Here is a 56,330-nt window from a genome sequence, read left to right as displayed (position 1 = left end):
AACTCGCCCGCCACGACGCCCTACGCGCGTTCCTCGCACCGTTCGCGCAGCAGGCTGCCGACGAGTTCCCGGCAGCCCTGGCGGCACTCCGCGATCAGCTTCCGGTCGGCGATGGGCCGGTCGGCATTCTCGGCGCCTCACTCGGCGGCACCGTCGCGCTCGAAGTGCCGTGCGCAGAGTCGATCCCGATCCGGCACGTTGCGCTCGTGAACCCGGCCCTCCGTATCCGCTCGGTGGTGCCCATCACCGAGGGCATCGCCGGTTATCCGTACGAATGGACGGCCGAAGCCGAGCGTGCCGCAGACAGACCGAACTTCGTGGCCCGGGCCGCCGAACTCACCGTCGCCCCGGCACTTCTGGTCGTGAGCGGAGAGGAAGACCACCCCGACCTTCGCGCCGACGCGGCTGCGCTGGTCGACACCCTCCAGCACCGCTATGCCCAGCGGGACAATGCCGAACTGGTCTCCGTGCCGAATCTCGCACACCCGCTGGCCGACGAACCGGGAATCGAACCGGCGCCACAACGCCCTGAAGCGAAGGTCGTCGACGACATCCTGACGCGGTGGTTCCGCCGGCAGCTCCTCTTCTAGACATCGGCCGTTGCCGATGCGCACTCGTGCCCGGAGCACCGTTCGAGTCGGGCTCGACGCGGTAATGGACACCGTCGACATCGACGAGTTGCTACCGCGCCTCGACTTCGCGTCCTGGGCATCCCCCACAGGTGCCACGATGAGCGCCCGGCGACGGCTGGTTTCGCGATCGCGCGTCCGGTGATCTCGGCGGCGACCAGGTGAGCCCTGACGATCGAGAGCGTCCCTGCAGCGGCGGACTCAGCGCAGGATGTCGGCGATATCTGCGGCCGCGGTCATGATGATCAGGGTCGGGACGAGTTTCGGGGCCGGGATACGGTAGGAGCCGCGGCCGTGTTGTTCGATCACTTTCGCCGATATCAGCGTGCGGACATGGTGATACAACTGTCCTTGCGAGGTGAGGCCCGCCGCCTCCGCGAGTTCCGAACCGGAACGTGGCCCGTCCAGCAGAGCCTCGACCAATGCCTGCCGGACCGGATGGCCCAGGGCAGCCAGGACCTCGACACGGTCGTGCGCGGGCAACGTGCGTATCGCGGTGGCGCTGTAGCGGATCGTCCAGTCCACCGGGCCACCGAAATCGACGCTGCCGCCGTATTCCACGAAGCCCCGCTCGCCGCGGTCGGCGGGTGCCGGCCCTTCGAGGGCCGCGATCCGCGCCTCCAGCTCGGCGAGTTTGGCCGCGACATCCGTCACGGCGCCGTCCTGGGGCATGCCGCGGATCCGGCCGGGCCGGCGAGGGTATCGGTCATACCGCGCATGCTAACCGGCGCGCCATCTGCGGGGCCGTCATGGCGCCGACCAGCACTTGCTGCTGGCTCAGTGTTGATATCGCTTCCGCCCATACGTCGATGGACATGCGATGGTCGAGCAATACGGCGGTGGCCACCGTCCCGTCGGCGGCACGTAAGTAGAACGCGTCGGCCAGTACACCTGGGTAGGTGCCGCCCTTGAAACCGATCGCCTCGTACCCGGGTGGCGGTTGCTGCCATTCCAGATGCGCCCGGGCGACGTCGGCGCCGGTGCCGAAGCTGCCGTCGGCAATGGCTCGGTGAATGGCCGCGAGTTGGCGGGCGGAGGCGGTGGCCGTGGTTTCGGCCCATCGGGTTTGCGTTTCCGGTTCAGGAAGCGGCCGTGATCGAATATCGGCGCGGTATGCCGAGTCGCCGGCGTAGCGGCGGGCGGTCTGCCACTCGTCGCCGCCGGGCCCGAGCAGCCGGATGATCTCGCCGAGCTTGCTGGAGGGTCGGTACCCCTCCCATCCGCCCGCGGCCGCTGCATCGATCAATGCCTGGTCGCCGAGACGTTCGCGCAGGTAGTCGGGTACGGCGTTGTCACTTTCCCGGATCATCGCACTGACGAGCTGGTCCAGTGTCACGGTTTCCCCGCCGAGCCGGGCGCGTGCCCGCTCGTGGGCTCCTCCATCTGTTCCGGGGAGATACCACCGTTCCCATTCGGCGACCGGCACCTGCTCTTGCGGGTCGAGTTCACCGTCCGCGACCGCGCGCGCATAAGCCGCCAGCGGCACCACTTTGTTCGCCGACGCCGTCGGTTGCGGCTCACCGGCGCGCCGCTGCACGACCTGCCCCCGCCCGTCGTCCATGTACACGGAGATGGTTTCCGGTTCTGCGCCGATACGCCCCAACCAGCCGGCGGCCGAGGTGACGCCCGGTTCCGGCGGCGGCCCGCAGGCCTGCGCTGCCGGCTCTGTTCCTGAACATCCCGTGGCCAGTGGAACCAACATCGTGGCCAGCACCATCCGAATTCGCATAGGCATACTTTCTTATTCCGGAATTACGAACTAACGGACAGGGTAACTGTACCTCGGATCGGCGTCGCGACATCGACTCGGTGACCGGTACGTATATCCGATGGTTTCGTGGTCGGTCATGCCAGCACAATGGACCGATGACGCGAATGGAGGCAGTGCGCGGGGACATCACCGAACAGCAGGTCGACGCGGTGGTCAACGCCGCGAATTCCTCGTTGCTCGGTGGGGGTGGCGTCGATGGCGCCATTCACCGCAAGGGCGGGCCGGAAATCCTGTCGGCGTGCCGGGACCTGCGCGCCGCACACCTGGGCAAGGGGTTGCCGACCGGGCAGGCTGTGGCGACAACCGGAGGGCGACTGCCCGCGCACTGGGTGATCCACACCGTGGACCCGGTATGGTCGGCCACCGAGGACCGCTCGGCGTTGCTGGCCTCCTGCTACCGCGAATCCCTGCGCGTGGCAGCCGAACTGGGCGCCGAAAGGGTGGCCTTCCCCGCGATCTCCACCGGCATCTTCGGCTGGCCGATGGACGACGGTGCCCGAATCGCCGTCGAGACGGTGCGTGCCGCGGAAACGACCGTCGACTACGTGCGGTTCGTGCTGTTCGACGAGCGAGCACTCGCAACCTTTGCCGCAGCACTGGAATAGCGCGGCTGTGAAACCGGGCGTCCACGAACTGGGCTGCGCCGATGAGTTTCGGCCGGCTCCGTCGTCTGTTCCTCTGGACGGACCGGAAGCAAGGAGTCCGAACATGACGAAACCGTTCCGATTCGGGGTCGTTGCTCCGCTCACCACTGAGGTGCCGGCGTGGCGTGATCGTGTGCGCCGCATCGCCGACAGCGGTTACTCGACGCTGCTCGTGCCGGACTTCCCACAGACGCAACCGGCGCCCGGTCCCATGCTGGCCACCGCCGCAGCCCTGACCGACCTGCGCGTCGGCACCTGGGTATATGCCTCTCCGTTCCGCCCGGCGTGGTTGACGGCGTGGGAAGCGCATTCGCTGTCGCTGCTGACCGAGGGCCGTTTCGAGATGGGCATCGGTACCGGCAGACCCGGGATCGAGGACGAGCTGCGCGCCAAGGGAATGCCTGCGGTACCGCCGCCGCACCAACGGCTGGCACGGGTGCGGGAGACGGTCGAAACGTTGCGAGACCTCGACGGCCCGGATCGCCATACGCCCGTGGCAATGGCGGTACTCGGCCCGAAGGCCCAGGCGCTGGCGGCCGAGATTGCGGATACGGTCACCTTCGTGCTGGGGGCTCAGTCTCGGCGCGAAGTCACGCATATGGCGCGCGAATTCCGCGCTGATGTCGAACTCGCGCTCGCCGTGCCGGTGATCGGTGACTCCGTCGCCCCGTACATGACAGGCCCCGATACCGACCCCGCTGCACTACGCGCGGCGGACGCGATGACCGTCCTCTCGGACGATCCGGCAGCCGCCGCCGAGGAAATCGAGCGACGCCGGGACGAGAACGGCTTCTCTTACTTCGTTTTCGGTGCCGACTCCGCCGACGGTCTTGCTCCGGTCGTCGCCGAGCTCGCCGGTCGGTAGTCACGAGGTGAGGGACGTTACGGGGCTGCACCGGCGTCGACGCCGGGTAACCGGATACCGGAAACCCACCGCAACATCAGCGGATACGAATCCGGGCACTCGCATGCAGTGGCGAAAAGCCGACCGCCGGGGACCTGTCAGTAGCTGATGCCGTGTTCACCGGCCGTGAAAACCTATGGAGCACAACCTTGCATGGTGGTCGAGCCGGATTCCGTGGCGGACAGGTAGCAGGCCAGTATTTCGCGATTTTCGCGCAAGCAGGTGATGCGGGAATCGAGGGACGCCAGCTCGGCGCGGAGCAGGACGAGCATGTCTGGGTGGGGTTCGAGAGTGGGGGCCGGGCCGTGCGCGCAGGGCAGGATATCGCGAATGGCCCGGGTGGGTAGGCCGGCGGCCAGGAGAGCACGGATCTGGTGGACGGTATCGGGGGCGGTCGGAGCGTACTCGCGGAAGCCGCCACCGGTGCGTTGCGCAGTGAGCAGGCCCTGCTCCTCGTAGTAACGGAGTAGTCGATGGCTCACACCAGTGCGCTGCGCCAGTTCACCGATTCGCATCCCGACTCCGCCCGCTCCGAGTTGACTCTCACATCCATGTGAGATTCTAGCGTGGGTCCATGACACAGCAGAACACGAGTGAATTCCTGGGGTCCGTCAGCGGAAGCGGCCCGGGCGTCCTGCTCGCCCATGGGGCGAGCAGCGATATCGAGGACAGTTTCGGCCCGATCGTGCCGCGATTGGCCGAGGCGAATACGGTCGTGGCGGTCGACTACCCGGGGTCGGGGCGCACGCCGCGGGCGACAGCGCGGCTCACTCTCGACGGCCTGGCCGACGGCCTGGTGGACGCAGCGCGACGGGCCGGGCAGGAACAGTTCGCCGTGGCCGGATTCTCCACCGGGGCCGCGGTGGCAGTGCGGATCGCGACTCGACACCGCCCGCGGGTGACCGGGCTGGCACTGTCGGCGGGATTCGCTCATCCCAATGCGCGCCTGCGGTTGGTCGTCGCCACGTGGCGGCAACTGGCCGCTTCCGGAGATACCCGATCGCTGGCGGCATATCTGACCTTGCTGGGCTGGAGTCCCGGATGGCTCGATGGCCGATCGGGCGGTGAGATCGGTGCCCTGGTCGACGCGATCGGGCCGGCGCTACCGGCCGGAGCCGATGATCAACTCGACCTGCTGACCCGAGTCGACGTCCGGCCGGAGTTGGCGGGGATCAGGGTCCCCACCGTAGTGATTGCCGGCGCACACGATCTGGTCGTATCGGCTTCGCACCCTGCCGAACTAGCGACCGGAATCCCGAATGCCCGGCTCGTCGAACTCGATTCCGGACACGCACTCGCCAGCGAGCGCCCGGCCGAATGGGCAGAAGTCATCAACGACTTCCTGGCAGCTCAGGTCCCACGGCGTCGGTGATGCCGCTATCCCGACAACAACCACGCACGCTTCAGTGACGGAGCCGCTGCCTACCTGAGAAAACCGACGCCGACGGTCTCCGATCTGCCCACAGGACATACACACCGACCCGACAAGGCACTACTGGTCGTCAGGAAAGGCCCGGCGGTTTCGTTTGGTGATGCCGCGCCGCTTCTTCGCGGCGATACGACGTTCCTTCGCGCCGCGCGAAGGCTTGGTGGCACGGCGAACGGGCGGTGGGGCGGCAGCGGCGTCACGCAGTAACGAGGCCAGACGTTCGCGGGCGGCCGCGCGGTTCTGCAGCTGTGCGCGGTGCTCCGAAGCGGCGATCGTGAGCACCCCGCCGACCAGGCGGGTGGCCAGGCGATCGAGCATCCGGATGCGCAGCCTTTCCGGCACGGAGGGCGAGTTGACGAGGTCGAACGACAGCTCGACCCGGCTGTCGGAGGTGTTGACGTGCTGCCCGCCCGGGCCTGACGAGCGTGAGAACCGCTCGCGTAACTCGGACGCCGGTATAACCAGCGTTCGAGTCACGATCAGGTCTTCTGCCATGATCCGATGCCGTTTGTGCGGTTCACGCGTCCACTATCCCAGGTGGCCGAATGGTGACCGGTCACCTCCGGCCCTCCCGGATTCTGCCGCCGTGGCAGATCGAGTGCGTAGAGCATGCGTTCGATGACCGCCGCCGGCCCCGGAACTGCTCCCTCCCGTCGAAGAACATCGCGGTTGCGGTCGGGCCGGGAGCCACGGTGTTGACGGTGATGTCGCGGCCACGCAGTTCCCTGGCCAGGATCAGTGTGACCGCATACGCGGACTCCGTCGCGACGAGGTGGCCCAACTCGCCGGAGCTTCGGTGGACTACTACAACGCCGCCACGAATTCGCCGATACGAGTTGTACCGCAGCCTCGACCAGGACGTCCGCACCACCGTCGCGGCGGCACCTGTCCGGGTCCCGACTCTGCTGCTGACCACCCAAGGACAGCTCGATCCGGTCCGCGCCACCGTGGCCCCCCGGATCACCGATATCGTCAGGGCAATGGACGTACCGAACGCCGGGCACTGGCTCATCGAGGAGAACCCCCGATTCGTCACGGCGGAACTACTGCGTTTCCTCGACGGCTGAACTCCCCGCGGTACGATCCGGGGTCGCACCGGGAGCGCCCCGGTAGTCGCCGGTGTCGTGATCGCGGTGGCGGCCCGGCGGCCGACCTCTCACGTACGCCGGACTGCGGTCCGGACCGGTAGATGCCGCGACGTCACGCAGGGGCGCCGAGCGGCGGGCGCTCGAGCACACGGGGCTTGTACTCGACCAATTGGATGCTGCCGTCGAAGGTGCGATGCTCGATCATTTCGAGGGCGACGTCGGGGTAGCCGTCGTAGATGCGTTCTGCGCCCGTGACCCCGGTGATCACCGGAAACATCACGACCCGGAAGCGGTCGACGAGTCCGGCTCGTAGCAGGGACCGGGACAGGCTGAGGCTGCCGATCGTGCTGAGGAGCCCGGAGCCGTTCGCCTTCATGGCGCGCACCGACTCGACGGCGTCGTCGCGGACCAGCGTGGAGTTGGCCCACGTCAGTGGCTCCGCGAGAGAGGAGGAGAACACCACCTTGGACGCTCGGGTGAGCTCATCGACGGACTCCTCTTCTTCGGGCCTGAACTCGTCTAGACCACTCGGGACCTTGCCCGCGGCGAAGCCCGACATCAAGCGGTAGGTGTTCGCTCCCATGAGGTAGGTGACCTTGGGCTGCTCGCCGAGCCACGCGAGATATTCCGGGCCCTCCAGGCCCCAGAAGCCGGGCCATCCCTCTCCCGATGCGTAGCCGTCGAGGGACGTGATGAAGTCGACGAGAAGCTCCGACATGGCGGTGTCCTTTCTACGGTGCCATGAGCTTCGACCGACCGGGAGCGGCAAACTCATCGGCCGTGATCGCGGGGAATGGCGCGGCGTCGGCGCGGGCGCCGGCCGACGAAGAAGCCGACGTCGCGATCGGCTACTCGCCCTCGAGGGCTACAGCCGCGGCGCCGCCCGCGACCTGGCCCACCGGGGCATCACGGTCGACATCATCCGGCCCGGGTTCATCGATACCGAGAGGAACCCCGCCGACGGCCCGGCCGCATCCATATTCCTTCCGACGACCGCGATGGGACGCTACGGCACGCCGGAGGAGATCGCCGCATGCGTCGTCTTCCTCGCCGGCCCGCAGTCCTCCTGCGTCACCAATGCAGCGCTGAGGATCGACGGTGGATACGGCGCATAGCGCGTTCCGGCCGTGTCAGTCGTGTTTCGCCGCGTAGCGCAGCAGGACCGTGCCGCACGGGAAGGTGCGGTTCTCCAGCAGTCGCAGCGATATCCACGACGGTAGCGCCGGGAAGAACGGGGTACCGCCGCCCACGGCGGTGGGCGCGATCACGAGTCGGTATTCATCCACCAGTCCGGCCTGCACGATCGGCGCGGCCAGCGTCGCGCCGGCCACCTCCAGTCTGCCGTCGGTTTCGGCTTTCAGCTTCCGCACCACCTCCACCGGGTCGCCGCGTTCCAGGCGGGAGTTCCATTCGACCGACTCCAAGGTGCGTGAGAACACGACCTTGGGCATATCGCGCCAGACGCGGGCGAAGTCGACAATCATGGGGGTGGCGTCCGGGGCCTCGTCGGCGGTCGGCCAGTACGCGGACATCAGTTCGTAGAGCCGCCGCCCGTAGAACGACAGGGCGGTCTCCCGCTCGAAGTCGTTCCAATACTGGTGCAGTTCTTCGCTCGGATCGGACCAGTCGATGCTCCCCTGTGCGTCGGCGATATATCCGTCCACCGACACATTGAAGCCGTAAATGAGTGTGCCCATAAGGATCAGACTGCCCTGGAGGCCGAAAATCATCGCGACACGACACGAGATATCGTCAGCGGACGAACCCGCCGGTGATCAGCAGGCCGCCATGCTGCGCACCGCAGGCGCCGAGGCCCGCACCGCTACGGCTCTTCACGTCCACGACACGCGGCAATCGATCAACGAGGACCCGGTCGTCGTGCTGACAGTCGAGCTGGACGGACACCGATCAGAGTTGGTCACGCTCGTACCTCGCATAGCAGTGCCCCGGCCTGGAGAACACGTGGCGGTCATCGACAGCCCGGATCGCTCCACACTCCTGTATGCGGGGCTGAGGCTGCAGTAGGCCCTGCCAGCGGAAGCTCGATTTCGCTCCGGCGTGCCGAATCGGTGTGCCGGTCCCTGCGCTGACCGATGAGTTTCCGGCAAGCTCCCGTCGTCCATGGGCACCCGGGCAACCGGCTGAATGGGCGTGCAGGTCGGCCGCCGACCGGTCGAACCAGTGGCGATCGGCGGGACGAGCCCGTTGAACCGAGGAGACGCCGTTGCCGGTCGCGTGATCGGCGCGGCTACCACGACCGAGTACGGAGCGCCGCGCGCAATCTGCAGAAATAGCGTTGCCGGGGTTGCGGGACGGTCGATAGGGTGTCGCGGTTTGCCCATCCGACCAGAAGGAGTCCGACAGCCGATGGAACCTGTCACCGAACGAGAGATCAGAGCGTCGTTCGTCAACTGTTCGAAAGGAGATGCCAAACGCCTGACGGTACCGGCCGATCTGGCGGCCCGCCCCTGGGACGATCTCGACTTCCTGGGCTGGACCGATCCGGGCCTACCGGGTCGCGCGTATCTGGTGCTGCCCGAAGCGGGCGGTCTCGCCGGTATCGCGCTGCGCTATGAGACCGGCGGGCCGCGCCGGACCCAGATGTGCACCGTCTGTTCGACCACCCACACCAACGGTGGCGTTGTATTGATGACCGCGCGCAAGGCCGGTGAGGCGGGCCGGCGCGGTAATTCCACCGGCACCTACATGTGCGGCGACCTCTGCTGTTCGCTGTACGCCCGGCGTGTGATGACGCCGACGCTGGGTCGCGCCTACCGCGACGACTACGACCCCGCCGACCGAATCGAGCAGATCCGGCAGAACGTGACCGCGTTCCTCGGCCGGGTCCGCGCCTGATCGCCGCCTGACCATGCGTTACGAAAGAAAGAGGTTGTGGCCCATGTGCCGACACTCGAGACCGAGCTCACGGATGGCTCCGGATCGGTTTGCCACGGCAGAATCCGGAGCTGCCCATCTCCTCCCCGACCGGGACGGACCGGATCGGGTCCGGTCCGTGCCGGCCGGGGAGGAGGGCCGGGGGGACACCGCTCGAGACGCGGGAGGTACTCGTTCGGAGAGATCCGGTACTCGTGACTGCCAGGGGCGCTGCTCAGCCCGCGAGGAATTCGGCGATATCGGCGGATATCCGTTGCGGGTGTTCACCGTTGATCGCGTGGGATGCGCCGGGATAGACGTGCACCGTGCCGTAGCGCAGATTCTCCCGGGCGGTCCGGGCGGTGGCAGCGCTGTCGTGCATCGGTGAGTTGCCGGCGATGATCACCAGAACCGGTACCGCCAACGCCCGGAGCTGTTGCGGATCGATCAGGCTCGGTTGTGGCTGTTTCATCGTGTAAGCGGACATTCCGGCCTCGATCATCCGGGCGACCGCAATGTCCTCGACCGGCGCGCCACCCGCGGTCCAGCTGCTGAAACTGTCCCGCCACGACTTCGGGAACCAGCTCACGCTCGCCGGCAGCGACCGAACCACCAGCTCCGCGGAGAGACCCGCGAAGGTCTGCACCGGCTCCACCAGGATCAGGCTCGCAACCTTCTCCGGGTGATGGATGGCGAGGTTGGCCGCGGTCCAGCCACCGATCGAGAGCCCGAGCAGGTGGAACCCTGGCTCGGGCAGTGCGCGCAGGACTTCGTGGAGCCAGCGGGCCTGGTCGGCATGGTTTTCGATCGGGCGGTCCTGCACGCTCATTCCGGGTTCCCCCAGCAGATCCAGCGCATACACCGGACGCTGAGCGAGCAAACCCGGCATATTGCCGGCGAATACGGGTGCGCCCGAGCGTGTTCCGGGAAGTAGCAGAAACGGTTCGAGGTCACCGGTTCCCGGCGGTCCGGCATACCGGTACACCCGGACGATTCCGTAATCCGTCCGTACGTCCAGAACCCGGTCCGGTCCGGGCATTTCCCGCATGGCCTCGTCGTACGCCGCCAGGTAGCGGTCCTTGTCGGCAGCCGAGTCGAAATGGCCCACGGGCGAGGTGTCCCGCAGGACGAGCCAGGCCAGAACCGCCACGGCCACGATGAGGGCGGCGACCATGAGCACTCGGCGGAACCGGGATCGTGGCTTGCCGGCCCGCCGGGGGCCGTTCCCCCGAGCGGTACCGGCGGAGACTTCGGCACCTCGACCGGGTTCACCTTCGGTAGGCCCATCGGACGCACCGATGGTCACCCCTGCCGTGCGACGAATAGACATTGCTCCAGGAAATCCTTCGTTCGCCGATGCAGGACACGATCTTCGGGTGGCCAGGTGTGCTCCGACTGTTCGGTCGCGCGGTACAGGTCACCGGTTCCGGCGGGCTGGTCGCGCAGGGCATACTCCGTGGTCGCCCGCCATTCCCGGCCGAGACGACGACCCGACCGCGAATCGGCCGGCACATCGTTGTCCACCAGCAGCAGCGCTTGGACCGCACACGCCTTCCATTCGAAGTACGTGGTGATCACCCGGTCCACATCGATATCGAGGCCGGCAGGTGCACGCGCTCCCGGATTCTCCACACCGGGGTGGCGCAGCAATGTGCGGTCGAGGCTCATGGTGGCGACGACGACGTTCTCCGGTACACGGGCCTGCGGGTGTTCCCGCAACACCTGGGTCACGGCGGCCAGCACGATCCGCTGACACCGCAACCGCAGCTCCGCGATCTCGAGCAGCCGAACCTGTTCGCTGTAGGTCTCGACCAGCGGACGGCCATCCTGCCGGTCGAGCGCCGCGCCGACCTCGTCGAGCCGCAGCCCCGCACTTGTCAGCAACTGGATCCGGCGGAGACGATCCAACTGCTCCGGGTGGTAGCGGCGGCGCCCGCTGTCGTCCCGTTCCGCGACCAGCAGACCGATCCGGTCGTAATACTGGAGAGTTCGCACCGTGGTCTCGCATCGCCGCGCGGCGTCACCCACGGAGGTCCATCCCACTGTGTTCCGACCAGGCATAACAGCGAGCCTGGCATATGACGTCACGTAACGTGCAAGGCTCGGCCCGACCAGTACTCCCTGGCCTGCTCGGCCGCCGGCACGTCGCCGAACCGCGGAGAGCAGTACGGCACCGACGTCGTCCTCGACGTGGCCCGCGCATGGTGGTCGTTACGAAACCTGCGGGCGTCCGCCGGCCGGCCGAGCACGGCTTCGAACCGGATTCCCCGGGCTGCGAGGTCGACATGCCGCGCGCCCGGGCACTGCGAGTCCGAGGTCAGGGCACGAATACTTCGGCCGTCGCCGGAACGCTCGGACGGTCGGTGCGCAGAGTGAGCGCCACACGCCCCGGCCCCGAATCGACGTGCAGGTGGAACGGGCGGTAGCTCGTGTAGCCCGCGGGGATGAAATGACTCACCGAACCGCTGCGGCCGGTATCGAGGTTGTGCCAGTCGACGATCGCCGTGACATCGCAAGCGAGGAGGGTCGGCGCGAAATTGCCCAGCGGGGAGAAGCCTTGCGTGATCCGCAGTTCTATGGAATGCGCAGTCCCCGGGAAGGCGTGGTAGTGAGCGAGCGGGCCGTCGTAGGCGACTCCGGCGGCGCTGAGCATGCCGACGCAGACACCGTTGCCCAGGGTCCAGGCCGGAGCCGTCCGGATTTCGTTCATGGCGCAGGACCGGGGTCCCACGTTGGACCACCCGAGCTGACAAGAGTCGGTGGCACCGGCGACGCCCGGCGCTACCGCCGCCATCGCTGCACCGACAAGTCCCGCAACTGCTGCCGTAGCCATCTTCCGTGTGATCGTCATGCCCGGATGATCGTGCACCGCCGCGTTTTCATTACCGATTCGTTTCCGGTCGCCAGGCGCCGATATACCGCCGCGACGGTGATGTCGTAATCCCGCCAGCTCCGCGACCTGTGGCTTCATACCGTCGGTCGAGGTGAGAACCGAACCCACCACACCCCCGCGCGCCGGCGATCGACTGCCGGGCGCCGTCGTACTCTTCCTTTCCCTCGCCGCCGCGCTCGGCACCTCCACGATCTACCCACTGCAGCCGGCGATAGCAGAGGTGGCGCACTCGCTGGGCGCGCAGATCGCTGCCGTCGGACTCGCGCTCGCGTGCGGGCCCGCCGGATACATGGCGGGCCTCGGGCTGCTCGTGCCGTTGGTGGACCGCTTCCCGCCCGGGCGGGTGCTCGCGATCCAGTTCGCGGTCATGTCGGGCGCGCTGGCGGCGTGTGCCGCGGTGGGTGATGTGTGGTCGCTGGGATTACTGACGGGGGTGGTCGGAGCATGCTCGGCGGTGGGTGCGGGCCTCAGCTCCGTGGCGGGCCGGTTCGCACCGCCGCGGCGGCGGGCGACGATTCTGGGCATCGTGACCGCTGGAATTTCGGTGGGAATACTGGCCGGCCGGATCGCCGGTGGCCGGCTCGCCGAAGAGATCGGCTGGCGCGGAGTGCTTCTCGTATTCGCCGTGTGTTGTGCCGTACTCGCTGCGGCCTGCGTATCGGTGCTGCCGTCCGCGCGGGGCGCGGGCGGATACGGCTATTTCGAAACCCTGCGATCGCTACCCGGGTTGTTCGTGCAGTACACCCAGCTCAGGGTTGCTGCGATTTGCGGCGCGATATGGTTTTTCGCGTTCTGCGCGGTGTGGGCGGGGCTCGCGGTCGCGTTGTCGAAGCCGCCGTTCTCATACTCCGCCGAACAGATCGGCCTGTACGCGGTGGCCGGGCTCTCGGGGGTTCTGGCGACCCGGGTCGCCGGAGCCTGGACCGACCGAGTGGGCTCCGGCCGGGTGATTCCGGCGGGCCTGGCGCTGGCCGGAGTCGCCGCAACCCTAATGGCATTCACGCTTACCGACACTGTCGTAACGCTGGTCTGCCTGGCTCTTTTCGACGCGGGGCTCTTCGCTGCTCAGGTGGCGAATCAGAGCACGGTGCTCTCGATCGACCCCGCCGCGCCGGCGCGGTTCAACAGTGCCTACATGCTGGTGTATTTCGCCGGCGGAAGTCTCGGTTCGGCCGCCGGGGCAGCGGCTGTCGACTGGTTCGGCTGGACCGCAACGGCTTTGCTCGCCGCGGCAGCCGTCGGGCTCGCCGGCGTGATCGTAGTGTTCACGTCCTCGGGCGCAGGTACGCGGCGCCGGCAGACGGCCGGCACCGCGGCAACTCCCCTGCCCTGAGCGTCGAGATCATCTCGATGCTTCGGCGACCAGCAGGGCCCGCACCCTACGGTGCGGGCCCTGCTGTTTCACGGAGATCACGCTTCGAGCAGCTTGCGGCGCAACCCCTCGGTGGCGACGACCAAGGCGGGCACCAGTGTCAGGTGCGCGACCGACAGCGCGACCGTAGACGCGGTATCGAAACCGGCGGTGACGGTCATGGCGATGGTGGCCACGGCGATCACCGAGCCGATCACCGCGGCGAGGCGCAGCACACCGATCCATTTGTAGGACAGCAGTACTGCCGCGCCGAGACCGATCAGCATCGGGATCACGGTCAGCATGATGATGCCGCCGGGGGCCACACTCTGCACCTGGCCTGCGTTGGTCGTTTCGAAGGTGCCACCGGCGGCCGCGCCGATCAGCCAGACGACGACGTTGGCCATCAGGGCGGCCCCGATCGCGCCGAAGAGCGCGACGGGACGGTTCAATGCGGGGATACGGAGGGCGGGGCGGGCGGTAGTGGTCGTGGTGCTCATGATGACCTCCTGGAGCTGTGAAGTTCGAGTGAGATCAGCCTGAAACCTCAACAATTATTCAGGTCAACCCTTTCGGGTCACACAGTGACGCGGATCACTCTCGCCGGTCTCGGTTCCCCGAGCCCCGCAGGCGCCGGCATTGTGCCACGCGCGCCACCCGCAGCCCCTCCCCCGAGCCGGTAGCCAGTCCCGAGCCACGGACACGCCGGGCGGCCGAGCCGGGCCGCCCGGCGACTCCCCATGGGAGCCACTCATACGCCCTGTCCGGCGATTCTGGTCGACTCGAGGAAGGTCCGGATCGCGGTATCCGCCGCCGCGCGACCCTCTTCACCGATGATCGCGAGCTCGAACAGCAGCCCGCGCGCCATTGCCAGCGCCATCTGCGCCTGGAGCGCCGCCGCGCGCGGTTCGTGCCCGGCTCGAATGAACAGCGTGGTCAGCACTTCCCGCCATTGCGCGACCCACTGCCGCAGCGGCACCGCCCACGGTTTGCCCTGCATTGCGGCCGCTGCCACCTCGAAGAACAGCGGAGCCACCAATGCCGCCTCGCCGGCGATCCGGTCCCAGAACGCGTACGCGGCCGTGTAGGGGTCGGGGCTGGAGTCGAGCAGTTCTGCCAGCACCAGATTCTGCCGGCCCCAGGTAGCCGCGACGACGGCCTCGAGGAGGCCGTCGCGAGACCCGAAGTGGTAGTTCAACATTCGGTGACTGGTGCCGACACCCTCCGCGACCGTGCGCATACTCGTATCTCCGACACCGTTGACCGCGAACCAGGCGATCACCCGTTCCAGCAAGGCTTCGCGCGCAGTGCTCATACGGTCTGCCCGGCCTCGGCGCAGGTGGCCAGGCGACGCGCCGCGGCACCGTCCCTGCCCCGGTACGCCACATATCCGTCCGGCCGGATCAGCACATATCCCCCGCGCCGCAGACCGTACGCGTCGCGTACCGCGCCGGTCGGGTCCGTCTCGTCGTCGATCCGCACCTCCACCGGCCCGGCCACCGAATGCCGTGCCCCGGGCCGTTTTCCGGCCGACGATGCCGGTGCGAAAACGAGCAGGGTGAAATGGTCGACACCGAGCCGGTCGTGCACCGTCCCTTCCGCCAACGCAGCATCCGGCGCCCGATCCCCGCTCTGTGGGCCGCGCGTGAGCAGCCGTCGCCGACCGCGGCGATAGCCGACGTCCAACTGCGAATTCTGCAGGCTCGCCTGCCGCGCGGCACCCGGAACGCGAGACCCGTAACGGAGCAGCGCGTCACGAAGTGTCCGGGCAACCGGGTTGCGCAGTGCATACAACCGCCGCCGGCTCTCGACATCGCGGATGGTTGCCGCGGCAACCGGCCGCCGTTCGGTTTCGTACGCGGCCAGCAGATCCACCGGCGCACCGTGTTCGACACCCGCCAGCCGCCACGCCAGACCGACGGCGTCCTGGATTCCGAGATTCATCCCCTGACCTCCGAAAGGCGGGAATACGTGGGCAGCATCACCTGCCAGAAAGGCCCGGTCCCGGCGGTATCCGGTAGCGAGACCCACCCGCGTGCGATAGATCGACGTCCACTGCACTTCGGTGATCCGCAGCCGGCCCGGACCACGTTCGCCGAGAAGTGCCTGCAGCTCGGCGACGCCCGGCCCGGGCCGTTCGGCCAGGGACTCCATATCGGTCATATCGGCAAATATTCGCCACAGCTCGTCCGCGCCCGGAAGGCGCATGAGCATGAAGGGGCCGGCCGGTCCCAGCCACATGGCACTGTCCTGGAACGGTGGCCGCTCGTCGAGAACGATATCGGCCAGATAGTACGTTTCACCGGTTTCCCGGCCGGCGAGTTCGATGCCGAGTTCCTCGCGTACCCGGCTGCGCGACCCGTCCGCGCCGATCAGCCACTCGGCCGTCATTTCACGACCGTCGGCGAGCGCGACCTCCACAGCGGTTTCACCCTGCGTCACCGTCTGCACCTGGGCGCCGGCCTCGATCTCGACACCCGCCGCACGCAATCGGTCACGCAGGACAGCCTCCAGTCCCGACTGCGGAAGCACGTAGGTGTAGGGGTACGGGCTCTGCGGTGGAACCCAGGTGAACCGCGACAGTTCGGTGTCGCCGCGCATCATCGAGGCGCCCGGGAGACGGTAGGCGATGCGTTCGATCTCGCCGGTAAGCCCGAGGCCCGCCAGCAACTCCATCGAACGCGCCTGTAGCCCGAGGGCCCGGGAGCTGGTGCCGGGCTGCGCGCGCCGCTCCAGTACACGGCATGCCACGCCGTTCGCGGCGAGCACCAGCCCGGCGACCATCCCTGTCGGGCCGGCTCCGACGATGAGAACACCCATAACCGACACTTCCTGTCTCGTCGCGTGTGCAGGGTCCGCCAACGGCACGGGCGGGCGGCGACGCCACTCGCTCTCGCGCACCGCGTCCGCCCGGGCCGTCCGAGCCGCCCCGGGCGGGTGCTCGGTGGTCGCCGACGCGTGTCGCTGCCTGCCCGGCAGCGAAGTGTCGATCACCACCCCGAACGCCTATGTACCAAATGGTACATAGCGCACGACCGGAAGGATAGTGGCCCCCTCAGGGCGTGCCCGTCCGTTCGAAGACGCCGGGACGGCCCCGACGAGTACGGCCGCTCGCCTGCCGCCGAGGAGAATGCGTCACACCGCGGAATAGCCTCCCGATCGGCCGGCGTTGGACCCGCTCGTGACCGCTACATCGCTGCCCGTGGATGCCCTGTTCGACCCCTTCGAGGTGAAATCGCTGCACCTGCGCAATCGCTTCGCGATGGCGCCGATGACTCGAATGTTCTCGCCGGACGGAATCCCCACCGCGGACGTCGCCGAGTACTACCGTCGCCGCGCAGCGGGCGGTGTGGGCCTGATCATCACCGAGGGCACCTACATCCCCGACCCCGCTGCCGGACCCGATACCGCGGTACCGCGCCACTACGGCGAGCAGAGCCTCGCCGGGTGGAAAGCGGTGGTCGACGCGGTACACGGCGAGGGCGGGCAGATCATCCCGCAGCTGTGGCATCTCGGTATCGGACGCGGTGACAAGCCGGAGCTCAACCCCGAGGTCGAATCCGTCAGTCCGTCCGGGCTCGGACTCGACGGCACCCCGGCCGGGCGCGCATTGACCGCGGCCGACCTCGAGACGCTGCGCGACGCCTGGGTCACCGCCGCTGTCAACGCGAAGGCCACCGGATTCGACGGTATCGAACTACACGGGGCACACGGCTACCTGCTCGATCAATTCCTCTGGGAACAAACGAATCTCCGCCCGGATCAGTACGGCGGCTCGCTCGCGGCCCGGGTTCGTTTTCCCGCCGAGGTCGTCGCGGCGATCCGCGACGCCGTCGGGCCCGACCTGGCGATCGTGTATCGGTACTCGCAGTGGAAATCCAACGACTACCACGCACGTATCGCGGCCACACCCGACGAACTCGCCCGTGTGCTCACTCCTCTCGTCGATGCAGGTGTCGACGTTCTGCACCCGTCCACACGCAGGCACTGGGAACCGGCTTTCCCCGAGTTGACCGGCGCCGACGGCGAGCTGGGACTGGCGGGCTGGACCAAGAAGATCACCGGATTGCCGACGATCACCGTCGGTTCCGTCGGCCTCGACAAGGTGTTCACCACAACATTCAGCGGTAAAGGCGATTCGAACGTCACAGGTATCGATCGACTGCTGGAACAACATGCCAACGGGGAATTCGATCTGGTCGCCGTCGGCCGCGCGCTGCTCGCCGACCCCGAATGGGTCCGGAAGTTGCACGAAGGACGAGGCGACGAGCACATCCCCTACCGGCAGGAACACCAGACCACGCTGGCCTAGCACGCCCTATCCGATCGGCACACCGCACGCCATAACGGCAGATCGAAAAAGGTTTGTGGAGTACACACCGGGTTGCTATCGTTCCGGAGCCGCCGACAGACGGCCGTGGCAGAGATTTCAGGAGGTGAGTCCCGTGTTCGCTGTAACCCCATGGGTGCTCCCTGATCAGTCACGGCCGGGCGTATGACATAGATGTCGCCGGGAGCGCCTCGATTCAGGCAATCCCGAAAGGCATCGTTATGCAATTCATCTCCGAAACCCGCTCCGGCAACGTCGTCGAACGCGATCTCGTCCTGGACGACATCACCGGTGTGCTCTGGACACCGGAGTCCGGGGCGCCCGGCCCGCTGATCCTGCTCGGTCACGGCGGCGGTATGCACACACGGGCACCCGGGCTCCTCGCCAATGCACGTCATCTGCTCGCCGGCGGGTGCACCGTCGCGGCGATCAACGCACCCGGCCACGGTGGCCGGCCACGCGACGAGCAGGACCGGCAACTGGTGGAGGCCTTGCAGCAGGCTCGAGTCATGGGCCGACCGCTGACCCCGATCGTCGAAGAACTCAACCTTTCGCTGGCCGAACGCGCGATACCGGAGTGGCAGGCAACCCTGGACGCGCTGCAGGCAATGCCCGAGATCGGCAACGAGGCGCCCGTCGGCTACGGCGGCGCCACATTGGGAGCCGCGATCGGGCTGCGGCTGCTCACCGTCGAACCGCGGATCACTGCGGCGGCGTTCGGGCCGATACTCGTATTCGACGCCCTGATCGAGGCGGCGAAGCAGGTCACCGTTCCGGTCGAGTTCACGGTCTCGTGGGACGACCCGGAAATCGATCCCCGCCCCAGCCTCACCTTGTTCGAAGCGTTCGCCTCGACAGAGAAAGCGCTGCACGTCTACCCGGGCCGGCACAACCGGCTGCCCGACTATGCGCACCACGCCATGGCGCAGTTCTACACCCGGCATCTCGGCCGAACGGTCTGACGGTTCGCGGTATCGGGCAGCCGGTGACGACGACCGGGCGCCGCTGATCGGTCAGCCCCAGTAGGCGAAGCGGCACGTCGGATCGGCTTCGCTCCGGAAAGCCACCAACTCGGTGCCGTCGAGGATGATCGTGCACATCGATGCGCCCTCGGCGCTGACGTAGGACGAGACCCTGTCGTAGACCGGGTAGTCCTTCGTCCACGGCAACGTCACATCGGTTTCGACCTGCTCGGCCGCGCCGTCGATCGAGTAGCGGACCGTCGCCGGACCGGTGCCACCTGTCACTTCCATTGTCGCCGTACCGACAGGTGCACCGGACGGTTTCGGAAGCTCGGTGAATACCGTGGGTTCGGCCGACGCGGTAGTGGTTGCCGGAACAGTCGTTTCGATATCCTCTTCCGGGGGACCGGGGGCGAGGCATCCGGTCACCAGTGCCGCGATGACGGCCGGACTCGCCACAAGCGCAAGACGTTCGAGAGCTGAAGAACTGAACATATCCCTACGCTCGCGCAGCACACCGCTGGACCGCATGCGTAGCAATACCCGATTCCATGAGTAATGTTCGCGTATCCCACCGCGTCACGGCTGGTGTGAGTCCGGTCGGCGGTGTGCCGGCCCGTCGCCCACCGCCGGGCGCGACCTGCGCCCGGCGAACCGGCAATTTTCGTTATCGGACACGGCGACGGTCGTGCTCGTCGGATCACTGAACCAGGTGCCGGGTCCGGCGTCGCGGGTTTTCCACTGCGGGAACAGTACTCACCCAGCCGAGTATTGCCACGCATGTGATGCCGCCACCCGCGCGCCATTCTCGATCCATGCGGTGTTCGGTGTGGTCACAGACCACACCGAACACCTACTCGATCAGTCGGCCGCGGTCAGCATCCGCGCGACCTCGGCGCTGTGGTGGATGAACCCGGCGTGGCTGGTGTCCAGCGTATGCACCGAGAACTTGTTGTCCGGGGTCAGGGCGTCCGCGTCGGCGATGATACGGTCCTGCATTGCGATGGGCAGGGATCGATCGGCGGTGAGCCGCACGAATTTCCGCGGAACCCGGCCCCAGGTGGCGGGGTTCGCGGTGGCGTGCGCGACCATCACCTCGATCGACTCGTCGGGTTGCAGGATGTTCAGGAAGGCCATGAATTCCACGTCCGATCGGTCGGCCATCGTGGCTTCCTTCAACGCCCGCAGCATTTCCGGGTCGGCTGTCCGGTAGTTCGCGCGGCCGGCGCCGAGAACTGCGGGGTCGCCGACGTTCAACGGGGCCAGACCGGGTAGCAGACTGTCCGCGAACTCGGGTTCGGACATGTAGGCCACCGGGCTGGGCCGGGTCGTGCACGCCCACGCCGAGATGTACACCAGCCCGTCGACGAGTTCCGGGAGGCGGTCGGCCGTGGCGGTGATGGTGACCCCGCCCAGGCTGGCGCCCACCAGGATCACCGGCCCGTGCTCGTGCAACCGGGTCACCACCTCGGCGACGCGGTCCACGTTGTCGTCGAGGGTCACGCCGGCCAGCATCGACGCCGTATCGGCGAGCGCGGCCAAGTCCTGCGGTGCTTGATACGCCACCGGGTACTGGGCTTCGAGACCGTGACCGGGGAGGTCCACGGCGTAGGAGCGGTACCCGAGCAACGCCAGTTCACGTTGCAGGGGAGCCCACATGAACGAACTGGTGCCCGATCCGTGCACTAGAACGAAAGTCGGGCTCGTGGACGCAGTGACAGAGGGATACGCAGACATGGTGAAAATCCTTCGTGGAGAAGTGCACTACCCGTCGGCGACACGTCTACCCGCAACTCTCGGCGGTTCGGAATAGAGTCCGGCCCCGGAGGGCCGCAGGAGTGCGCCGACTATTCGGGGCGCAGGCGCACGAAGAACAAAAGCATGACCGGAAATCTACCGTCCCTCTGTCCGCCGATCAACGGCGGCCATGGTTTCCCTCGTCCGCCCGCGCCGTCGCCCGTCGGTCCATCACGGCGGTCCCGGACCCCCTGTCACCGCCGTCGATACGGGTGCACCGGACGTTTCCGGTCCGGTACCAATCGACAACCGACCGTGCGGCCGCACCGGCCTCGACATCGGCGACCAGAATGAGGTACGAGGTGCCGAGGTCGAGCAGGCCGTTGATCGAACATTCGTAGCCGATGCGGTGCGCCACTTCGCGAACCCAGCGGATCGCGCGTGTCCGCTCGATCCTGGAGGCCTGCTCGGCGTCGCACAGGATGAGCAGGCGGCGGGCGTCGACCGTGGTCGCGGTCGCGATCACCTGCTCACACAGCAGGTTTTCATACGATCGCGGCGGCGCCGGCCGAAGAGGTGACCACCTGTTCGGCCGGCCATCCCCGGACCTGCCGAACAGGTGGTCGACCAGCGACCGATCGATCACGACAACGATCGCTTCCGCGCCGGACCGCCTTCCGACGGTGATGGGCTGTGCAACCGCGGGCGGCCCGAGCATCGACCGCGGAATATTCGGTGCCGCTGCGTAACTCGCCGGAACACCACAGCGGTTGATTTCGGTGAGGATCGCGTCGGCGAAGGCCGCCGGACGTTCGGTGACCAGGGACCGCCCGGGGGCCGGTACCGCCGGAATGTCGGAGGTGCGGCGCCACGGCCGGAATGCGGTTCGTGCCTCAGGGTTCGGTTTCGTCGCGATCACGACTGCCGGGCCTGTCTGCGGGTATGGGGTAGGTGTGGTCATCGAACATCGCCTCGATTCGAGACTTGATCTCGGCCGTGCTGAATCCGGATTCCCGGTCGGTTCTTCGGTTCACAATTCCTGAGGCATTCATGTATTACTCCCGAAATAAAAATTGCACGGCCGATCGCCGTGAACTGTGCCGCGTCGTGCAATATCAGGCACGACCCGAAAAATAAATACGGTCAGCCGGTAAAGGCCGTGAAATGTGCCGCGCTTTGCCGCCTCCACAGGAGGGGCTCATCCGTCGTTCCGTCCCGTAACCGGTCGGTATCGACGCCGAACGCGGGCCCGGCGATTCCCCGAGACACCCGTCAACGCTTCCTCTTTCGCACGACAACCGTCGAGTTCTCCTGCCGCTCGCGCTTCTCGGCCCGCCGTTCCTTCATGGTCGACGAAGGTTTCTTCAGCGATTTTCCGCGCGATTTGTCAGCCACTGTCGCTCCTGTTTTCCGAAGTTCCATCCGACTGACTTCGACCATACGTCAGAAAAAATAAAAAGCCAGTCCGGCGGTAAACGCCCCGGACCGATGGGCGGGTCACGATGTCGAGCGCGGGGGCGCGGCTTCAGCCGTACGCCTGTACTCCGATCACGGACAGCATCCGCAGTTTCTCGTGGCTTTCGCTGCCGGGGACGGCAGTGTAGACGAGTAGTGCGTGCGCCCGGCCCGGGTCGACCAACCGCTGGCAGTTGAGTTCCAGGGCGCCGACCTCGGGGTGGACGAAACGCTTGATATCGCGAGGGCGTATCCCGATCTCGTGGTCCTCCCACACCCGCCGGAACTCCTCGCTGCGGTCGAGCAGCAGGTCGGCGAGTTCCGCGGCGCGGGAACGGGGCCCGCGGAGGGTGAGGATCTCACGCAGTCCCGAGGCGTACATCCGGGTGAGGAACCCGTGTTCCTCCGGCGCGTAGCGCTGCCGGGTTGCGGGATCGGTGAACCATCGGTAGCCGATACTGCGGGCGGGCCCGGTGTATCGGGTCTGGTCGCCGGTCAGCGCAGTACCCATCCGGGACTGCCGCAGAGTTTCGCCCAGTTCGGTGACGATCTCCGCGGGTGTGTCGTCCAGCCGGTCGAGCACGCGCAACAGGCCGGGGCTGACATGCTCGCTGATCACCCCGCGCGTGGGTGGGGTGTGCCCGGCGAGACGGAACAGGTGATCGCGTTCGTCGAGCGAGAGGTGCAGGCCCTGCGCGATCGATCCGAGCATCTGTGGTGACGGCTGTGGGCCGCGTTCCCGTTCGAGCCGGGAGTAGTAGTCGGCCGACATATGGCACAGTGCGGCCACCTCTTCGCGGCGCAATCCCGCGGTCCGGCGCCGCGCACCACGCGGCAGACCGACATCTTCGGGTTGCAGTGCCGCACGCCGGTTGCGGAGGAAATCCGCCAGGCCGCTGCGATCGATCACGGCAACTCCTTCTCGTCCGGGTCCCGACCTGTTTCTACCGTCCCCGAGCCACGGTATCCACGGTTCGCCGATCCCCCGCTACGTCCCGATACCGAACGGCCGCGCGCGCGTTGTGCGCCGGCCCGCGCAGACCGGGAGACTCGCCGAGCCTGTGATCGGGAGGTCCTGGATATCGCCGTTCCCTCGTCCCAGGCTTATGACATACCCGCCGCGGACCGGCGAACGGTCCGGGCGCTGTGCGCGAGCCCCATTCCCCCCCGGATCCGAGGAGCAGAGCAATGCCATACCGACCCGTCGATATCACCGTGCCCGACTTGTCCGGGAAACGCGCGCTCGTCACCGGCGCCAGCGACGGGATGGGGACGGTACTGGCCGCGCGGCTGGCTGCGGCCGGGGCGGAGGTGATCATGCCCGTCCGGAATCTCCGTAAAGGCGAGGAGGCGCTCGCGCGGATCCGCCAGCGGCACCCGGATGCGAAGGTTTCGCTGCGCAGCCTCGACCTTTCCGCACTGGCGTCGGTCGCGGCCCTCGGCCGCACTCTGCGCACGGAGGGCCGGCCCATCCACCTGCTGATCAACAATGCCGGTGTGATGACCCCGCCGGACCGGCAGGCCACGGCCGACGGGTTCGAACTTCAGTTCGGCACCAACCACCTCGGCCATTTCGCGCTCGTGGGCCGTATTCTGCCGTTGCTGAGCGCCGGCCACGCCCGCGTGACCTCGCAGATCAGCGTCGCCGCGCGGCGCGGCGCGATCAACTGGGACGACCTGAACTGGGAACGCGACTACAACGGGGAGCGTGCCTACAGCCAGTCGAAGATCGCATTAGGCCTGTTCGGGCTCGAACTGGACCACCGCAGCAAGGCCCACGGCTGGGGTATCACGAGCAACCTCGCCCACCCCGGAGTAGCCCCCACCAACCTGCTGGCCGCTCGTCCCGAACTCGGCCGCGACCGCGACACTCCCCGAGTCCGCCTGATTCGTGCGCTCTCCGCCCGCGGCATCCTGCTCGGCACCGTCGACTCCGCCCCACTACCCGCGCTCATGGCCGCCACCGACCCCGCCGCCGAACCCGGCCACCTCTACGGCCCGAGCGGGCTCGGGCACCTCGGCGGCCCACCCGCCGGTCAACGGCTGTATCCGCCGCTGCGCAGCGCTGAGCATGCCGCTCGTATCTGGGAAATCTCCGAACAACTCACCGCGACGGAATTTGCCACCGCCTGAACGGCCGCGCCGGATTCATCTGCGCGAGAATCCGTGGTCGGCCACTTCCAGCAGCAGTTCCCGGATGGCGCGCAACGCGGGGTTGTCGTCGTCGGCGCGCCAGGCGGCGACGAGTTCGACCGGTTCACCGTCGATCCCGTGCACCGGGCGCAGGACGACACCGTCGAGCCCGAATGCCTCGGCCGCCCGGGGGACGAGTGCGAGCCCGAGCCCGGCGCGTACCAGGGCCAGGATCGTGTGCACCTGGCTGAGATGCTGGACGTACCGAGGCGCGATCCCGGCGCTGCGGAATACCCCGACGAGTACTTCGTAGAAGTAGCGCGCCTCGGCCGGCGAGTACATGACGAAGGGTTCGCCGTCGAGGTCGTGCACATGCAGTGTGTGGCCCGGTGCGGCGAGAGGGTGCTCGGCCGGTATCGCGGCCAGCAGCGGTTCCCGGTAGAGCCGGCGATACACCAGTTCGGTGCCGCGGACCGGTGGCCGCACCAGGACCAGGTCGAGTTCGCCGGAACGCAACTCCTCGAGCTGGGTTCCGGAGACCCGTTCCCGAAGCAGCAGGTCGACGCCTGGTAGCCGGGTGCGGGCGGCTGCCACGAAGGCGTCCAGCACCGAATGCGCCGAGGAAGCGGTGAACCCCATCGCCACTGTTCCGGTTTCCCCCGTGGGGATCCGCCGCACGGTCAGCGTCGCCTGTTCCGAGAGCCCGAGGATGCGCCGGGCGTCGCCGAGGAAGGACCGGCCCGCGGTGGTGAGCCGGACAGCGCGGCCGGTTCGGTCGAACAACTCGACTCCCAGCTCACGTTCGAGCAGCTGGATCCGGCGCGACAACGGCGGCTGGCTGATCGACAGTCGTTCCGCCGCACGTCCGTAGTGCAGGGTTTCGGCCACGGCGACAAAGCTTTCCAGCTGGTTCAGCGTAAACACCGATCCATAATAGGTATTGATGCATGCGGAAAGAGTGTTGGACATGCATCACTCCGGTTTCTTACTGTGGTCGCATTCACCGACGAACAGCCGTTATGCGCAGGAGGAAGCCCTGATGTCCGCCCTCACACCGACCGAACTGGCCCAACAGCTCGGCTCCGGTCTGTTGTCGTTCCCGGTCACCCACTTCACCGGGGATCTGGCGTTCGACGAGCCCGCCTACCGGGAGAACATCGTCCGCCTCGGCAAGTACGAGGTGGCCGGCCTGTTCGCCGCGGGCGGCACCGGAGAGTTCTTCTCCCTGACGCCGAAGGAGGTCGGACGGGTGGTACGTGCGGCCACCGAGAGCGCGCCGGAATCCACCCCGATACTCGCCCCGGCCGGATACGGCACCGCCCAGGCCATCGAAATGGCCCGGGACGCGGAAGCGGCCGGTGCCGACGGCCTGCTGCTGTTCCCGCCTTATCTCACCGAATCCTCGGCCAACGGCCTGCGCAACCATGTGCGCGCGGTCTGCGAAGCCACCTCGCTGAGCGTGGTGGTCTACGGCCGGGCGAATGCGGTCTACACGCCGGAAACACTCGCCGAGCTCGCCGATTCCCATCCGAACCTGATCGGATACAAGGACGGTATCGGTGACCTGGAGGCGATCACCCGGATACACTCCCGGCTCGGCGACCGGCTCGTGTACATCGGCGGACTGCCCACGGCGGAGACATTCGCGCTGCCCTACCTGGAACTGGGCGTGACCACCTACAGTTCGGCCATCTTCAACTTCCTGCCCGAATTCGCACTGAACTTCTACGCGGCGGTACGCGCCGGAGACCGGGATACCGTGCGCCGCCTGCTCGACGAGGTCGTGCTGCCCTATACCGCGATCCGGGACCGGAAGGCCGGATACGCAGTCAGCGTTGTGAAAGCCGGAATGAAACTCACCGGGCACGATGCGGGTCCGGTGCGCCCACCGCTGACCGATCTGGACGAAACCGAGATGGCGATGTTGACCGAGGTCGTCGAGGCCTCGCGCTCCGTCACCGTCTGAGTACCGTCCGATTCTCCGCCAGCGATACGTGATGAAGCCGAAGGAGGCCCCCGTGCCCGACCGCCCCCAGCCCCACCCGACCGGTGCCATGGTCATCGGAACCGAGCTCGTCCCGGGCACCGGAGCGCAGGTGCAGGCCAGTGATCCGCGCAGCGGCGAGGTTGTCGAACCGGTCTACCGTGCGGCCTCGGACGAGCAGATCGACCGGGCGTGCGCCCTCGCGGACCGGGCGTTCCCGCAGTTCCGGGCGCTGCCCGCCGAGCGGCGGGCCCGGTTCCTGGAACGTATCGCCGACCTGCTCGACGAGCACCGCGACGCGCTGGTCGAGCGCGCGCATACCGAGACCGCGCTCCCCCGTCCGCGACTCACCGGCGAAGTCGGTCGCACCAGCGGTCAGTTGCGGTTGTTCGCGGCCGAACTGCGGGCGGGAACCTGGCAACGCGCCCGGATCGATCCCGGACGCACCGGCGACAACCCCCGTCCCGATATCCGCCAACGCCGGATCGCGCTCGGCCCGGTCGTGGTGTTCGGCGCGAGCAACTTCCCGCTGGCGTTCTCGACCGCCGGCGGCGATACGGCCTCCGCGCTGGCGGCGGGCTGCCCGGTGGTGGTCAAAGCGCACCCCGCGCATCTGGGCACCGCCGAACTGGTAGCCCGGATCATCGCCGGCGCGGCCGCCGCTACCGATATGCCCGAAGGGACGTTCTCCCAGCTCGTCGGCAGCGGACATGAGATCGGTACTCGGCTGGTGAGCGATCCACGGATTCGGGCCGTGGGGTTCACCGGGTCACGCGCCGGGGGGCTGGCGATCGCGGCCGCGGCCGCGGCGCGACCCGTACCGATCCCGGTATATGCGGAGATGAGCAGTATCAACCCGGTCCTGTTGCTGCCCGCCGCCCTGGCCGCGCGTGGTGCGGCCCTGGGGGGCGAGTTCGTCGCATCGCTGACGCTGGGCGCCGGGCAGTTCTGCACCAATCCCGGGCTGATCTTCGCCGTCGACGGTCCCGGCCTCGACGCGTTCACCACGGCGGCCACCGATGCCGTCACTGCGAACCCCGGGGCCGTCATGCTCACGGGCGATATCGCCGGCCACTACGCCGCCGCGGGTACGGCCCTGGCCGCGCGTAACGGTGTCGCCGAGCTCGCCCAGGGCGCGCGCCCCGACGGCGCCGCGGCCGCAAACGCCCGATTGCTGACCGTGGACGGCGCCGCGTTCATCGCGGACCCCCAGCTGCAAAACGAGGTTTTCGGCGCGACGTCACTGCTGGTCCGCTGCGCGGATACGACCGAACTGACCACGGCCGTCCGAGCACTGGAAGGCCAGCTCACCGCCACTGTGCACGCCGATACCGCCGACTTTCCCCTGGCTGCCACGTTGCTGCCACTGCTGGAGGAACGGGCCGGCCGTATTCTGTTCAACGGCTGGCCCACCGGGGTCCAGGTCGGGCACGCGATGGTGCACGGCGGCCCCTTCCCCGCCACGACCGATGCGCGCAGCACATCGGTCGGGACGTCGGCGATCGAACGTTTCCTGCGTCCGGTCGCGTATCAAGATATGCCGGCGGCGCTGTTGCCGGCCGAGGTGTGCGACGACAATCCGTTGGACGTATGGCGACGCGTCGACGGCGAAGTCGAACGGAGTGAGCTGTCCACCGGCTGACCTACCGATCTGCCGGAACACCGCAGCCGGCGGCTATCGCACCCTTCCAATGTTGTGAGGACCCACATGAAATCTCGATTGTTGTCACCGGCACCCCGCCATCGCCGATCACCTCGTCCCGCCCCGGCGCCTCCGCGGTGTTCACTGTTCCGTCCTGGACCGGCCGGTAATCGGTCCGCGGCAATCTCCGCACCCTGCACATCTCTCGAGGGGAGTTCCCGCGATGACCGTTCCTGAGGTCGATACGGAGACCGCACGCCCGCCCGCCGCCGAGCCGGCAGCCCGCCCGGCGCCGGCAGCCCGGTCGAAATCGAGAATGCTCGGACGGGATTCCTTCGTGACCGCGGCCAAAGCGGTCGCGGGTATCGCCGGGCTGTTCGTCGTGTGGGAGCTGCTGGTGGTCATTTTCGACCCGCCGGAGTTCCTGCTCGTCGGTCCGGTCTCGGCGTTCACCGAACTGGTCGAACGCCCCGAGTACTTCGCGACGAATACCTTCGTCACCTTGCAGGAAGCACTGGCCGGTTTCGCGCTCGGCACGGCGCTGGGTGTTCTGTGCGGCGCAGCACTGCACTATTCCGCGACGATTCGCAGCTTCCTCTACCCGGCGCTCGTCGCGATCGACACGATTCCCAAGGTAGCGCTCGCGCCGCTGTTCATCGTGTGGTTCGGATTCGGTTTCGAATCGAAGGCCTTCGTCGCGATGGCGATCGCGTTCTTCCCCCTGGTGATCAATACCTACGACGGTCTCAGTTCGGTACCCAACGAACTGCAGGAATTGGCGCGGATCAACAAGGCGTCGTCGTGGAAGAAGATGACGAAGATCGAAATGATCTACGCGCTGCCCTCGATCTTCTCCGGCGCCAAGATCTCCATCTCGCTCGCCGTAGGTGGCGCGGTGGTCGGTGAGTTCATCGCCGGCTCGAAGGGCCTGGGCTATGTGATCCTGCTGGCCAACAGCCAGGTCGATCTGCCCTCGATGTTCGCGGCGTTCATCGTTCTCGCCGCCATCGCGCTGGCGCTGTTCTTCATCGTCGATCTCGCGGGACGGAAGCTCGTCCCGTGGAAGAACCACGCGAAGTGACCAGGGGATCGGAGATTCGGATGCGGAACTCGAGGCGAATACTTGCCGCGATCGCCGGGGCGATCATGGTCGCCACGCTGCCGGCCTGTACGAGCGGTGGTGGCGAGAACTCGATGACTCTCATGATGGACGTCGGCTACCTGCCGAAGCACGCGCCGTTCTTCGCGGCGGTCGAGCGTGGTTTCTTCGCGGCGGAAGGTCTCGACATCACCATCATGCCGGGATCGGGTTCGACCAATACGGTCACCTCGGTCGAGACCGGCAAGGTGGATGCGGGCTTCGCCGATTTCGGCAGCACCATCATCAGCCAGGGCCGGGGAGCCTCGGTGAAACAGGTCAACCTACTGCAGGCCAGGTCGGCCTACGCGGTCGTCGGCCTGGGCGATACCGGCATCGAGGACTGGGACGACCTGCGGGGTAAAACCCTCGCCACCGAGGGCGCGGGCGCGATGACCGCGATGTGGCCGTACGCGATGAGCAAGCTGGGATTCGCCGAAGGCGATGTGAACGTCGTGCACGCCTCGAGCGGGTCGAAGATTCCCGGCCTGCTGGCCGGGCAGTGGGATGCCAACCTTGCCCTGTATGTCTCCGACGAACCGGCCATCGACGCACTCGGCCGTGAAGCGGTCGTGCTGAAATGGGCGGATATCGGCATCGACCTCTACGGCAACGGCATCGTCGTATCCGATGAGAAACTCGCCGGCAACCCCGAACAGGTGCGCAAATTCAACCGGGCGATGCAGAAGGGTTTTCTGTGGTCGTGCGCGCATCCGGAGGAGGCCGCACAGGATTTCCGGAACGAGGTCAGCGGTTTCGAAACCGACACCGTGACGCTGGCCATCCGCGAACAATGCTCCCTGAACTGGGGTACCGGTGAGGCCGCGAACAACTTCGGGGTCATGGACGACGCGGGTGTCACGAAAATGATCGATATCTCCCGCAAGTTCCTGGGTCTGCCGGCCGACAGCGACCTCGCCCCAGCCGATATCTACACCAACGAGTTTCTCGCGCCGCTACACCGCGACGAGACCGTTCAAGCGCCGTAACAGCCGGACAGAGGGCCTTATGAACAACGAATACGCCATCTCGGTCAACAACATCGGTATGACCTACCGGTCCCGGGACGGACACGACAACACCGTTCTCGAAGGACTGGACTTCCATGTCGAGCCGGGACAGTTCGTCTCGATCGTCGGACAGTCGGGCAGTGGCAAGACCACCCTGCTGAAAACCATTTCCGGACTCCAGCAGCCCACCGCGGGTGAGATCCTGGTCAAAGGACGGCCGATCAACGACGGTCTGGAAGATATCGCGATGGTGTTCCAGAGCCCGGTACTGCTGCCGTGGCGTAACAACATCGACAATGTGCTGCTTCCACTGGAATTCCGCGGCACCCGCACCGACGAATCGCGCCGCTATGCCCAGGAACTCCTCGAGATGGTCGGCCTCGGCGACCGTGCCACCCGGTACTCCTACGAGCTGAGCGGCGGTATGCAGCAGCGGGTCGCGATCTGCCGCGCGCTGGTCTCCCGCCCCGAACTGCTGCTGATGGACGAGCCGTTCGGCGCGCTCGACGCCATGACCCGCGATTCGATGAACTTCGAGATCCAGCGCATCTGGCAGGCCGCCGGGTGCAGCGTGCTGTTCGTGACGCACAGCATCTCCGAGGCGGTCTGGCTCGGTGACCGGGTGGTCGTCGTCGGCGGGCGGCCGGGCCGGATCGTCGCCGATATCGCGATCGATCTGCCGCGGCCACGCGGCAAAGAGCACCGGTACTCCCCGGTTTTCTCCGACTACGTCACCGAGATCGAATCCCATATCGGGGTCACCACCGGTATCAGCTGACCCGCGGCTCCGAAACCTTTCTCCCATACCGAATCCCGAGAGAATGAGGGAAGCAATGCTGAGTATCACCGCCGACGCCGGACAGGTCGCGCGAACCTACGGGCTCGAGGCACGTAAAAGCCTGCTCTTCTCCGCGATCCGCCTCGATTCCTATCCACTCGTTGCCCCACTGATCGCACGCACGGACGACGAGGAGTTCCTGCTCGTACGCCAGCAGGAGCAGGGCAACGCACTGTCGGCCGGCGTCCCGAAGGACCGGATCAAGTTCTACGCACCCTGGGTGACCATCGATCCCCGGATCGTCGCCGACACTCCCGCCGCAACCTCACTCACCGATCTGGTCCGGGAGCTGGCAGACGGTTCGGACGTGCAGCTGGCGGCCGATGTCGTCTACAGCCATTACCTCGCGCTGGCCGGATCGGTGGAACTGTCCGTTGCCGATCAGGACCCCACCCCGGTAACCGCCTACGAGATCGATACGGACGAAGTACTCGGCAGGTTCGCGGCATGGCGCGCGACCGGAGTCGAGACAGCACGGCGGCTCATCGACGGTGTCGAGCATCTCGCGGGCCTGGAAAAAGAGTTCACCACCACCGCGGACAGCAGGTACGCGGCGCTGCGCGCCCTGGCCGACGACCGCTCGCTGGACGCGCTCCTGCTTGCCGCGCCCCCTAATTTCACCGAAGCGACCGGTTTCGCCCAGCCGGACGGCGCGGTCGCCGTCTGGCTGGCCGGCTCCGAGAAACTCCTCGTGCTGGTCCCCGAAGGCGGTGCCGCCGGGCCCGGTGCACCGATCGGGCGATTCCCCTCCATCGGTGCGGCGGTGCGGGAATTCGCCCGCGGCTCGCGCATCGGTGTGGAAGACGAGTGGATCGGTATCGGCCTGGCCCGCGAACTGGAACGTGAGCATGCCCAGCTGGTACCGGTCTCGCGTGACCTGGGGCATTGGCGCGATATCCGCGATCACGAAGATCTCGCGTTCCAGGTGATCGCCGCGCGGGCGAGCGTTTTCGCGATCGAGGAGGCACTGGCCTGGGCGGAAGCGGGCCTGGACGCCGGGCGTTCGTTCTCCGAACTCGATATCTATGCCGTGTATCTGGACAAGATCGCCGAATTCCGCACGGCGAACGAGATCCCGGTCGGTGTGGAACCGTATTTCACCAATCTGCACTCGTCGAACCGGATGCTCTTCCCCGGGCCACCGGTCGACTACCCGATCAACGCGGAAACGACGTGTATCCAGCTCGACGCCGGGGTGCGTATCGTCTGTGACGGGGTCACGATGGCCACTTCCGATATGGCCCGTTCACTACCGCGCACTGCGCCAGCAAAGGAGGCCTATGCCTTGTTCTTCGATGTGGTCCGGGAAGGCATCATCGGACAACTTGCTCCGGGCGTGATCTGCGAGGACGTCCACGAGGGGACGCTGCGTTACCTGGCTCCGCATCTGGACCGGATGGTCGAGATCGGCATGCTGGGAACGGATGTCGACTTCGATACCGAATACCGCAAACGCAACGTCGGGCACCTCATGGGCAAGCAGGAATCGTTCGCGAACGAGCTGCGGCCCGGCTACAAACATGTCCTCGATATCGGCTCCTACGGCGCTGCCGAAATCCCGTGGCGCTATGAGAATGCTGCGATCGGAACCGAGGATCTGTGGTATGTCGGGCGTGACCGGACCTACATCGTCAGCAAACGATGACATGTCCCGCTTCCCGCCGCCGCACACCTGTTCCCACTCCACCAGCGCTGCGCGCGCCCACCCGTCGAATCGGAATCACCATGACTGATGTGAAACAACGACTCGAGGCACTATCGCTCGAACTGCCCGTACTCGGTGCACCCCGCTACGCATACGAAGCGACCACACGCTGGTGCGATATGCTCTGGATCTCCGGACAGATCTCCCGCACGGCCACCGGCGAGATTCTGCGCGGCCGCCTCGGCGACAACGCAACCGTCGAGGAGGGGATCGCCGCCGCCGAAACCTCCGCCCTCAATCTGCTGACACGGATGAACGATGCCGTGGGGCTGGAGAATATCCAACAAATCCTGAAACTCGATATCCATATCGCGAGTTCACCAGAGTTCGTGGACCAGCCGACGGTGGCCGACGGGGCGTCGCGCCTGCTGCGCACAGTACTGGGCGACGCCGGTAGGCATGCGCGTACCGCACTATCTGCCCATGTACTGCCGCAGGGCGCTCTCGTGGAACTCGACGCGGTAGTGGCGGTCCGGGTGGGCTGACAGCAGCACCGGCATCACCATGTGCCGGACCGTAGCGGTTCCCGGGCGGCCGTGCCCCGGCCGGATGAGGGCGGCCGGGGCTCTGTTCATCGGGGACAGAACTACCCGCGTTCCAGCGGCTGCTCACCGACAGCAGCCTCGGGCCCTTGGCGCGTCGGTGTATCGGAACCCCTCGGCCAACCGGCACCGGCGGCAGAACTGTCCGGGCAGGCGCGCCGCCCAGTGCCGCGTCATGGCACCCGAGCCTTCGATGACCGGGAACCCTGGTGGCGGCCATGCCTTTCGTTCATATCGACAGAGTCGTTACTCCGCACTCACGCGAGCACTGTTCCCAGCGCCGCACCCGACTGTTGCAGGAACCGGCGACACCTCCCGGGTCGGCTGCCGGCTCCGCGAGACCGGCCGATGGTGAGTACTGCCGACCGGTCGGATTCGGCCTCGTCTACGAGATTGTCACCCCCTCGGCGATGCCCGGAACCGGCGACCGGTTCCCGGCATCGCCCGCGCCGCGGAGGCCGCCTCGACAAGCACAGTACGAAGGCCACGACGCATCCCAGTGGTAGCCGCGCCCGGAAACGGCCCGCTGGACGCAGCCGCGCGCCTCCCCGCCGTCCCCCGGAACATTCGCTCGGACCTGGTCTCCGCGGCGTCATCGGCTGTGTGGCGCAGGAACCGATCCGGTAACGCCAGTTTCACCAGTGTGCGAGTCGACTGTAAGAACTGCGCCGGCAGCGCACCGGACGTGTAAGGCAGGTCGTACTCCGCACAGAGCGCGCGGACACGTACCGCGATTTCGGCGTACCGATTGCTGGGCAGATCCGGAAACAGGTGATGCTCGATCTGGTAGCATAGGTTCCCGGTCATAAATGCCAGCACCGGCCCCGCGGAAAAATTCGCGCTGCCCAGCAACTGCCGCAGATACCACTGGGCGCGGGTCTCGTTTGCCAGCTCGCCTTCGGTGAACTTTTCCGCACCGTCCGGGAAATGTCCGCACATTATTACGACATACGACCATATGTTCCGCAGCAGTAGTGCCGCCGCATTTGCGGCGAGAGTGCGTTTGAAATGCCTCGGAGAGAGCGCGGGAAAAAGTCCGAAATCCTTTCCGGCCTGCCGTAGAATCTTACGAACCAATTCGATATCGGGCGGCGATCCGATCCGGCCACGCGGAATACCATGCCGGCGTCGTACAAGAGCCCAGTCGTGTATCGCTATCATCCACTCGAACGCGAGCGCAACGGCGATACCGCTGACCGGCTGGATGAGGTGTACCGGACGCCACCGTTCGTCCCTGGTCATCCGCATTACGACGAAGCTGAGATCGTCGTCCATGCCGAAGACGTTCGTATAAGTATGGTGGACATGGTTATGCGATTGCTTCCACTGACCGGATGGCCCGACGAAATCCCATTCCCAATTCGTGGAATGTATTTCGGGATCATTCATCCAATCCCACTGCCCGTGGCTGATGTTGTGACCCAGCTCCATCATCTCTATCGCCTTGGCTGCCGCCAGCACGACCGCCCCCGCGCCTCGCAGCAGGTGACGCCGGCCGGAGAACAGAATCATGAGGCGGGCTACCGTTTCGAGACCGCGATGGATTCGAATCGCCCGGTGAATATACGCCGCGTCCCTCTCCCCTATCACCCTTTCGACGTCAGCGCGAATACGATCCAGTTCGCGTCCGAAATCCTCGATCTCATCCTCGGTGAGGTGCGAGAAGGCCTTGATATCTGTTATTGCCACCGGAAATTCCTGTATCCCCGTCGGGCGATATGAGATCGCCGTATTTTCAGTCCGCACGGACGGCCTCGACGACGTCCGGCAGCTCGTGACGAGCCGAGACCACCGGATTCTGTAGGCCGTCGGGATCTCGGGACTCTCATGTATGTTCCCATGAGCGGGAAGCTAACGTGCATCGCGGATCGCTTTGAAGGTTTTTACAACCTGTTGATACAGGAGCAGATAGCCGACAACCTTCAGAACATCCCTCGACTCCCCCAGGAGCAAACGACCAACTGCCCGATAACCCGTGAATGCCACGGAATTCCTCTCGAATAGCGCTCGACACGTACAGTGAATCTCACGCGGTACCGGCCGCGCCGCGTCCACCGAACCAACCGAGAAGTATGAATGCTCGATTCAGCCTATTCCCGAGAACCGCGGGCCTGTTCCCGACCACTGTAAAACCGCCGGAGACCAGGACGCACACAGAGCGAAGCCCTGACCGGCGGGAGCCGGCCCGCTCACGCCGGTTCAGGGTTGTCGGCGCAGCATTCGTAGCGGCCGAAATCAGCTCGAACTCGGCGCATGTACAGGACGCTATATCAACGCAATGAAAATTTCACTCCTCGATTGGCCCGAGTGGTTACGAAAGCGCCTCGGGATCGGACATATTCGTACAGTTCGATGCTGATCCGACTGCGAGGACACGAGCGTGGAAACCCCGAACGACTGGCGTATCCGGCCGCGGTATCGGCTCCCTCCCGCACGCGATCCACCCGGATGGGCGCCCAGAAGCGGGTCGAGATCGCCGCGACGGGCTTTTCGGCCCGGGTACGGCAGCGTCGCTGTGTACTGCCGGCTGATCGAGACAAGCCCTCGCCCCAAGTCGCGCGAAACAGCGGGTATCCATAATCATGGTTACTCGGCGCTCGCCGGCGCCATCCGAATTCCTCAGGAGGTCCGATGTCCCAGCCCCAGCAGCCGCATCCGCTGCCGCAGGCCGGCCAACCCGTTCCACCGCAGGTACATGGGCCTCAGGGACAACTCTCGTATTCGCCGCCATTGCACCCGGACCCGGCGGCGGGGTATCCCGCATATCCCCCCGGCCCTCAGTGGGCGCCGCCACCACCACAACGATCGAGCCGCGGCGGAGCCATCGCGCTGGTCGTGGTGCTCGTCATCGTACTGTTGGGTGGCGGTGGGGCCGGCGCGTACTTCCTGTTCGCCGCCGGCGATTCGGACGACGGCCCTGTGGTGGACACTTCCCGGGACCTGGCCGAGGCACCGATGGGATGCGGGCTGTTCACCGAGTCCGAGATCGCGCCTTTGATTCCCGGCCGGTTCACGACCGAACCGACCGGCATCGGCGGCGCCACCGACTTCGACAAGTCCGCACAGTGCATGTATTCCAATCAGGGAATCGCCCCTGACGGAATGCCCACTGCGTTCCTCAGTGTCACCACCCGACTGCACAAGGCCAATGCCCGGGAGTCCGGAGTAGACAAAGCAAAGGATGATCTGCGCCGTAAACCGGGCTCGCCCGTCGGGGTCCCCGGGGCAGATGACGACGCGTTCCGGGAAATAGAAAGCAGCCGTGACCGTGTAGTCGCGGCCCAGCTTTTCGTCCGCTACCGCAATGTCGTCATCACCCTCCACTACACGCACTACGCGCTCGGTGAGAAACAGTTCATCCAGCCGCTGATGGCACTGTCCGCTCTAGGCTTGGAGAAACTGTGACCAGCACGTGCGGACGCCGCCCCGGCACCGCCGCACCTTGCGATTCGTCATGTCCGCCGCAACGAACCACGACTACGTCCCTCGGTCGGTGAAAGCTCACAACCCCGGATCATCGGGAGTCCGGGTACGGTGACTACCGCCCCCGAGAACGGTGTGGTGTTCCTGCGGAAAAATCTGGATGTCATCGATGAATTCAACCGCCGAAAAACTCGCCGACCTGCGTAAGAAGCTGGAGATCGCGCAGGAGCCGGCCGGCGAGGCGGGGGCCGCCAAACGAGCACGTAAGGGCATACCGTCCGCCCGCGACCGCATCGCGATGCTGCTGGATCCGGGTACCTTCGTCGAAATCGGTGCTCTCGTACGCAATCCCACCGATCCCGACGCTCTCTTCGGTGACGGTGTCGTCACCGGACGCGGCCTGGTGGACGGGCGGCCCGTCGCCGTGTTCTCCCATGATCAGACCGTGTACGGCGGCACCATCGGTGAGATGTTCGGCCGCAAGGTCGCCGCGATCATGGACCTGGCGGGGAAGATGGGCTGCCCGCTGATCGGTATCAACGATTCCGGTGGCGCGCGCGTACAGGAGGCCGTGACCTCGCTGCGCTGGTACGGCGAATTGGCGACCATGATGGAACCGCTGTCGGGCGCGGTGCCGATGGTGTCGCTCATCCTCGGCAACTGCGCGGCCGGCGCGGTGTACCAGCCGATCTGTACCGATGTCGTGGTCGCCACGAAGAGCGCGCATATGTTCGTCACCGGCCCCAAGATCCTCGAGGACGCCCTCGGGGAAAAGGTGGATATGGAGGAACTGGGCGGCGCCTACAACCAGGCCGCCTATGGCAATATCCACCATATCGCCGAGGACGAGGCCTCGGCGTTCGCCTGGGTCCGCAACTATCTGAGCTATCTGCCGTCGAGTTTCTCCGAGCTACCGCCGGTCGTTAACCCCGGCCTGGAGCCGACGGTCACCGAATCGGACCTGGCGCTGAACACGCTGGTCCCCGACTCGGACAACGCTGTCTACGATACGCACGACGTGCTGTTGCGAATCTTCGACGACGGCGAATTCCACGAGATCGGTGCGGCCGCCACCACGAATCTGATCACCGGGTTCGCCCGCGTCGACGGCCGGCCGGTCGGCGTGGTCGCCAATCAGCCGACCGTGCTGGCCGGCGCGCTCGATGCCAAAGCCGGTGACAAGGCCGCGCATTTCATCCACATCTGCAATGCCTTCGAGATCCCGCTGGTGCTGGTGGTGGATACCCCGGGGTTCCTGCCCGGGGTGGAACAGGAGAAACAGGGCGTCATCAAACGCGGCGGGCGATTCCTGTTCGCCTACGTGGAGGCCACGGTGCCCAAAGTGACCGTGGTCGTACGGAAGGCCTACGGCGGCGGATGGGCCGTGATGGGGGCCAAGGCACTCGGCTGTGATGTGTATCTGGCGTGGCCTACCGCAAGGATCGCCGTCATGGGCGCGGAAAGCGCCGTGGGCCTGACCCAGCGCAAGGTCCTCGACGCCACCCCGGAGGATCAGCGTGCCGCGCTCCGGCAGCAGATGATCGACTTCTACAACGCCACCGTCGCGACCCCGTGGATCGCGGCCGAGCGCGGCTATATCGACGCGGTGATCGAACCGTCGGCCACGCGCCTGGAGTTGCGGCGGGCGCTGCAACTGCTCCGCGACAAGAAGGTCATCCGCTACCCACGTAAGCATCATCTGCTGCCCCTGTGACGGGAGTCCCCGCGGCGGGCGGTGATCGTGGCCGCGGATCCCGGCGCCGGCTCCGCATCGAGTACCGGCCGCCTCGGACAGACCGGTCACCACCCCCGGCGGATCCGGCCGTCGCACGCCGGTGGGCGCCGTCAGGGCGACTCGCTGGTCGCCATCGTCCCGCGCTGGGGTGCCTACTCGTTCCACACCGATCCGCAGGCGCCGTTCCGGAGGCCGGCATCTCCGGCGCGAGACTCCTCGGTGCCCCGGCGGTGGTCTTCACCGACGCCATCGCACACGGCGCGGGTGTCGATCAGCGCACGCCCACAGTGGGAACCGGTGTGCTGCACTGCCCGGTGGCGACCGGGTCCGCGTGGTGATCGATACCCGCCGGCTTCGCCGGGTCCGGGCCGCTCGGGGTCTCCGGGCCGCTGCCGGGCGTGCCGGACGGTCGCCCGGTGTGACATATGGAGACCGGGGCCTTCACGTTCTACGCGAAGACCCCGGCAGGCCCGGCCGGACTCTCGCCGAGCATCGGCGGTCGATGCTCGGCTATTCCTTTGCGGTGCCGATCTTTTCGGCACCCCGCCACGGTCCGACCGTCGTCGAAAGCTGCTACCGCTGCCCGACCGGCGAGCTGTCGGCGGCCCGCAGCGGCGCACCGACGCGATGCAGGTGCGTGAGCGCCTCCCGGTACGAGGAGATCAGCCCCGTCTCGTGGTACGGCACACCGATTTCGGCGCAGTAGTCGCGGACGATCACCTGCGCATGCCGCAGATTCGGCGTCGGCATGCTCGGGAACAGGTGGTGCTCGATCTGATAGTTGAGCCCGCCCAGCGCGATATCGGTCAGTACACCACCTCGGACATTGCGGGAGGTCAGCACCTGGCGGCGCAGGTAGTCGGGGCGTTCGTCACCGGTCAGGGTCGGCATCCCCTTGTGGTTCGGGGCGAATATGCAACCCATGTACACCCCGAACAATGCCTGGTGTACGGCGAAGAATACGAGTGCCTTGTCGACGGGCAGGACCGCGAACAGCGCGCCCAGATAGACGGCGAAGTGGGTGAACAGCAGCGCACCCTCGAGCACGCGGTTCTTGATCGACCGATTCTTCAGCGCACGCACGCCCGCCAGATGAAGGTTCAGGCCCTCCAGCATGAGCAGCGGGAAGAAAAGAAACGCCTGTGCCCGCCCGATGATACGGGCCGGTCCACGGCTGGCGCGGGCCTGCTGCTGCGACCACACGAGGATATCGGGCGCTACATCGGGATCGAGTTCCTCATGGTTGGGATTCGCGTGATGGCGGGTGTGCTTGTCCTGCCACCATCCGTAGCCGAGGCCGATACCGGCATTGCCGACCACCCGGCCCACGATCTCCGTCGGCCGTCGCAACCGGAAGACCTGACGGTGCGCGACATCGTGCATGACCAGCGCGACCTGGGCGAAGGTCACGGCCATGAACGCCGCGATCAGGAGCGTCCACCACGAATCTCCGACGAGGACGAACGCGGCCCAACCGGCCACGAACGCGAGCCCGACGGCGCTGAGCCGCACGACGTAGTAGCCGGGTCGCCGCTCCATCAGTCCGGCGGCGGAGATCCGGCGCAGCAAACGGCCGTAATCGCCGTCGGCACCGCGCCGTGATGACTTGGGAGGGGACTTGTGCGCCAAGGCAGGTGTCGTCATAGATCTTCCTGAGAGTCGGGACGCGAACCCACCTCCGCCCGTTTCGGTGACGAACGGCCGCAATCGATCGGAGCTCGGAACCAGAGGGTACTGCTCGGTGCGTCGGGACGGGTGACGAATTCGATACCCCTGAACCTATCGGCCGGATTCTCGTTGCGGGTAATCCTGCGGTACCGGAACCGAGTAGCACTCCGGTGTGAGAAGGCGGGCCCGCCGCGGCCCCGGAACCGCCGCCGGATCAGGCCGCTGTTCCGATCTCCACCACCCGCGCCCATGCCGGCGGCCGGTCCGGAACGTAATCGGGGCTGTGTTCGCTCCATCCCCGCCGTCTGGGGAACAGTCCCACCACCGTCCGGCACGCCGGCCGACCGGTCGGCCAGGGGTCTGGCCGTCGGTCAGTGCGACCACCACGTCGGGATGTGGCCTCGTACGCAGCGCCTTGGCGAAACCCGTGCGCAGATCCGTACCACCACCGCCCACCGGTGATATTCCCTCCGCGCGGCACAGCGGGTGCGCGATCCGGACAGCCGCATCGCACGACAGGACGGTCACCAGATCGCGCCTCCCCCGACAGCACGGGTGATGGCGGCCACCTCGAGCAGCGCACTCCCCAGTTCGGCATCGCTGACAGACCCCGACGTATCGATGATCACGCTGCCCCGGGGGTGTACGCCGCAGGCTCGGCAGCACCACCCCGGGCACACCGGCCGAGCGCCGGGCGGGTCTGCCGTACGTGTAGTCCGCGCCGACACGGGGGGGCCGAAGCCGCCGAACGGATGGCCGCTCCCAGCAGGTCCCGCCACGGTTGCGGCGGATGCAACACCTCGTCCGCCCAGCGGCGCCATGCCTGGGATGTGCTGCCCGGCCGGCCTACGATGCCCTGCGCCACGCGGAACCGGACCAGTCCGCGTTCCTGTTCACTGAGACCGTTCGCGCCTGGTGGGCCTCAAGATCATTCGGGCGGGCGTGGTTTCGGTGCTGCCGTTCGTCGACCAGGTCTGGCAGATCTACGTGTTGATCGCGATCCTGCACACCGCCTCGGCCGCCTTCACACCCACCTATCAGGCCGTTATCCCCGATATCCTGCCCGGCGAACGCGACTACACGAGGGCACTGTCAGCGGCGCAACTCGCCGCGACCAGGGAAACCCTGCTCAGTCCGATGCCGGCCGCAGCCGCACTGGCTCTCATCAGTTTCCACTGGTTGTTCGTGGGCACCGCGATCGGTTTCGTCATCTCGGCCATACTCGTGGTGAGTACCCGTATCCCGGATGCCGGGGCAGCCGCGGAGGGGTCTTTCCGCAAACGCATCGCGGTAGGAATGCGGATCTTCCTGTCCACACCCCGGCTGCGCGGGGTGCTCGCGCTCAACCTCGTCATCGCGACCGCAGGATCGATCGCATGGTGCTGTCCCACCTCGCCTGGCGGGTCACCTACCCGGTCACTGGCCGGCTCACCACCACCGCGGGAGTCACCGCGACCTGGGTCACCCTCGCCGTCCTCGCCACCGGCGCGGCCTCAGCCGCGACCCGCCTGTGGCCCCGCCACGATCCCGGCGGCCTGATCCCGGCCGGTGGTCACCAGCGGTTCCGGGTCTCCTCCGCCCAGCCGACCGCGCCGTCGAGGTCGAGCCGGCGGCCGTCGTCGGTGCGGGCGCGGCCGTGGAAAGTCCCGAAACACTGGTGGACGTCGTTGGCCAGAACGAGCAGATCGGTTTTCGCCGTGCGCGTATGGAACGGCCGGAATTCGGCGTCGACACGTTCACCGGTGATATGCCAGGGCCGCGACCAGTTCTCGCGGTCGTAGTCCCACTGCAATTCGTCACTGATCTTGTGGACCCGGCCGTCCACGATGAGGGCGTTCTCGGTGCTGCCGGTGCCTTCGGTCCATTTGCCACCGAACTGGACTCCGAGGCCGGGCTTGTAGCCGGCGGCCCAGTTCCAGCTGATGGCGTACGGCCATTTTCCGCGGCCGTGGTCCAATACCGCGAAGGCGCCGTCGAATACGTACTCCCGCGCCCCCAGGATCAGCGTCCCGGAGGCCGGCCGGCCCACATCCTTGACCGTGTACTGGAAGCGCCGAGTACTCCACGGTACGACCACACCCAGGGATTCGTGGCCGCGCGGCAGTTCCGCCCGGACCGACAACCGCACGCCGGCCGCGCGGGCCTCGATCACGGTTCCGGACGCGTCGTTCGACAATACGATTTCGATACCGCCGCCGCGTACCTCGTTCACCCCCTCGCCGCTGCGCTCCCCCATCACCGCACCCCGCCCGAACGGCACCGTCGCGTCCCGCGTGGTCTCTTCCCCCGTTTCCCGGTCCAGCACGTAGATGCCGTGCACCCCGGCGTAATCGAGCGTGGACGCGACGATCCCCACGATATGTTCCGGAGTGACGATCCCCCAGTACTCCCAGCGTTTCCGGCGACCCCACCCGCGGAGATTCCCCCGGTGCAGGGGCCGCCGCGTCCATCCGACAGCGGCGGGGTCGAGCCGGCCGTCCGGGCGGCAAAGGTCGACGGGTTCGGTGATTTCACGTTCGGTCGCCATACCCGTCCGCAGCTCCTCCACGACTCGGCGTCCACATCGCAGCAGAGGACACTACTCGGCCGGGCCCGCGCCCCTCGGCACCTGGCCCCGGTGCCGCGGCGGATCAGCCGGACAGGTACTGCCCGCCCAGTGTGTAGTAGGCCGAGTCTCCATGTGCCTGGCTGTAGTCGACCTCGATCACGTATTCGTCTCCACCATCCGAATCGAATCTGCTCGCCGGCCCGATGGATATCTTCGCCATCACGCGATCCACGGGATCGATACGGTAGCGGGTCATCGCGTCGTCACGAACACGGGTGAGCACACCCGGGTCGATATCGGCGAACCGGAAACCGGGAAGACCGGGCTCGCTGCCGTCGTCGTCGGGGCCGGTGAACTCGCCGGCATCGGCGCCGGTGCGGTAGACGATTCCGTTCCGGACGAAACCCACCTCGAAGGAACCGGAGCGGCGGTCACCGGAATCGGAGCGGTCGAGCGTGATCGAGTCCAGCCGCGGGGCATCGGCCGGAACCCCACGAGCCGTCAAGGCGGCACCCACCTGGTCCAGCGCCGCGGCAAGATCGCCGGCCGGCCACCACGGTGCGACCGTCCCGTCGGGCAGTGCGTCCATCCGGTATTCGGAGCCGTCGCCGAACCAGCTCTCCACCAGAAGGGGATGGGCGCTGCCGAAGATATCCTCGGTATCGCGCGATATCTCCATCCGGTTCGGTTCCCGTTTATCCGGCGGCAGCATGGCCCCTGTCCTGGACAGAACATCACGCGCCGAGAAGTTCTGCAGGTCGGCCAGCGAAAAGGTATCCCGGGCGCGGTGCGGAGTTTGCGCGTCGCGCACCTCCCAGCCGTCGGCGCGGCCTTCGAAAACCCGTGACCGGTCCCCGCCGAGATACACCCACACCTCGACATAGGACTCGTTGACAGTGATATTCAGTATCGAATCCAGCAGATCAGGTGCTTCGGCACTCACATGGGCCACCGCGTCGTCGTACCACTGCCACACCGGGCGTTCGTCGGGCCCCGGCGCGGACAGCACCGCCGGCGGCGACACCGATACCTCGCTCAGGTCCCAGAAGTCTCCCGGCGGCAACAGCATCGTCGCCCACATCGCGGCAGCCGCGACCAGGGCCGCCGGGACATGCTTCCGGACGCCACCGTGTTCGGTCACCGGCACCGCGTCCGGCACACCGACCGCTTCCGCCGGTAGTACACCGCGCCCGTTCCGGACGATCTCGGCCAGCTGGTCGGCGGACAGATTCGCACTGGTCTGGAAACGGAACGGTGTATCGCCCGGCGGACGGGCCTCACCGGCGACAAGAGTCGGCGAGGTGCCGACGAGCGTCGTGGTCCGGTCGATGAGATCCACTTGCACCGGTACCGAGTCGCCCTCGGAGACAGTGCAAGCCGCCCGGACGAAATCGCTGACCACCAGTCCGATCCCGACCGCGGAGACGATCAGCGCGGCCAGGAGGAACCAGCCACCGGAGTAGGCGCCGATCGCGATCCCGCCGCCGACGCAGGCGCCGCCCACCGCGGCACGAACCATGGAATTCACCGGCGCCCCTGTCGATAGACCGGAAATACGGCCCGCCGGAACTGCTGCAGAGCGTCGGACACAGGCCAACGATACGCGCTGAGCACCGCCGACGGCGGCGTCGCGGTAACGTCTGCGGTATGCGCTCGACGATTCCGCGACCATGAGAACCCCCGCGAAGGGCACCGCCGCGGCGCTGATCACCCGGACCGAATTCCTGTCCACCGCTGCCCGGGTTCGCCGGACGCTCGGCGCAATACTGCTCCTCGGCGCCGCGCCACTGCTGGTCGTGCTCACTTTCGCCGGCCTGGCGCCGGGAATCATCGCCTCGGTCGTCGGCGGGGCAGTGACCGGTTCGCTCGCGCTGGCCGTCACCGGCCCGCCCACCACGCGCCGCGCGGCCGTCCGCCTCGGACTCGTCGACGAACAGATCCTCATCGGCACCGATAACGCCGGGGCGGCGGATTCCGCCGATATCGTGCGCCCGCTTTCGGAACTGACCGGTCTCGAACAGCCCCGCACGCCGGCTCCGGAAACGCATATCGATGCCGCCCGCCAAGACCTGCGCATACAAGGCAACCGATATCTGCGATTGACATTCGCCGACGGAGCCATACACCTGGTCGCGGTGCCCGAATCCGATCCTGTGGCCGCGGAGATCATTCGCCGGCTCCGTGAAGCGCTACCGAGTGCCTCAGCGGAGGAAAGTGTCCCGGCCGGAGAACCGGCGACGGAAGCTTCCGCGGTAACCGTGGATTCCGGCGCCCCCGGCAAGCGGGCGAAACAACAACCTGCCAGTACTACGGACACCACCCGGGCGATAACCGGGCAACCCGCCGACGACCGGTGGCCTAGCGCCCCCAGCGCATCACCCGCCGCCGATATCCGGCTGTGGGAGGCCGCTCGCACCACCCACCGGCGGGTGCTGTCCGAGTACGGCGCCTACGAACTCGACCCCACCCTCTTCCTCCGCTACCCCGGCGTCACCGACATCACCCGGGATCCGGTGATGGACTTCCACACCGCCCTGGCGGAGGCACAGGCGCTCGCCACCGACGCCTATCCCGGCGACGCCGGTTACGCGGGCCGCTACCGTGCCGCGGTCGATACGCTGCGGCGCACCTGGATTCGTTGTGAACGCGACGGGAAAGCCACCGGGACCGGTTATCTGCACGATAACGACCGTTCCGATCTCGATACCGCCGCCAAGCTGTACAACCATGCGCAGGCCACCGATAACGCCGATGAGAAGGCGTCCTATCTACGTAAAGCGCAGCGGATCATCGTCGACCTCGAGGCCCGCGGCCGGGTGCATCTCCCGCGCCCGGTCGTCGCCGCGCTCGAGGCGCAGGTCCGGCTCGCCCTCGAACCCGGCACCGCGGCGAGTTGAACCGGATGCGTCCGCGGTCGAGCCGCACCGGCGCAACGACGTGCGGGCCGGTCGGCGCCGTCAGGGTTTGGTGGCCTCGACCAGGGTCCGGGCGGCGTATGCGACGGAAGGCCCCTGCCGCTGGATCCGGTCGTGTAGCCGGTGCAGCCTGTCGCGATAGCCGTCGACGGTGAAACCGGGAACCATCCAGACCACCTTCCGAAGGAAATACACCACCGCGCCGATATCGTGGAATTCCATCCGCAATCGTTCGGTGCGCAGATCGGTGATTTCCAGACCGGCGGCCCGGGCAGCGGCGGCCTCGGTGGCCGGCTCCCGGGCCCGGCGCGCTTCCGGTTGCGGACCGAGGAAATACTCGACCAGTTCGAATACGCTCGCCGGCCCGACGTGCTGGGCGAAGTAGGTCCCGCCGGGGTGCAGCACCCGGGCTATCTCGTCCCACCGGAGGGTCGCCGGATGCCGGCAGGTGACCAGGTCGAACGCCGCGTCGGCGAACGGCAGCACCGCCTCGTCGGGGGTGGCGACGACGACCGCGCCCCGCGGGTGCAACAGCGCAGTGGCCTTCGCGATATTCGGCGGCCACGATTCGGTGACCACCATGGTCGGCGGGAAGGTTTCGGCGCCGGCCAGGACTTCACCGCCGCCGGTCTGGATATCCAGCGCCGCGGTGGCGGTTTCCAGCCGCGCGCTCATGAGCCGCTGGTACCCCCAGGACGGGCGCTCTTCGGTGGCCCGGCCGTCGAGCCAGGAGAAATCCCAGCCCGCCACGGATACCGACGCGGCTTCCTCGAGAAGGTCCTGGAAAGTCCGGTCCATGGGGGACGAGCCTGCCATCGGGACGATCCGGGGTCGACCGATTTCCGGTGCCCGGTGGTCCCGGCCGGTCGGCGCGGCTCCTCCGCACGATCGGACCACGGCTCCGTCGGCCATCCTGTTTCGCGGCGTGCCCAGGCAAGTGCGGGCACGGGTAGGCTGGTCAGCAGTGTGCCTCCGGCGACCGAAGGAATGCGAACGATGGAGTGGCTGCTGCTCGCCGTGGCGATCGTCGCGGTGGCGTCGATTCTGGTATGGCGGTCCCGGCAGCGCGAACAGCGCGCAATCGAGCTGACCGACGCACTCGCCGACGCTCGCCGCACCAACGAACGCCTGGGTGGGCAGATCTACAATCTGACCGGCACCAACACCGCCGCGCAACAGGCACTCGCCGACGCCGCGGAACGCCATAACGCCGCAGGCGGCCAGCTCGGCCAGGCCGCATCCGCTGTCCAGGCGCACCTGGCGAAGCAAACCGCTGTCGAAGGCCTGTACTACATCCGTGCCGCCCGTATCGCCATGGATATGGATCCCGGGCCGGCGGTGCCCGAATTGGAGGGCCGGGCGACCGCGGGTGAGGTGAGCGAAGACCGCGAGATCGACTTCGAGAACCGCCGAATCGCCGCCTCACCTCGCCCCTCGTCCACGACGCCGAACTACTACCCCGGCGGACGAGTGGCCGGCCGTCCGGTCCCGGCCGGGTGGTATTCCGAACCGTGGTGGCGACCTGCGATGATCGCCGGCGCCTGGGGTATCGGTTCGACACTACTGTTCACATCGCTGTTCACCGGTATGGCGGGCGTCGGCTACGGCGCGCAGGGTTTCGAGAACGGTTACGGTGAGGGATTCCAGGACGGACTCTCGGCCGGAGATCAGGGCGCGGACGCCGGAGGCGGCGACAGCTGGGGCGGCGACGCAGGTGGCGATTGGGGCGGATTCGATGCCGGCGGCTTCGACTTTTAAGCGGCCGTGGAGATGATCGTTGCCCGGCGTTCGAGCCATGGTGAGGCGTCCGGCTCCCGCCGTAGAATTGTGACATAGACCAGCGCATCGGACCGGCCACCTGGAAGGCAGGCAAACCAATGACGCATCACCATGACCCCCTCGCCGCCGGCACCCACACCGCCCATATCTGGTTGCGCGCGGTCGCCGACGATCTGGGCACCGAAGATCTCACGTTCGCCCTGCGCGCACTGCGCGCCTGGATGCACACTGTCCGCGATCGGATAAGCGTGGCCAATTCCGCACATCTCACCGCTCAACTACCGGATTTCCTGCGAGGTATCTGGTACGAGGGATGGGTGCCGAGCCGGGTACCGGGTGCGCACGGTGTCGCCGGCTTCGTCGAAGAGTTCGCGGAACGGGCCGGTATCTCCATAGGCGATGTCGCGTTCACGGCAGGCTGCGTAACCTCCGCGCTGGACCGGATGATGTCACCCGGCCAGCTCAACCACGTTTTCGCGGTGTTCCCGGACCGCTTGACCGGCGTACTCCGGGGTGAGGAGTTGCTCGCCGGGACCTGAACACGGCGGCCGCTACAGGCAGAAACCCGAATCGATCATCACTGGGTGCTGTCCGGGTGATTCTGCTCGGCCGTGTGCCACAGTCGAAGGGAGCGATATGCGCAGCACAGCGACCGGCGAGCACTGGCCTGCCCTGGAGGTGGCGGAGTGGGCCGATACCCGCGACACACTGCACATGTGGACCCAGATCATCGGCAAGCTCCGCCTGGCCCGGGCCCCGGCGGTCAATCATTGGTGGCACGTTCCGCTCTACGTCTCAGCACGCGGTTTGACCACTTCGGCCATTCCGTGCGAGCACGGGATGTTCGATATCGAGTTCGACTTCATCGACCACCAGCTGCACATCCGCACCAGCACCGGCGCCCGGCACCGGATCAATCTGGAACCCAAGTCCGTGGCCGCCTTCTACGCCGAAGTCACGGCCGCCCTGCACGCGCTGGGTATCGATATCGATATCCTGGCCAGACCGGTCGAGGTCGATCCCGCGATCCCGTTCGCCGAGGACACCACACACGCCACCTACGATCGGGACCACGCACACGACTTCTGGCGCCAGCTCCTGGCCGCCGACCGCGTCCTGAACCGGTTCCGCGCGTCGTTCGTCGGCAAAGCCAGCCCCGTACATTTCTTCTGGGGTGCGATGGACCTGGCCTATACCCGCTTCTCCGGGCGCCCCGCCCCGCCCCATCCCGGCGGCGCCCCGAACTGCGCCGACTGGGTCATGGTGGAGGGCTACTCCCATGAACTCGCCAGTACCGGCTTCTGGCCGGGCGGCTCGGCCGAAGGCAGTTTCTATGCCTACGCCTACCCCGAGCCCGACGGTTACGCGGAGACACCGATCCGGCCGGAGGCGGGCTATTACGACCCCGATGTCCACGAGTTCCTGCTTCCCTACGAGGTCGTGCGCACCGCCGACGACCCGGACACCACCGTGCTGGAGTTCCTCCGATCCACCTACGAAGCCGCCGCCGACCCCGGCTGGGATCGCGAAAATCTGGAGGCACGTCCCGCACGCCGCACCAGTGCCGACTGACCGGGCCACTCCGGCGGCCGGACCACCGGCAAAGTCGCGGGCCGGATATCGATCTTCCGATTCGAGACCCACCGTATCGATCTCACCGACGAGCTCCGCGGTCATCTACTGGCAGTTCACCAGGATCGGCACGCTGGTCACCGTGGCGAGGGCCGGGCGGATACGGTCTCCCGGCACTCGCGGATCTGGCCGGGAGTGCTGCCGAAACGCCGATGGAATGCCTTGGTGAAGCTGCTGACCGAATCGAAACCCGATCCGGTTGCAATATCGGTGATGCTGCGCCTCCGGAAGGCGGGACTTCGGAGGCGGTCGCGCGCCAATTGCAGGCATTCTTCCCGGATCACCTCGCTGGGTGTGGCGCCGGCAGCCCGGAACGCCAGCTGGATCTGGCGTACCGACCAGCCCAGCGCACGGGCTGTGCGTGCGACGGTGAGCTCCGGGTCTCCGGCATGGCTGTGGATATACCGCCGGGCAGCCGATTCCACGTGGGCGAGCTGGGTGGGCGGACTCCCCGGATCGCCGAGTATCTGCATGCAGAGCAGGTCGACGAGCTGTTCGGCGACCGTTTCGAATTCTCGATCGGTGAGTGTGGCGGCCTCGGTGTACAGGTTGCCGATGACTCCGGCCGCAACTCTCAGCAATTCGAGTGTCGACAGCCCTGGCAGCTGGTGCGCTGGCCACCCTTGCTCTCGCACCGTCGGCTCAGGCGTATCCGGTCGGCCCCGGGGGTATCGAGGGGCCGTGCCGAGGCCTGACTCCGGCCGAATGCCGGTTCGTCCCCTCGGCCGATGGTATCGAGTGGAAGTCCTACTCGGAGGCCTCGCTCAGCACCGGGCAGGCACTCCAAACGAATGTCTACGATAAGACCGGTGCCCTGGCCTGCGTAAACCACATCGGCGCCCCACCCACTTTCAAGATGTGCCCCCAGATAGCGGCGCTGATCCGTGCACTGCCGCCGCTACCTATCGGCCCCTCGACCGGCAGCAGCTGATCAGGGCCGGGTTGCAGTCGGACGCGGCAAATATCTCGGGACTCCGGGCGGCCCCCTCCTCGGCCGTTCACCATGTCGAGCGCGTCATCGAACCCGGTCGCGCGTAATCAACCACTTTCACAGTTCATTGCGCGGGCTGGTCCTGAACCCAACGGAAGGTTGTGCTACGCAGGGTGAACTGGTCCGGATCCACGCGGTGCAGAGTCATCGTCACCGGGTGGCCGCCGAGTTCGCCGGTCAGCGCAACCCGGTCCGGGCCGATCTGGTCGAAGGTCAGCACCGCCGAGGATGTATCGCCGACGGCGGCAACGTCGATGCGGTGGGTGGCCGGGTCGATGGTGCCCGGGGCCGTAACGATAGTGCCGTCCAACAATCGATACGAGATCTGGCCGATGTGTTCGAATACGACGGTGCGCCATTGGATGTCGTCGGTAAGCACGGGCGGTACCGGCTGTCCGTCGCGGGTGAAGTCCGATACCGACCACATTCCGTACAGGGGCGGCTTCGGGCGGTCCGGTCCGACCGCCTGCCAGATATCCCAGGTGAAGTAGGTGACCGATACTGTCACCCAGACAGCGAGAGCTACCTGGAACCCGGTTGCGATTCGTCGTGCGCGGGAAGTCACAAAGGGGTATGGCGCGTCGGATGGCCCCGTAGCGCGGTTCAGCACGAGAACCTCGGTGAGCCTGCGTGCCTCCGGGGCCAGCAGCACCACGCTCATGAGCAGCAGATGACCGGACAGGATTTTCACCGGCACACCGAAGGTCATGTTCAGGATGAACACCTGAGCCATGCTGACCACGGCCAGGATCGCCCCCACCAGTGCGGTCCGCGGGATGAACAGCAGGACCCCGGCAGTCAACTCCGCTGCGCCGAGCAGGATCTCGTAGACCGGTGAGGCGCCGACCTGATTCCACAGCAACGTGAACGGTGTGAGATCGCCGACCGGCGTCAGCAAGGTCGTGAGGGCGGGTTGGGGCATCTGCGCCGGTATCACCTTGGCCAGGCCGTAATGCACCAACTGGGCGGCGACACACAGGCGCAGCACCAACAGCAACCATGCCGCCGGATGCCGATACTCCATGCGGCGGCCGAACAGTGTCCACACCAGGGTTCCGGCCAGCGCGACCACCAGCACACAGAACAGCTGAACCCAGTAAATGCCCTGGTCGCCACTGCCGTTCATATACAGGGCCACCTCGATGCCGAAGACGGTGTCTCCTACCCACGACAACGCCGGTTCCGTCAGACGGACCTGCCAGAACACCGCGTCGTCGGGTAACCATCTGCCGAACAATCCGGTGAACTCGAACAGCATGACCGGTGAGGCCAGACAGAACAGGCCGAGGTACAGGAAGCAGAATCGGAACAGGATACGGGTGACGGGATTCCATTGGTGCGGTGCAGGTTCGGAGGGTTCCGGTCGCGCCGTCCGGGTCGTTTTCGTGGGCGTTCGCCCAGGCACGGAGATCGGGACGGTTTCGTCGATGCTGTCCATGCGCCCGCGATCGTGATGTCCCGGTTTCATACCACCGGTGAGATCTGCTACTGGCACGGTCATCCTTCCGTCAGTGGAAGCAGGATGGTCGCCAGCAATCGCGGCGTTCGTCCCCCTCCCGGCTCGTTCGCGAGCAGAGGTTGCACCAATTCGGCGAAGCCCTGGGCGAAGCGCGCGAATTCGGTATCGTCCAGGTTCAGCGCGACCTGCTGATAGCCGACACCGTCCGCCACCAGGTCGATGGATTCCCTGGCGAGATAGCGGTTGAACTCCGACAGCAGGCTGCCGACGAATGCCGTGAAATATCGTGCGTGCTCCTGCGGAGTAGCCGAGGCCAAGCCCTCCGCTGTCGGTGTCACACCACCTTCCGGCACCGAATACACCCGCTCGGTGGCGCCGCCGACCTTGCGCTCGGCGACCACCTCCAGCATTCCCGCCCCGGCGAGGGTGGCGATATGCCGATAGAGCGTGGCCTGTGGCACGTCCGGTAGCAGGCCAGCCAAGTCGGACGCTGTTCGGCGGGTACCGGAGACAGCGGTCAGGATCCGGATACGCACCGGATGCAGTGCGAGGTCTGCCCAACGTTCCGACGATGCTCCCACACCACCACGTTATCATTATTGATAACGAGAACGTGAACGACCGAGGCCGCGATGCTGCTCCGCAGCAGTGCCGAGCATCTACCCGTCGAGTCACACCGAGCATGTCGCCCGCATGTTCCACACCTGCGTACCGCCCGATCCAACCGGTCGATTCCCTGGCCGTCCGCGAGCAGACCCTGGCGCGAGAATGCCGTGAACGGTAACTGCACGAAAGCTGACGACCGGCGCGAGTAGATATACTCTCGGGTAAGGCTCATTTCCATCGAATTGCAGGCATTTCGATCTCGTGATGAATCCGACGATGGTCAGCAAAGGCAACACCCGACCACGGATAATCTTGCCGCACTTAATTAACCGGCTTGAATATTTAATGGTGGATAATGATATTTTCAGATACACCGAGTTCGATGGTTTCGACCACGGGTAGATTAGAACAAGCTATATTTTAAACACCCATTTCGGAGGGTCCGACATCCAGTCGTACCGTTGCTCGATATCCCCTGGAGATAACCATGAGATCGACCTCTTCCCTGCTTCGCGCCGGCATTCTTGCTCCGGTGGCCGTCGCTACCTTCTTTTGTTCGACCGCACCGGCAAACGCCGCCCCCGTCAGCGTGAACTGGAGCTGCCAGGGCACGGTCCTCGGTATCAGCCAAACCTCGACCATGACCACATCGGTCACCGGCACCGCGCCGAGTTCGGCGGCATCGGGGTCAGCGGTCGCCATCACGGTCACGCCGGGCGTCTCGTCGGTGCCCAGTTCGGCTTCCGGCTTCACCGTGAACAACATCAGCAACCTGAAGATGACCATTCCGACTCCGGCGAATTCCACCTTGGTCTCGGCCGATGCCTCCGGAGGTACCGTGGCCGGCTCCGTCTCCACCTCGGGTGGGAATGTCGTTCTGACCGTACCGGGTCCGATCGCCGGCGGTACCAGCTTCACTCCACCGGCGGTGACCATCAACGTCACCGCCGGCGCCGCCGGAACACCGATCACCAGCAAGTACGCGGGAACGAGCTACTCCAATCCCGGCATGACCATGACGACCAACGTCGCCTTGGTCGGCAATGTCGCGACCTCGTGCTTCCCGGACCCGTCCCCGACCCTCACCACCACGACTGTCAGCTGATCCGGCGGGCAGACGCCACGGCGTAATGACCGGTGCCCGCACCGGCGGCCGGTGGTGAACACGCCTGGGCCGGGCTGCCCCAGCAACCCGGCCCAGCCCCCGGCGGAGCGGATACGGACACCTTCCTGCGCATGATTGCTCCGTCGAGTTCGGTGCGGCGGCAACCGCTTCGGCCGAATAACGAGAAGCGCAGCATCGCATCGACTGCTGTGTCGTACAGTGCATATCCGGCACGACCACGGTCGCTTCGACGGCCGGAGCAGTGCCCGCTTTCGTGATGGTCGTCAGCCCGGTTCGGGCTGCCCGGCCAATCGATCGACAGGAGCCCACATGTCCGGTATGAACGCCCGGCGGCGATCCCTACCGCACGCAGCGACAATGACGGTATTCGCTCGCGATCACCCGGTTCCCCTCGAGCCCTGCTGCGCTACCGCACCCTTCGGCATTCATCGAGTCCACCGGTCTCCCTGACCCCCGGACGGAATCGGGCGCGGGTACGGGCGCGCCCTGATCGGTGAATTCCACTGAGCAGTGCCATGTTCAAGTGATCAAGGGGAGGCCTATGTGCCCGAGAACCACCGAGCCCGCCCGGATCTCGGTCGAGCTCAAAAGGGCCCTGGAGTTCTACCACGGAACCGTCGAGGACCTGATCCGCGAATTGATCAGGGTATTGGGCGTGAACGAGACCGATCGGCGTGCACTGGAGATCGTTCTGCTCCAGGATGAGAAGGCCACCACGCCGAAAATACTGGCCGAACGGCTGGGTCTCACCGCCGCGGGCGTCACGATCATGCTCAACCGGCTGGAGAAGCAGGGCTACATCGCCCGATCACTGCACCCGACCGATCGTCGTCGCGTGATCGTGATGGCCACCGAACTCGCGGCCCATCGGATACAAGAACTCGTCGTACCCATGATCGTCGAGAGTTACAAGATGTTGCTGAGCTCGTACAACTCGGCCGAACTCGACATAATCGCCGACTTTCTCAAACGTGCGGGCGAGTTGCAGCAAATCCACCGGGAACGGCTGCGGGAGGTAGATCCCTACTCGAAACCCTGAAAATTTCAGGCACGAAGCCTTACCCGAGTCGGGGAGAATTTCTCGGAGCATCGGGTACCACGTGCCCGGACATCGCCGTGGAAGATCGGAGGCACGGCGTCTACGCACACCTCTCCCGGGAGATCGGCTTGTTTCCTGTGGCGCGTTCGGTGTGGTCACAAATTTCACAGGAATGCCGTCCGAAATGTTGTCATCGGTTTCCGTAAGTCGACGCATTTCGTGGGAGAAAGTATCAGCTGGATGAAAACTTCCGACAGCAGCGAAGACCGATCGGCCGCCCCGGACGTCCATACCGAGCCGTCCCGGTCTCGGATTCCACGGAGGGGCGATCGGCAGGCCGCGGAACCCTGGGTTGCCCGGGTCCGGCGGCAGGCGGCGTATGCGGGCGTGGTGGCCGCGTCGGTCACCGCTGCCATCGGGACAACGCTGATAGTACAGGCGGATTCGAGTCCGCCGGTACAGGCGAACAACTCGGGCGTACCCGCCGTACAGGTTTTCGATCACAGCACCGTCCGGAGCCGGACCAGCATCACGATTACGAGCACGCCACCGGGCCCGCCGGGCGGAGTCTCCGTACCGGGCGACGTCGCGGGCACCGACACGGTGACCACTGTCGAGACCGTCCAGCCGACCGCCGATTCCAGCGATCCCGGCACCGGCACGGCCACAGCGCCGGAATCGACGACAGCCATGACGACGGAGCCCCCGCCGGTGAACTCGACGGACGCATCGATGACCGTGAGTTTCTCGGCTACGGCGAGCATTTCGATCCAGGCCCCACCCAGCATGCAGGGGCCGGATACGGTCACCTCGCCCCCGTTCTCCACGGTGCCCGTCACCGCGCCCCCGACGGAGACGTCGACAGTCACAGTGACAGCCGACCCGAGTGCGCTGCCGGCAGATCCGCCGACGGTTACGGCTACATCCGACCCGCCGGCCACCACAGTGCCGACCACCACCACAACGGCACCGGCTACTACAACGGCACCGACCGACACAACGATGACGGCCCCGACAGTGCCCACGAGCACGACGACAAGCCCCACTCCGGCGAGTTCGACTACGACGTCCATATCGCCGGAGGTGTCCACTACCCCCGCGCCGACGACGACCGTATCGACGTCTGCCAGGACCCCCATTCCACCCGATGGCGGATGGTCCGCGCGCTGATCGAGCGGATCGGCCCAGAAGCGACCGTGGTGCTCGTCGCGGTGGTGGGCGCACCCGGGGAAGCTTCGGCGACACCGCGTCGAATCGAGACCGGTATCCGTCGCGGCCGGTCTCGATTCGACGCGGTCCTTCGCAACCCGGCGGGTTGCCATCCGGTGGGGATCGGCCGGCCGCGCGCCCGGCATCGAGTGCGATTCCTCGAGTGCGGCATACACGACACATGTCTCCGCGGCGGGTCCGCCGCCGCATCGAATATCCGTTCCCGTGGACTCACGCTCATCTCCCTTTCGTCCGGTCACCCATCGGCCACCGGAACAGGTATGCGGTGAGCAATGGTCCGACGGCGGGCCGGTCGTCGTCGCCGACACGACCGCACACTCGGAGCGGGCTGAGGCAAGCGCGCCGACTGAGCCGCGACCTACCCACCAAAAGATAGGGGGGCCGGCATTCCTGCTGGGTCGGCACCGGGGTGGGGCGCGGTGTTACGCCCGGGGTCGTTCGTGTAAGCAATCGTGCGGATTCGCCGGAGGGGCTGGATTCTGCGGATGCATTCAGTGTATACAGTGGATATGTCGTCTACGTCACAAGACTTCGAAGCCGAGGGCGAGGATCTGACGTCCCGCCTGCGGATGTCGATCGTCGAGGGCATCTACCCTCCAGGTCACCGCCTGGTACAGGAAGAACTGGCAGACCGCTTCGGGGTGTCCCGTATCCCGCTCCGCGAGGCCATTCGTACCCTGGCCGGCGAAGGGCTGCTCCGGTCGCTTCCCGGCCGCGGGACCTTCGTCACCGCACTCGATATCGAGGAAATCGACGAGATCTACGATCTGCGCCGGCTGATCGAACCGAGTTTCGCGGAACACGTGACCGAACGGGTATCACGCCGGGATATCTCCCGTTTCGCTGCCATGGCCGAGCAGATGGACAGGGTCGCCGAGACCGGAGCCGACTCGTGGTCCCGCACCAACCTGGCGTTCCATCTGGATATGTACCGACTGTCGCGGCTGCCGTTGCGGTACGAGACCATCGCCCAGATGTATCACCGGCTCGAGCCGTACTCCCGCTTCTATGTGCACCGGACCTACGCGTACGACCGGGTGCAGCACGAGCACAAGGCCATGGTGCAGGCGCTCGTGGACGGTGACGCCGAGACATTGGCCACGCAGATCCTCGCCCATAT

General features: G+C 66.6%; 58 protein-coding genes (2 of these 58 cut by a window edge). 29 read left to right on the top strand and 29 right to left on the bottom strand.

Translation table 11 applies throughout. The features are described 5' to 3' along the window. Positions 1–590, top strand: partial view of an alpha/beta hydrolase family protein gene (locus NFL01S_RS27210; protein ID WP_062979158.1) — the 3' portion only. Its footprint begins 235 nt before the window's first position; only the last 590 of its 825 coding nucleotides appear in the window; the start codon falls outside the window, past its left edge; the stop codon is at positions 588–590. A 240-nt stretch (positions 591–830) separates the two neighbouring features. Here NFL01S_RS27210 and NFL01S_RS27205 read toward each other — a convergent pair whose 3' ends face one another. Together NFL01S_RS27205 and NFL01S_RS27200 are read right to left on the bottom strand one after the other, a co-directional pair. Beyond that, positions 831–1,283 (bottom strand): ArsR/SmtB family transcription factor, encoded by a 453-nt coding sequence (locus tag NFL01S_RS27205; RefSeq protein WP_245670906.1) that lies wholly within the window; start codon positions 1,281–1,283, stop codon positions 831–833. Positions 1,284–1,335: 52 nt separating this feature from the next. Then, positions 1,336–2,358, bottom strand: a complete 1,023-nt coding sequence (locus NFL01S_RS27200) for a serine hydrolase (protein ID WP_245670905.1) — start codon at positions 2,356–2,358, stop codon at positions 1,336–1,338. A gap of 137 nt (positions 2,359–2,495) precedes the next feature. Here NFL01S_RS27200 and NFL01S_RS27195 point away from each other — a divergent pair, with 137 nt between their 5' ends. Together NFL01S_RS27195 and NFL01S_RS27190 are read left to right on the top strand one after the other, a co-directional pair. Beyond that, on the top strand, positions 2,496–3,005 hold the full coding sequence (locus tag NFL01S_RS27195) for an O-acetyl-ADP-ribose deacetylase (RefSeq protein ID WP_062979156.1): 510 nt from the start codon (positions 2,496–2,498) through the stop codon (positions 3,003–3,005). 103 nt (positions 3,006–3,108) lie between these two features. Continuing rightward, positions 3,109–3,909, top strand: coding sequence for an LLM class flavin-dependent oxidoreductase (locus tag NFL01S_RS27190; RefSeq protein ID WP_062979155.1), 801 nt, complete (start codon positions 3,109–3,111; stop codon positions 3,907–3,909). A 173-nt stretch (positions 3,910–4,082) separates the two neighbouring features. Here NFL01S_RS27190 and NFL01S_RS27185 read toward each other — a convergent pair whose 3' ends face one another. After that, the gene (locus NFL01S_RS27185) at positions 4,083–4,463 is read right to left on the bottom strand and encodes a MerR family transcriptional regulator (protein WP_062979154.1); all 381 of its coding nucleotides are present in this window, start codon (positions 4,461–4,463) and stop codon (positions 4,083–4,085) included. Between the two features lie 59 nt (positions 4,464–4,522). Here NFL01S_RS27185 and NFL01S_RS27180 point away from each other — a divergent pair, with 59 nt between their 5' ends. After that, positions 4,523–5,320, top strand: a complete 798-nt coding sequence (locus NFL01S_RS27180; protein ID WP_062979153.1) for an alpha/beta fold hydrolase — start codon at positions 4,523–4,525, stop codon at positions 5,318–5,320. Between the two features lie 120 nt (positions 5,321–5,440). On the opposite strand, the gene arfB is transcribed toward NFL01S_RS27180, so the two are convergent. After that, positions 5,441–5,872: an alternative ribosome rescue aminoacyl-tRNA hydrolase ArfB gene (arfB, locus tag NFL01S_RS27175; protein ID WP_062979152.1), complete on the bottom strand. Its 432-nt coding sequence runs from the start codon at positions 5,870–5,872 to the stop codon at positions 5,441–5,443. Positions 5,873–5,922: 50 nt separating this feature from the next. On the opposite strand from arfB, the gene NFL01S_RS36585 reads away from it, so the two are divergent. Next, positions 5,923–6,444: an alpha/beta fold hydrolase gene (locus tag NFL01S_RS36585; RefSeq protein WP_210744887.1), complete on the top strand. Its 522-nt coding sequence runs from the start codon at positions 5,923–5,925 to the stop codon at positions 6,442–6,444. Positions 6,445–6,577: 133 nt separating this feature from the next. Here NFL01S_RS36585 and NFL01S_RS27160 read toward each other — a convergent pair whose 3' ends face one another. Then, entirely contained in the window at positions 6,578–7,183 is a 606-nt protein-coding gene (locus NFL01S_RS27160; RefSeq protein WP_062979149.1) for a dihydrofolate reductase family protein, read from the bottom strand. Between NFL01S_RS27160 and NFL01S_RS27155 the strand changes: the two genes are divergently transcribed. After that, a complete protein-coding gene (locus NFL01S_RS27155; protein WP_063916057.1) occupies positions 7,182–7,580 on the top strand; it encodes an SDR family oxidoreductase in 399 nt (132 codons plus the stop codon). The two genes, NFL01S_RS27160 and NFL01S_RS27155, sit on opposite strands and share 2 nt — an antisense overlap. Before the next feature lie 15 nt (positions 7,581–7,595). Here NFL01S_RS27155 and NFL01S_RS27150 read toward each other — a convergent pair whose 3' ends face one another. Together NFL01S_RS27150 and NFL01S_RS35775 are read right to left on the bottom strand one after the other, a co-directional pair. Further along, positions 7,596–8,162, bottom strand: a complete 567-nt coding sequence (locus NFL01S_RS27150; protein WP_062979148.1) for a dihydrofolate reductase family protein — start codon at positions 8,160–8,162, stop codon at positions 7,596–7,598. A gap of 55 nt (positions 8,163–8,217) precedes the next feature. Then, positions 8,218–8,370, bottom strand: a complete 153-nt coding sequence (locus tag NFL01S_RS35775; protein WP_157116997.1) for a hypothetical protein — start codon at positions 8,368–8,370, stop codon at positions 8,218–8,220. A gap of 462 nt (positions 8,371–8,832) precedes the next feature. Between NFL01S_RS35775 and NFL01S_RS27140 the strand changes: the two genes are divergently transcribed. Next, positions 8,833–9,321 (top strand): FBP domain-containing protein, encoded by a 489-nt coding sequence (locus NFL01S_RS27140; RefSeq protein WP_062979146.1) that lies wholly within the window; start codon positions 8,833–8,835, stop codon positions 9,319–9,321. A gap of 253 nt (positions 9,322–9,574) precedes the next feature. On the opposite strand, the gene NFL01S_RS27135 is transcribed toward NFL01S_RS27140, so the two are convergent. The 3 genes from NFL01S_RS27135 to NFL01S_RS27125 all read right to left on the bottom strand — a co-directional run bounded on the left by NFL01S_RS27135 (position 9,575) and on the right by NFL01S_RS27125 (position 12,190). Further along, positions 9,575–10,513, bottom strand: a complete 939-nt coding sequence (locus NFL01S_RS27135) for an alpha/beta fold hydrolase (protein ID WP_062979145.1) — start codon at positions 10,511–10,513, stop codon at positions 9,575–9,577. A gap of 128 nt (positions 10,514–10,641) precedes the next feature. Next, positions 10,642–11,400, bottom strand: coding sequence for a MerR family transcriptional regulator (locus tag NFL01S_RS27130; protein WP_084493298.1), 759 nt, complete (start codon positions 11,398–11,400; stop codon positions 10,642–10,644). A gap of 256 nt (positions 11,401–11,656) precedes the next feature. Further along, entirely contained in the window at positions 11,657–12,190 is a 534-nt protein-coding gene (locus NFL01S_RS27125) for a hypothetical protein (RefSeq protein WP_245670904.1), read from the bottom strand. Between the two features lie 133 nt (positions 12,191–12,323). Here NFL01S_RS27125 and NFL01S_RS27120 point away from each other — a divergent pair, with 133 nt between their 5' ends. Beyond that, the gene (locus NFL01S_RS27120) at positions 12,324–13,565 is read left to right on the top strand and encodes an MFS transporter (protein WP_084493297.1); all 1,242 of its coding nucleotides are present in this window, start codon (positions 12,324–12,326) and stop codon (positions 13,563–13,565) included. Positions 13,566–13,642: 77 nt separating this feature from the next. Here the strand turns inward: NFL01S_RS27120 and NFL01S_RS27115 are convergent, their stop codons facing one another. The 3 genes from NFL01S_RS27115 to NFL01S_RS27105 all read right to left on the bottom strand — a co-directional run bounded on the left by NFL01S_RS27115 (position 13,643) and on the right by NFL01S_RS27105 (position 16,403). Further along, on the bottom strand, positions 13,643–14,083 hold the full coding sequence (locus NFL01S_RS27115) for a DUF6069 family protein (protein ID WP_062979143.1): 441 nt from the start codon (positions 14,081–14,083) through the stop codon (positions 13,643–13,645). Between the two features lie 251 nt (positions 14,084–14,334). Further along, complete coding sequence (locus NFL01S_RS27110; protein WP_062979142.1) at positions 14,335–14,898, bottom strand: TetR/AcrR family transcriptional regulator; 564 nt, start codon at positions 14,896–14,898, stop codon at positions 14,335–14,337. Beyond that, on the bottom strand, positions 14,895–16,403 hold the full coding sequence (locus NFL01S_RS27105) for an FAD-dependent monooxygenase (RefSeq protein WP_062979141.1): 1,509 nt from the start codon (positions 16,401–16,403) through the stop codon (positions 14,895–14,897). Before NFL01S_RS27105 ends, NFL01S_RS27110 begins: the two co-directional genes overlap by 4 nt. A 361-nt stretch (positions 16,404–16,764) precedes the next feature. Here NFL01S_RS27105 and NFL01S_RS27100 point away from each other — a divergent pair, with 361 nt between their 5' ends. Then, a complete protein-coding gene (locus NFL01S_RS27100) occupies positions 16,765–17,895 on the top strand; it encodes an NADH:flavin oxidoreductase (RefSeq protein ID WP_062979140.1) in 1,131 nt (376 codons plus the stop codon). Between the two features lie 239 nt (positions 17,896–18,134). Then, positions 18,135–18,875 (top strand): dienelactone hydrolase family protein, encoded by a 741-nt coding sequence (locus NFL01S_RS27095; protein ID WP_062979139.1) that lies wholly within the window; start codon positions 18,135–18,137, stop codon positions 18,873–18,875. 51 nt (positions 18,876–18,926) lie between these two features. Here NFL01S_RS27095 and NFL01S_RS37165 read toward each other — a convergent pair whose 3' ends face one another. The 5 genes from NFL01S_RS37165 to NFL01S_RS27075 all read right to left on the bottom strand — a co-directional run bounded on the left by NFL01S_RS37165 (position 18,927) and on the right by NFL01S_RS27075 (position 22,977). Next, a complete protein-coding gene (locus NFL01S_RS37165) occupies positions 18,927–19,370 on the bottom strand; it encodes a hypothetical protein (RefSeq protein WP_063916066.1) in 444 nt (147 codons plus the stop codon). Positions 19,371–19,736: 366 nt separating this feature from the next. Continuing rightward, entirely contained in the window at positions 19,737–20,612 is an 876-nt protein-coding gene (locus tag NFL01S_RS27085) for an alpha/beta fold hydrolase (RefSeq protein ID WP_062979138.1), read from the bottom strand. Between the two features lie 178 nt (positions 20,613–20,790). After that, a complete protein-coding gene (locus NFL01S_RS27080; protein WP_157116995.1) occupies positions 20,791–21,573 on the bottom strand; it encodes a hypothetical protein in 783 nt (260 codons plus the stop codon). 311 nt (positions 21,574–21,884) lie between these two features. Then, positions 21,885–22,007, bottom strand: a complete 123-nt coding sequence (locus NFL01S_RS37380; RefSeq protein ID WP_280507147.1) for a hypothetical protein — start codon at positions 22,005–22,007, stop codon at positions 21,885–21,887. Positions 22,008–22,137: 130 nt separating this feature from the next. Then, positions 22,138–22,977, bottom strand: a complete 840-nt coding sequence (locus NFL01S_RS27075) for a helix-turn-helix transcriptional regulator (RefSeq protein ID WP_062979136.1) — start codon at positions 22,975–22,977, stop codon at positions 22,138–22,140. 278 nt (positions 22,978–23,255) lie between these two features. Here NFL01S_RS27075 and NFL01S_RS27070 point away from each other — a divergent pair, with 278 nt between their 5' ends. Next, entirely contained in the window at positions 23,256–24,200 is a 945-nt protein-coding gene (locus NFL01S_RS27070; protein WP_062979135.1) for an SDR family oxidoreductase, read from the top strand. 15 nt (positions 24,201–24,215) lie between these two features. Here NFL01S_RS27070 and NFL01S_RS27065 read toward each other — a convergent pair whose 3' ends face one another. Further along, a complete protein-coding gene (locus tag NFL01S_RS27065; RefSeq protein WP_062979308.1) occupies positions 24,216–25,124 on the bottom strand; it encodes a LysR family transcriptional regulator in 909 nt (302 codons plus the stop codon). Between the two features lie 115 nt (positions 25,125–25,239). Here NFL01S_RS27065 and kdgD point away from each other — a divergent pair, with 115 nt between their 5' ends. The 7 genes from kdgD (at position 25,240) to NFL01S_RS27030 (ending at position 33,002) form a co-directional block, all read left to right on the top strand. Beyond that, entirely contained in the window at positions 25,240–26,166 is a 927-nt protein-coding gene (kdgD, locus tag NFL01S_RS27060; protein WP_062979307.1) for a 5-dehydro-4-deoxyglucarate dehydratase, read from the top strand. Between the two features lie 31 nt (positions 26,167–26,197). After that, complete coding sequence (locus tag NFL01S_RS27055; RefSeq protein WP_062979134.1) at positions 26,198–27,826, top strand: aldehyde dehydrogenase (NADP(+)); 1,629 nt, start codon at positions 26,198–26,200, stop codon at positions 27,824–27,826. 223 nt (positions 27,827–28,049) lie between these two features. Further along, positions 28,050–28,907 carry an ABC transporter permease gene (locus NFL01S_RS27050; protein ID WP_062979133.1) on the top strand — a complete coding sequence of 286 codons (858 nt, stop codon included), beginning with the start codon at positions 28,050–28,052 and terminating at the stop codon, positions 28,905–28,907. 20 nt (positions 28,908–28,927) lie between these two features. Further along, positions 28,928–29,953: an ABC transporter substrate-binding protein gene (locus NFL01S_RS27045; protein ID WP_062979132.1), complete on the top strand. Its 1,026-nt coding sequence runs from the start codon at positions 28,928–28,930 to the stop codon at positions 29,951–29,953. Positions 29,954–29,972: 19 nt separating this feature from the next. Further along, positions 29,973–30,752, top strand: a complete 780-nt coding sequence (locus NFL01S_RS27040) for an ABC transporter ATP-binding protein (protein WP_062979131.1) — start codon at positions 29,973–29,975, stop codon at positions 30,750–30,752. A gap of 55 nt (positions 30,753–30,807) precedes the next feature. Next, positions 30,808–32,457, top strand: a complete 1,650-nt coding sequence (locus NFL01S_RS27035) for an aminopeptidase P family N-terminal domain-containing protein (protein WP_062979130.1) — start codon at positions 30,808–30,810, stop codon at positions 32,455–32,457. A gap of 80 nt (positions 32,458–32,537) precedes the next feature. Next, complete coding sequence (locus tag NFL01S_RS27030; protein ID WP_062979129.1) at positions 32,538–33,002, top strand: RidA family protein; 465 nt, start codon at positions 32,538–32,540, stop codon at positions 33,000–33,002. A 453-nt stretch (positions 33,003–33,455) separates the two neighbouring features. Here NFL01S_RS27030 and NFL01S_RS27025 read toward each other — a convergent pair whose 3' ends face one another. Further along, positions 33,456–34,748, bottom strand: a complete 1,293-nt coding sequence (locus NFL01S_RS27025) for a fatty acid desaturase family protein (protein ID WP_062979128.1) — start codon at positions 34,746–34,748, stop codon at positions 33,456–33,458. 942 nt (positions 34,749–35,690) lie between these two features. Between NFL01S_RS27025 and NFL01S_RS27020 the strand changes: the two genes are divergently transcribed. Continuing rightward, positions 35,691–36,464 carry a hypothetical protein gene (locus tag NFL01S_RS27020; RefSeq protein WP_157116993.1) on the top strand — a complete coding sequence of 258 codons (774 nt, stop codon included), beginning with the start codon at positions 35,691–35,693 and terminating at the stop codon, positions 36,462–36,464. A gap of 187 nt (positions 36,465–36,651) precedes the next feature. Next, a complete protein-coding gene (locus NFL01S_RS27015) occupies positions 36,652–38,196 on the top strand; it encodes an acyl-CoA carboxylase subunit beta (RefSeq protein ID WP_062979126.1) in 1,545 nt (514 codons plus the stop codon). A gap of 594 nt (positions 38,197–38,790) precedes the next feature. On the opposite strand, the gene NFL01S_RS27010 is transcribed toward NFL01S_RS27015, so the two are convergent. Further along, on the bottom strand, positions 38,791–39,861 hold the full coding sequence (locus NFL01S_RS27010; protein ID WP_062979125.1) for a fatty acid desaturase family protein: 1,071 nt from the start codon (positions 39,859–39,861) through the stop codon (positions 38,791–38,793). Positions 39,862–40,800: 939 nt separating this feature from the next. Between NFL01S_RS27010 and NFL01S_RS27000 the strand changes: the two genes are divergently transcribed. Continuing rightward, positions 40,801–41,424 (top strand): MFS transporter, encoded by a 624-nt coding sequence (locus tag NFL01S_RS27000; RefSeq protein WP_062979124.1) that lies wholly within the window; start codon positions 40,801–40,803, stop codon positions 41,422–41,424. Between the two features lie 13 nt (positions 41,425–41,437). Here the strand turns inward: NFL01S_RS27000 and NFL01S_RS26995 are convergent, their stop codons facing one another. Further along, on the bottom strand, positions 41,438–42,412 hold the full coding sequence (locus NFL01S_RS26995; RefSeq protein WP_062979306.1) for a DUF2804 domain-containing protein: 975 nt from the start codon (positions 42,410–42,412) through the stop codon (positions 41,438–41,440). Positions 42,413–42,515: 103 nt separating this feature from the next. Further along, positions 42,516–43,961 carry a hypothetical protein gene (locus NFL01S_RS26990; RefSeq protein ID WP_157116991.1) on the bottom strand — a complete coding sequence of 482 codons (1,446 nt, stop codon included), beginning with the start codon at positions 43,959–43,961 and terminating at the stop codon, positions 42,516–42,518. A 142-nt stretch (positions 43,962–44,103) separates the two neighbouring features. Between NFL01S_RS26990 and NFL01S_RS26985 the strand changes: the two genes are divergently transcribed. Continuing rightward, complete coding sequence (locus NFL01S_RS26985) at positions 44,104–45,330, top strand: hypothetical protein (RefSeq protein ID WP_062979122.1); 1,227 nt, start codon at positions 44,104–44,106, stop codon at positions 45,328–45,330. A gap of 60 nt (positions 45,331–45,390) precedes the next feature. On the opposite strand, the gene NFL01S_RS26980 is transcribed toward NFL01S_RS26985, so the two are convergent. Further along, entirely contained in the window at positions 45,391–46,146 is a 756-nt protein-coding gene (locus NFL01S_RS26980; protein WP_062979121.1) for a class I SAM-dependent methyltransferase, read from the bottom strand. A 198-nt stretch (positions 46,147–46,344) separates the two neighbouring features. On the opposite strand from NFL01S_RS26980, the gene NFL01S_RS26975 reads away from it, so the two are divergent. The 3 genes from NFL01S_RS26975 (at position 46,345) to NFL01S_RS26965 (ending at position 48,699) form a co-directional block, all read left to right on the top strand. Then, on the top strand, positions 46,345–47,106 hold the full coding sequence (locus NFL01S_RS26975; protein ID WP_062979120.1) for a hypothetical protein: 762 nt from the start codon (positions 46,345–46,347) through the stop codon (positions 47,104–47,106). 119 nt (positions 47,107–47,225) lie between these two features. Then, positions 47,226–47,666: a DUF2267 domain-containing protein gene (locus NFL01S_RS26970; RefSeq protein WP_062979119.1), complete on the top strand. Its 441-nt coding sequence runs from the start codon at positions 47,226–47,228 to the stop codon at positions 47,664–47,666. Between the two features lie 97 nt (positions 47,667–47,763). Further along, positions 47,764–48,699, top strand: coding sequence for a DUF5996 family protein (locus tag NFL01S_RS26965; protein ID WP_062979118.1), 936 nt, complete (start codon positions 47,764–47,766; stop codon positions 48,697–48,699). A gap of 137 nt (positions 48,700–48,836) precedes the next feature. On the opposite strand, the gene NFL01S_RS26960 is transcribed toward NFL01S_RS26965, so the two are convergent. Next, the gene (locus NFL01S_RS26960) at positions 48,837–49,340 is read right to left on the bottom strand and encodes a helix-turn-helix transcriptional regulator (RefSeq protein WP_062979117.1); all 504 of its coding nucleotides are present in this window, start codon (positions 49,338–49,340) and stop codon (positions 48,837–48,839) included. A 5-nt stretch (positions 49,341–49,345) separates the two neighbouring features. Between NFL01S_RS26960 and NFL01S_RS26955 the strand changes: the two genes are divergently transcribed. After that, complete coding sequence (locus NFL01S_RS26955; RefSeq protein WP_062979116.1) at positions 49,346–49,690, top strand: hypothetical protein; 345 nt, start codon at positions 49,346–49,348, stop codon at positions 49,688–49,690. A 124-nt stretch (positions 49,691–49,814) separates the two neighbouring features. Here NFL01S_RS26955 and NFL01S_RS26950 read toward each other — a convergent pair whose 3' ends face one another. From NFL01S_RS26950 to NFL01S_RS34820, 3 genes are all read right to left on the bottom strand, one after another. Further along, complete coding sequence (locus NFL01S_RS26950) at positions 49,815–51,245, bottom strand: DoxX family protein (protein ID WP_245670903.1); 1,431 nt, start codon at positions 51,243–51,245, stop codon at positions 49,815–49,817. Positions 51,246–51,247: 2 nt separating this feature from the next. Beyond that, positions 51,248–51,790, bottom strand: coding sequence for a helix-turn-helix domain-containing protein (locus NFL01S_RS26945; protein WP_062979115.1), 543 nt, complete (start codon positions 51,788–51,790; stop codon positions 51,248–51,250). A 445-nt stretch (positions 51,791–52,235) separates the two neighbouring features. Beyond that, positions 52,236–52,568 carry a hypothetical protein gene (locus NFL01S_RS34820; protein WP_157116989.1) on the bottom strand — a complete coding sequence of 111 codons (333 nt, stop codon included), beginning with the start codon at positions 52,566–52,568 and terminating at the stop codon, positions 52,236–52,238. A gap of 25 nt (positions 52,569–52,593) precedes the next feature. Between NFL01S_RS34820 and NFL01S_RS34815 the strand changes: the two genes are divergently transcribed. Beyond that, positions 52,594–52,920 (top strand): hypothetical protein, encoded by a 327-nt coding sequence (locus NFL01S_RS34815; protein ID WP_210744889.1) that lies wholly within the window; start codon positions 52,594–52,596, stop codon positions 52,918–52,920. Positions 52,921–53,482: 562 nt separating this feature from the next. Further along, positions 53,483–53,980, top strand: a complete 498-nt coding sequence (locus NFL01S_RS26930) for a MarR family winged helix-turn-helix transcriptional regulator (protein ID WP_062979113.1) — start codon at positions 53,483–53,485, stop codon at positions 53,978–53,980. Positions 53,981–54,480: 500 nt separating this feature from the next. Here NFL01S_RS26930 and NFL01S_RS26920 read toward each other — a convergent pair whose 3' ends face one another. Then, a complete protein-coding gene (locus NFL01S_RS26920; protein ID WP_157116987.1) occupies positions 54,481–55,119 on the bottom strand; it encodes a hypothetical protein in 639 nt (212 codons plus the stop codon). 600 nt (positions 55,120–55,719) lie between these two features. On the opposite strand from NFL01S_RS26920, the gene NFL01S_RS26915 reads away from it, so the two are divergent. Continuing rightward, positions 55,720–56,330, top strand: partial view of a GntR family transcriptional regulator gene (locus tag NFL01S_RS26915; protein WP_168433915.1) — the 5' portion only. It continues 82 nt past the right edge of the window; 611 of the gene's 693 nt are visible here — the first part of the coding sequence; its start codon is at positions 55,720–55,722; the stop codon falls past the right edge of the window.

Source organism: Nocardia flavorosea NBRC 108225 (genome assembly GCF_001613385.1).
GTDB classification, from domain to species: Bacteria; Actinomycetota; Actinomycetes; order Mycobacteriales; family Mycobacteriaceae; genus Nocardia; species Nocardia flavorosea.
Note: the sequence above shows the minus strand (reverse complement) of the source record. Positions and strands in the feature narration are given on the sequence as shown.

Coding starts and splice junctions, on each gene's coding strand:
- NFL01S_RS27190 (WP_062979155.1), top strand. CDS start 3,109: ATGACGAAACCGTTCCGATTCGGGGTCGTTGCTCCGCTCACCACTGAG.
- NFL01S_RS27045 (WP_062979132.1), top strand. CDS start 28,928: ATGCGGAACTCGAGGCGAATACTTGCCGCGATCGCCGGGGCGATCATG.
- NFL01S_RS27085 (WP_062979138.1), bottom strand. CDS start 20,612: ATGTCTGCGTATCCCTCTGTCACTGCGTCCACGAGCCCGACTTTCGTT.
- NFL01S_RS26970 (WP_062979119.1), top strand. CDS start 47,226: ATGACGCATCACCATGACCCCCTCGCCGCCGGCACCCACACCGCCCAT.
- kdgD (WP_062979307.1), top strand. CDS start 25,240: ATGTCCGCCCTCACACCGACCGAACTGGCCCAACAGCTCGGCTCCGGT.
- NFL01S_RS27030 (WP_062979129.1), top strand. CDS start 32,538: ATGACTGATGTGAAACAACGACTCGAGGCACTATCGCTCGAACTGCCC.
- NFL01S_RS26995 (WP_062979306.1), bottom strand. CDS start 42,412: ATGGCGACCGAACGTGAAATCACCGAACCCGTCGACCTTTGCCGCCCG.
- NFL01S_RS27015 (WP_062979126.1), top strand. CDS start 36,652: ATGAATTCAACCGCCGAAAAACTCGCCGACCTGCGTAAGAAGCTGGAG.
- NFL01S_RS27185 (WP_062979154.1), bottom strand. CDS start 4,463: ATGCGAATCGGTGAACTGGCGCAGCGCACTGGTGTGAGCCATCGACTA.
- NFL01S_RS27200 (WP_245670905.1), bottom strand. CDS start 2,358: ATGCGAATTCGGATGGTGCTGGCCACGATGTTGGTTCCACTGGCCACG.
- NFL01S_RS27080 (WP_157116995.1), bottom strand. CDS start 21,573: ATGACCACACCTACCCCATACCCGCAGACAGGCCCGGCAGTCGTGATC.
- NFL01S_RS26980 (WP_062979121.1), bottom strand. CDS start 46,146: ATGGACCGGACTTTCCAGGACCTTCTCGAGGAAGCCGCGTCGGTATCC.
- NFL01S_RS27110 (WP_062979142.1), bottom strand. CDS start 14,898: ATGAGCACTGCGCGCGAAGCCTTGCTGGAACGGGTGATCGCCTGGTTC.
- NFL01S_RS27150 (WP_062979148.1), bottom strand. CDS start 8,162: ATGGGCACACTCATTTACGGCTTCAATGTGTCGGTGGACGGATATATC.
- NFL01S_RS36585 (WP_210744887.1), top strand. CDS start 5,923: ATGGTGACCGGTCACCTCCGGCCCTCCCGGATTCTGCCGCCGTGGCAG.
- NFL01S_RS27035 (WP_062979130.1), top strand. CDS start 30,808: ATGCTGAGTATCACCGCCGACGCCGGACAGGTCGCGCGAACCTACGGG.
- NFL01S_RS27160 (WP_062979149.1), bottom strand. CDS start 7,183: ATGTCGGAGCTTCTCGTCGACTTCATCACGTCCCTCGACGGCTACGCA.
- NFL01S_RS27055 (WP_062979134.1), top strand. CDS start 26,198: ATGAAGCCGAAGGAGGCCCCCGTGCCCGACCGCCCCCAGCCCCACCCG.
- NFL01S_RS27070 (WP_062979135.1), top strand. CDS start 23,256: ATGCCATACCGACCCGTCGATATCACCGTGCCCGACTTGTCCGGGAAA.
- NFL01S_RS27010 (WP_062979125.1), bottom strand. CDS start 39,861: ATGACGACACCTGCCTTGGCGCACAAGTCCCCTCCCAAGTCATCACGG.
- arfB (WP_062979152.1), bottom strand. CDS start 5,872: ATGGCAGAAGACCTGATCGTGACTCGAACGCTGGTTATACCGGCGTCC.
- NFL01S_RS37165 (WP_063916066.1), bottom strand. CDS start 19,370: ATGTTCAGTTCTTCAGCTCTCGAACGTCTTGCGCTTGTGGCGAGTCCG.
- NFL01S_RS27130 (WP_084493298.1), bottom strand. CDS start 11,400: ATGCCTGGTCGGAACACAGTGGGATGGACCTCCGTGGGTGACGCCGCG.
- NFL01S_RS27125 (WP_245670904.1), bottom strand. CDS start 12,190: ATGACGATCACACGGAAGATGGCTACGGCAGCAGTTGCGGGACTTGTC.
- NFL01S_RS27180 (WP_062979153.1), top strand. CDS start 4,523: ATGACACAGCAGAACACGAGTGAATTCCTGGGGTCCGTCAGCGGAAGC.
- NFL01S_RS26985 (WP_062979122.1), top strand. CDS start 44,104: ATGAGAACCCCCGCGAAGGGCACCGCCGCGGCGCTGATCACCCGGACC.
- NFL01S_RS27155 (WP_063916057.1), top strand. CDS start 7,182: ATGGCGGTGTCCTTTCTACGGTGCCATGAGCTTCGACCGACCGGGAGC.
- NFL01S_RS27105 (WP_062979141.1), bottom strand. CDS start 16,403: ATGGGTGTTCTCATCGTCGGAGCCGGCCCGACAGGGATGGTCGCCGGG.
- NFL01S_RS26920 (WP_157116987.1), bottom strand. CDS start 55,119: ATGGGGGTCCTGGCAGACGTCGATACGGTCGTCGTCGGCGCGGGGGTA.
- NFL01S_RS27050 (WP_062979133.1), top strand. CDS start 28,050: ATGACCGTTCCTGAGGTCGATACGGAGACCGCACGCCCGCCCGCCGCC.
- NFL01S_RS27140 (WP_062979146.1), top strand. CDS start 8,833: ATGGAACCTGTCACCGAACGAGAGATCAGAGCGTCGTTCGTCAACTGT.
- NFL01S_RS27135 (WP_062979145.1), bottom strand. CDS start 10,513: ATGGTCGCCGCCCTCATCGTGGCCGTGGCGGTTCTGGCCTGGCTCGTC.
- NFL01S_RS34815 (WP_210744889.1), top strand. CDS start 52,594: ATGACCATTCCGACTCCGGCGAATTCCACCTTGGTCTCGGCCGATGCC.
- NFL01S_RS26975 (WP_062979120.1), top strand. CDS start 46,345: ATGGAGTGGCTGCTGCTCGCCGTGGCGATCGTCGCGGTGGCGTCGATT.
- NFL01S_RS27195 (WP_062979156.1), top strand. CDS start 2,496: ATGACGCGAATGGAGGCAGTGCGCGGGGACATCACCGAACAGCAGGTC.
- NFL01S_RS27040 (WP_062979131.1), top strand. CDS start 29,973: ATGAACAACGAATACGCCATCTCGGTCAACAACATCGGTATGACCTAC.
- NFL01S_RS27115 (WP_062979143.1), bottom strand. CDS start 14,083: ATGAGCACCACGACCACTACCGCCCGCCCCGCCCTCCGTATCCCCGCA.
- NFL01S_RS27095 (WP_062979139.1), top strand. CDS start 18,135: ATGCAATTCATCTCCGAAACCCGCTCCGGCAACGTCGTCGAACGCGAT.
- NFL01S_RS26930 (WP_062979113.1), top strand. CDS start 53,483: ATGTGCCCGAGAACCACCGAGCCCGCCCGGATCTCGGTCGAGCTCAAA.
- NFL01S_RS27020 (WP_157116993.1), top strand. CDS start 35,691: ATGTCCCAGCCCCAGCAGCCGCATCCGCTGCCGCAGGCCGGCCAACCC.
- NFL01S_RS26965 (WP_062979118.1), top strand. CDS start 47,764: ATGCGCAGCACAGCGACCGGCGAGCACTGGCCTGCCCTGGAGGTGGCG.